The sequence below is a fragment of the Kribbella sp. NBC_01510 genome (assembly GCF_045040325.1).
In the GTDB taxonomy this organism is placed as follows: domain Bacteria; phylum Actinomycetota; class Actinomycetes; order Propionibacteriales; family Kribbellaceae; genus Kribbella.
Genome location: NZ_CP109418.1, coordinates 6864445 through 6921312, shown reverse-complemented (window position 1 = coordinate 6921312; position 56868 = coordinate 6864445). Strand labels below are relative to the sequence as shown.

54 protein-coding genes (2 of these 54 cut by a window edge) are annotated in these 56868 nt (G+C 69.4%); 23 read left to right on the top strand and 31 right to left on the bottom strand.

All coding sequences use genetic code 11. The annotated features are described in order from the left end of the window. Both OG558_RS34205 and OG558_RS34200 read left to right on the top strand, forming a co-directional pair. On the top strand, positions 1 to 545 hold the 3' portion of the coding sequence (locus OG558_RS34205; RefSeq protein ID WP_405066669.1) for a hypothetical protein. It extends 292 nt beyond the left edge of the window; 545 of the gene's 837 nt are visible here — the last part of the coding sequence; its start codon lies beyond the left edge, outside the window; the stop codon is at positions 543 to 545. Beyond that, the gene (locus OG558_RS34200; RefSeq protein ID WP_405066668.1) at positions 542 to 1357 is read left to right on the top strand and encodes a sugar nucleotide-binding protein; all 816 of its coding nucleotides are present in this window, start codon (positions 542 to 544) and stop codon (positions 1355 to 1357) included. The genes OG558_RS34205 and OG558_RS34200 overlap by 4 nt, the downstream gene beginning before the upstream one ends. Here OG558_RS34200 and OG558_RS34195 read toward each other — a convergent pair. The 3 genes from OG558_RS34195 to OG558_RS34185 are packed head-to-tail and all read right to left on the bottom strand — an operon-like array spanning position 1322 to position 2919. After that, entirely contained in the window at positions 1322 to 1768 is a 447-nt protein-coding gene (locus OG558_RS34195) for a MarR family winged helix-turn-helix transcriptional regulator (RefSeq protein WP_405066667.1), read from the bottom strand. The two genes, OG558_RS34200 and OG558_RS34195, sit on opposite strands and share 36 nt — an antisense overlap. A 29-nt stretch (positions 1769 to 1797) precedes the next feature. Next, positions 1798 to 2238: an OsmC family protein gene (locus OG558_RS34190; protein ID WP_329477209.1), complete on the bottom strand. Its 441-nt coding sequence runs from the start codon at positions 2236 to 2238 to the stop codon at positions 1798 to 1800. 30 nt (positions 2239 to 2268) lie between these two features. Further along, positions 2269 to 2919 (bottom strand): SDR family oxidoreductase, encoded by a 651-nt coding sequence (locus tag OG558_RS34185; protein WP_405066666.1) that lies wholly within the window; start codon positions 2917 to 2919, stop codon positions 2269 to 2271. Positions 2920 to 2961: 42 nt separating this feature from the next. On the opposite strand from OG558_RS34185, the gene OG558_RS34180 reads away from it, so the two are divergent. After that, positions 2962 to 3744, top strand: a complete 783-nt coding sequence (locus OG558_RS34180; RefSeq protein ID WP_405066665.1) for an alpha/beta fold hydrolase — start codon at positions 2962 to 2964, stop codon at positions 3742 to 3744. Here OG558_RS34180 and OG558_RS34175 read toward each other — a convergent pair. After that, entirely contained in the window at positions 3691 to 5595 is a 1905-nt protein-coding gene (locus OG558_RS34175) for a propionyl-CoA synthetase (RefSeq protein ID WP_405066664.1), read from the bottom strand. The two genes, OG558_RS34180 and OG558_RS34175, sit on opposite strands and share 54 nt — an antisense overlap. Positions 5596 to 5644: 49 nt before the next feature. On the opposite strand from OG558_RS34175, the gene OG558_RS34170 reads away from it, so the two are divergent. After that, positions 5645 to 6565: a threonine/serine dehydratase gene (locus tag OG558_RS34170; protein WP_405066663.1), complete on the top strand. Its 921-nt coding sequence runs from the start codon at positions 5645 to 5647 to the stop codon at positions 6563 to 6565. On the opposite strand, the gene OG558_RS34165 is transcribed toward OG558_RS34170, so the two are convergent. After that, the gene (locus tag OG558_RS34165; RefSeq protein WP_405066662.1) at positions 6558 to 7172 is read right to left on the bottom strand and encodes a rhomboid family intramembrane serine protease; all 615 of its coding nucleotides are present in this window, start codon (positions 7170 to 7172) and stop codon (positions 6558 to 6560) included. The two genes, OG558_RS34170 and OG558_RS34165, sit on opposite strands and share 8 nt — an antisense overlap. 188 nt (positions 7173 to 7360) lie before the next feature. Here OG558_RS34165 and OG558_RS34160 point away from each other — a divergent pair, with 188 nt between their 5' ends. Together OG558_RS34160 and OG558_RS34155 are read left to right on the top strand one after the other, a co-directional pair. Beyond that, positions 7361 to 8308, top strand: a complete 948-nt coding sequence (locus OG558_RS34160) for a DUF389 domain-containing protein (protein ID WP_405066661.1) — start codon at positions 7361 to 7363, stop codon at positions 8306 to 8308. A gap of 166 nt (positions 8309 to 8474) precedes the next feature. Beyond that, on the top strand, positions 8475 to 9422 hold the full coding sequence (locus tag OG558_RS34155; protein WP_329477224.1) for a helix-turn-helix transcriptional regulator: 948 nt from the start codon (positions 8475 to 8477) through the stop codon (positions 9420 to 9422). A gap of 15 nt (positions 9423 to 9437) precedes the next feature. On the opposite strand, the gene OG558_RS34150 is transcribed toward OG558_RS34155, so the two are convergent. The 3 genes from OG558_RS34150 to OG558_RS34140 all read right to left on the bottom strand — a co-directional run bounded on the left by OG558_RS34150 (position 9438) and on the right by OG558_RS34140 (position 11997). Next, on the bottom strand, positions 9438 to 10067 hold the full coding sequence (locus OG558_RS34150; RefSeq protein ID WP_405066660.1) for an HNH endonuclease family protein: 630 nt from the start codon (positions 10065 to 10067) through the stop codon (positions 9438 to 9440). A 108-nt stretch (positions 10068 to 10175) separates the two neighbouring features. Beyond that, positions 10176 to 10937 (bottom strand): YaaA family protein, encoded by a 762-nt coding sequence (locus tag OG558_RS34145; RefSeq protein WP_405066659.1) that lies wholly within the window; start codon positions 10935 to 10937, stop codon positions 10176 to 10178. A 115-nt stretch (positions 10938 to 11052) separates the two neighbouring features. Next, positions 11053 to 11997, bottom strand: coding sequence for an aldo/keto reductase (locus tag OG558_RS34140; protein ID WP_405066657.1), 945 nt, complete (start codon positions 11995 to 11997; stop codon positions 11053 to 11055). A 34-nt stretch (positions 11998 to 12031) separates the two neighbouring features. Between OG558_RS34140 and pepN the strand changes: the two genes are divergently transcribed. The 4 genes from pepN to OG558_RS34120 all read left to right on the top strand — a co-directional run bounded on the left by pepN (position 12032) and on the right by OG558_RS34120 (position 17017). Further along, complete coding sequence (gene pepN, locus OG558_RS34135) at positions 12032 to 14488, top strand: aminopeptidase N (protein ID WP_405066656.1); 2457 nt, start codon at positions 12032 to 12034, stop codon at positions 14486 to 14488. Between the two features lie 188 nt (positions 14489 to 14676). Beyond that, complete coding sequence (sepH, locus tag OG558_RS34130; protein ID WP_405066655.1) at positions 14677 to 16002, top strand: septation protein SepH; 1326 nt, start codon at positions 14677 to 14679, stop codon at positions 16000 to 16002. Between the two features lie 415 nt (positions 16003 to 16417). Beyond that, entirely contained in the window at positions 16418 to 16831 is a 414-nt protein-coding gene (locus OG558_RS34125; RefSeq protein WP_405066654.1) for a hypothetical protein, read from the top strand. Positions 16832 to 16864: 33 nt separating this feature from the next. Next, positions 16865 to 17017 (top strand): hypothetical protein, encoded by a 153-nt coding sequence (locus tag OG558_RS34120; protein WP_405066653.1) that lies wholly within the window; start codon positions 16865 to 16867, stop codon positions 17015 to 17017. A gap of 943 nt (positions 17018 to 17960) precedes the next feature. Here the strand turns inward: OG558_RS34120 and OG558_RS34115 are convergent. After that, positions 17961 to 18344, bottom strand: coding sequence for a helix-turn-helix domain-containing protein (locus OG558_RS34115; RefSeq protein WP_329477238.1), 384 nt, complete (start codon positions 18342 to 18344; stop codon positions 17961 to 17963). Between the two features lie 91 nt (positions 18345 to 18435). Between OG558_RS34115 and OG558_RS34110 the strand changes: the two genes are divergently transcribed. Then, positions 18436 to 19266 carry an NAD(P)H-binding protein gene (locus OG558_RS34110; RefSeq protein ID WP_405066652.1) on the top strand — a complete coding sequence of 277 codons (831 nt, stop codon included), beginning with the start codon at positions 18436 to 18438 and terminating at the stop codon, positions 19264 to 19266. Here OG558_RS34110 and OG558_RS34105 read toward each other — a convergent pair. Beyond that, a complete protein-coding gene (locus OG558_RS34105) occupies positions 19259 to 19777 on the bottom strand; it encodes a TetR/AcrR family transcriptional regulator (RefSeq protein ID WP_405066651.1) in 519 nt (172 codons plus the stop codon). The genes OG558_RS34110 and OG558_RS34105 overlap by 8 nt on opposite strands. Between OG558_RS34105 and OG558_RS34100 the strand changes: the two genes are divergently transcribed. The 3 genes from OG558_RS34100 (at position 19729) to OG558_RS34090 (ending at position 25202) form a co-directional block, all read left to right on the top strand. After that, complete coding sequence (locus tag OG558_RS34100; protein ID WP_405066650.1) at positions 19729 to 20205, top strand: MFS transporter; 477 nt, start codon at positions 19729 to 19731, stop codon at positions 20203 to 20205. The two genes, OG558_RS34105 and OG558_RS34100, sit on opposite strands and share 49 nt — an antisense overlap. A 79-nt stretch (positions 20206 to 20284) precedes the next feature. Next, entirely contained in the window at positions 20285 to 24103 is a 3819-nt protein-coding gene (locus tag OG558_RS34095; protein WP_405066648.1) for a discoidin domain-containing protein, read from the top strand. A gap of 7 nt (positions 24104 to 24110) precedes the next feature. After that, positions 24111 to 25202 (top strand): Gfo/Idh/MocA family oxidoreductase, encoded by a 1092-nt coding sequence (locus OG558_RS34090; protein ID WP_329477248.1) that lies wholly within the window; start codon positions 24111 to 24113, stop codon positions 25200 to 25202. 60 nt (positions 25203 to 25262) lie between these two features. On the opposite strand, the gene OG558_RS34085 is transcribed toward OG558_RS34090, so the two are convergent. The 8 genes from OG558_RS34085 to OG558_RS34050 form a co-directional block, all read right to left on the bottom strand. Next, the gene (locus tag OG558_RS34085) at positions 25263 to 25820 is read right to left on the bottom strand and encodes a GNAT family N-acetyltransferase (RefSeq protein WP_405066647.1); all 558 of its coding nucleotides are present in this window, start codon (positions 25818 to 25820) and stop codon (positions 25263 to 25265) included. Next, positions 25817 to 27079, bottom strand: a complete 1263-nt coding sequence (locus OG558_RS34080; protein ID WP_329477252.1) for an ROK family transcriptional regulator — start codon at positions 27077 to 27079, stop codon at positions 25817 to 25819. Before OG558_RS34080 ends, OG558_RS34085 begins: the two co-directional genes overlap by 4 nt. A gap of 55 nt (positions 27080 to 27134) precedes the next feature. Further along, entirely contained in the window at positions 27135 to 28388 is a 1254-nt protein-coding gene (locus tag OG558_RS34075; RefSeq protein WP_405066646.1) for an enolase C-terminal domain-like protein, read from the bottom strand. Beyond that, entirely contained in the window at positions 28389 to 29264 is an 876-nt protein-coding gene (locus OG558_RS34070; protein ID WP_405066645.1) for an NAD-dependent epimerase/dehydratase family protein, read from the bottom strand. Continuing rightward, positions 29261 to 30142 (bottom strand): carbohydrate ABC transporter permease, encoded by an 882-nt coding sequence (locus OG558_RS34065; protein ID WP_329477258.1) that lies wholly within the window; start codon positions 30140 to 30142, stop codon positions 29261 to 29263. Before OG558_RS34065 ends, OG558_RS34070 begins: the two co-directional genes overlap by 4 nt. Next, entirely contained in the window at positions 30139 to 31065 is a 927-nt protein-coding gene (locus tag OG558_RS34060) for a carbohydrate ABC transporter permease (RefSeq protein ID WP_405066644.1), read from the bottom strand. Before OG558_RS34060 ends, OG558_RS34065 begins: the two co-directional genes overlap by 4 nt. Positions 31066 to 31068: 3 nt before the next feature. After that, entirely contained in the window at positions 31069 to 32451 is a 1383-nt protein-coding gene (locus OG558_RS34055; RefSeq protein WP_329477262.1) for an extracellular solute-binding protein, read from the bottom strand. 131 nt (positions 32452 to 32582) lie between these two features. Continuing rightward, a complete protein-coding gene (locus tag OG558_RS34050; RefSeq protein WP_405066643.1) occupies positions 32583 to 32903 on the bottom strand; it encodes an alpha/beta fold hydrolase in 321 nt (106 codons plus the stop codon). Between the two features lie 15 nt (positions 32904 to 32918). Here OG558_RS34050 and OG558_RS34045 point away from each other — a divergent pair, with 15 nt between their 5' ends. Next, on the top strand, positions 32919 to 33290 hold the full coding sequence (locus tag OG558_RS34045; protein ID WP_405066642.1) for a VOC family protein: 372 nt from the start codon (positions 32919 to 32921) through the stop codon (positions 33288 to 33290). A 12-nt stretch (positions 33291 to 33302) separates the two neighbouring features. Here OG558_RS34045 and OG558_RS34040 read toward each other — a convergent pair whose 3' ends face one another. Beyond that, the gene (locus OG558_RS34040; protein ID WP_405066641.1) at positions 33303 to 34388 is read right to left on the bottom strand and encodes a DUF5937 family protein; all 1086 of its coding nucleotides are present in this window, start codon (positions 34386 to 34388) and stop codon (positions 33303 to 33305) included. A 99-nt stretch (positions 34389 to 34487) separates the two neighbouring features. On the opposite strand from OG558_RS34040, the gene OG558_RS34035 reads away from it, so the two are divergent. Further along, positions 34488 to 35720 carry an MFS transporter gene (locus OG558_RS34035; RefSeq protein WP_405066640.1) on the top strand — a complete coding sequence of 411 codons (1233 nt, stop codon included), beginning with the start codon at positions 34488 to 34490 and terminating at the stop codon, positions 35718 to 35720. Between the two features lie 15 nt (positions 35721 to 35735). Here the strand turns inward: OG558_RS34035 and OG558_RS34030 are convergent, their stop codons facing one another. Both OG558_RS34030 and OG558_RS34025 read right to left on the bottom strand, forming a co-directional pair. Then, on the bottom strand, positions 35736 to 36554 hold the full coding sequence (locus OG558_RS34030; protein WP_405066639.1) for a sulfurtransferase: 819 nt from the start codon (positions 36552 to 36554) through the stop codon (positions 35736 to 35738). Further along, complete coding sequence (locus tag OG558_RS34025; protein ID WP_328520871.1) at positions 36551 to 37204, bottom strand: thymidine kinase; 654 nt, start codon at positions 37202 to 37204, stop codon at positions 36551 to 36553. Before OG558_RS34025 ends, OG558_RS34030 begins: the two co-directional genes overlap by 4 nt. Positions 37205 to 37302: 98 nt before the next feature. On the opposite strand from OG558_RS34025, the gene OG558_RS34020 reads away from it, so the two are divergent. Further along, positions 37303 to 38946 (top strand): S8 family peptidase, encoded by a 1644-nt coding sequence (locus tag OG558_RS34020; protein ID WP_405066638.1) that lies wholly within the window; start codon positions 37303 to 37305, stop codon positions 38944 to 38946. A 13-nt stretch (positions 38947 to 38959) separates the two neighbouring features. On the opposite strand, the gene OG558_RS34015 is transcribed toward OG558_RS34020, so the two are convergent. The 5 genes from OG558_RS34015 to OG558_RS33995 all read right to left on the bottom strand — a co-directional run bounded on the left by OG558_RS34015 (position 38960) and on the right by OG558_RS33995 (position 44312). Beyond that, positions 38960 to 40084: an alkaline phosphatase family protein gene (locus tag OG558_RS34015; RefSeq protein WP_405066637.1), complete on the bottom strand. Its 1125-nt coding sequence runs from the start codon at positions 40082 to 40084 to the stop codon at positions 38960 to 38962. A 4-nt stretch (positions 40085 to 40088) separates the two neighbouring features. Continuing rightward, positions 40089 to 40700, bottom strand: coding sequence for a DUF5998 family protein (locus OG558_RS34010; RefSeq protein ID WP_328520874.1), 612 nt, complete (start codon positions 40698 to 40700; stop codon positions 40089 to 40091). Between the two features lie 70 nt (positions 40701 to 40770). Then, positions 40771 to 42417, bottom strand: coding sequence for an FtsX-like permease family protein (locus OG558_RS34005; protein ID WP_405066636.1), 1647 nt, complete (start codon positions 42415 to 42417; stop codon positions 40771 to 40773). After that, on the bottom strand, positions 42414 to 43148 hold the full coding sequence (locus OG558_RS34000; RefSeq protein WP_405066635.1) for an ABC transporter ATP-binding protein: 735 nt from the start codon (positions 43146 to 43148) through the stop codon (positions 42414 to 42416). The genes OG558_RS34005 and OG558_RS34000 overlap by 4 nt, the downstream gene beginning before the upstream one ends. Before the next feature lie 108 nt (positions 43149 to 43256). Further along, positions 43257 to 44312, bottom strand: coding sequence for a P1 family peptidase (locus OG558_RS33995; RefSeq protein WP_405066634.1), 1056 nt, complete (start codon positions 44310 to 44312; stop codon positions 43257 to 43259). 57 nt (positions 44313 to 44369) lie between these two features. On the opposite strand from OG558_RS33995, the gene OG558_RS33990 reads away from it, so the two are divergent. Then, positions 44370 to 44879, top strand: coding sequence for a DUF2087 domain-containing protein (locus OG558_RS33990; RefSeq protein WP_405066633.1), 510 nt, complete (start codon positions 44370 to 44372; stop codon positions 44877 to 44879). 15 nt (positions 44880 to 44894) lie between these two features. Here OG558_RS33990 and OG558_RS33985 read toward each other — a convergent pair whose 3' ends face one another. Continuing rightward, the gene (locus OG558_RS33985) at positions 44895 to 47618 is read right to left on the bottom strand and encodes a GNAT family N-acetyltransferase (protein WP_405066632.1); all 2724 of its coding nucleotides are present in this window, start codon (positions 47616 to 47618) and stop codon (positions 44895 to 44897) included. 43 nt (positions 47619 to 47661) lie between these two features. On the opposite strand from OG558_RS33985, the gene OG558_RS33980 reads away from it, so the two are divergent. From OG558_RS33980 to OG558_RS33970, 3 genes are read left to right on the top strand one after another with little or no spacing between them, the layout of a single operon-like run. Further along, complete coding sequence (locus OG558_RS33980; protein WP_405066631.1) at positions 47662 to 48708, top strand: SLC13 family permease; 1047 nt, start codon at positions 47662 to 47664, stop codon at positions 48706 to 48708. Positions 48709 to 48718: 10 nt separating this feature from the next. After that, entirely contained in the window at positions 48719 to 50428 is a 1710-nt protein-coding gene (locus OG558_RS33975; protein WP_405066630.1) for an AMP-binding protein, read from the top strand. A gap of 37 nt (positions 50429 to 50465) precedes the next feature. Next, on the top strand, positions 50466 to 50714 hold the full coding sequence (locus OG558_RS33970; RefSeq protein ID WP_405066629.1) for a DUF2630 family protein: 249 nt from the start codon (positions 50466 to 50468) through the stop codon (positions 50712 to 50714). A gap of 582 nt (positions 50715 to 51296) precedes the next feature. On the opposite strand, the gene OG558_RS33965 is transcribed toward OG558_RS33970, so the two are convergent. From OG558_RS33965 to OG558_RS33950, 4 genes are all read right to left on the bottom strand, one after another. Further along, on the bottom strand, positions 51297 to 51719 hold the full coding sequence (locus tag OG558_RS33965) for a TIGR03667 family PPOX class F420-dependent oxidoreductase (RefSeq protein ID WP_405066628.1): 423 nt from the start codon (positions 51717 to 51719) through the stop codon (positions 51297 to 51299). Between the two features lie 16 nt (positions 51720 to 51735). Then, positions 51736 to 52137 (bottom strand): CoA-binding protein, encoded by a 402-nt coding sequence (locus tag OG558_RS33960; protein ID WP_405066627.1) that lies wholly within the window; start codon positions 52135 to 52137, stop codon positions 51736 to 51738. 87 nt (positions 52138 to 52224) lie between these two features. Next, positions 52225 to 52878: a response regulator gene (locus tag OG558_RS33955; protein WP_405066626.1), complete on the bottom strand. Its 654-nt coding sequence runs from the start codon at positions 52876 to 52878 to the stop codon at positions 52225 to 52227. After that, entirely contained in the window at positions 52860 to 54149 is a 1290-nt protein-coding gene (locus tag OG558_RS33950; protein WP_405066625.1) for a sensor histidine kinase, read from the bottom strand. The genes OG558_RS33955 and OG558_RS33950 overlap by 19 nt, the downstream gene beginning before the upstream one ends. Before the next feature lie 108 nt (positions 54150 to 54257). Between OG558_RS33950 and OG558_RS33945 the strand changes: the two genes are divergently transcribed. Both OG558_RS33945 and OG558_RS33940 read left to right on the top strand, forming a co-directional pair. Next, positions 54258 to 55025 carry an ABC transporter ATP-binding protein gene (locus OG558_RS33945; protein WP_405066624.1) on the top strand — a complete coding sequence of 256 codons (768 nt, stop codon included), beginning with the start codon at positions 54258 to 54260 and terminating at the stop codon, positions 55023 to 55025. After that, positions 55025 to 56868, top strand: partial view of an FtsX-like permease family protein gene (locus OG558_RS33940; RefSeq protein WP_405066623.1) — the 5' portion only. Its footprint extends 94 nt past the window's final position; only the first 1844 of its 1938 coding nucleotides appear in the window; the start codon lies at positions 55025 to 55027; its stop codon lies off the right edge, out of view. Before OG558_RS33945 ends, OG558_RS33940 begins: the two co-directional genes overlap by 1 nt.

Genomic DNA, 56868 nt, shown 5'->3' with positions numbered 1-56868 from the left:
CCGTCCCGACTGTCCGCGGATGGTCGAGCGTCCTCGACGCTCGACAGCAAGCCGACGGGCATCGCTTCGTCTGGTGGACGTCGCTGCTGCCCGATGCCGATGTCGTGCTACCACCGATCGTGAGCCGGGACCTCGGACCGAGCCGGCACGCTGAGGTCCGCACCTGGCCGGCGGAGTTGCCACGGGCTCGTGAGCTGGCCGGCGCGTTCCCGGACGGCAGCGGACCCAACTGCTTCGGGACGGTGATGGCGGCCTGTGGGGTCGATGGTGCCGAGGAGGTGTGGATGCAGCGCGAGCCGTTCGAGCAGTGGCTGGCAGAGCACACGACGACAGGTGGGCGCGATGACGCACCGGGCACGGTCTTCGTGTGGCGGGACGCCGGCCAGGCGGTCCAGCATGCGGCGATCACGCTCGGGGACGGGTGGATGCTGCACAAGCCGTCGCAGTCGTGGATGAGCCCGCGGAAGGTGCGGACCGTCGGCGAGGTCAAGCGGAGCACACGGACTGCCGGATGGCGGCTGCAACGCCGTAGTGTGGTGCTGTGAGGCTGCTCGTCACTGGGGCCACTGGACTCCTGGGGCGCGAGCTGCTGCGGTTGGCCGAGCACGAAGTGATACCGGCCTACCACTCCCAGCCAATACCGGGTGGAGTTCGGCTCGACGTACGGCGGCAGGACGAGGTACTGGACGTTGTTCGCAGGGTCCGGCCGGACGGGATCATTCACACCGCGTTCGACCAGGCCGACTGGGTGACGACGGCCGATGGTGCGGCCAACATCGCGGTCGCCGCGGCCGATGCGCGGCTGGTGTTCGTCTCGACCGATGTGGTGTTCGCCGGCCGGGCTGCACCGTACGACGAGGACGAGCCACCTTGCCCGGTCACGCCGTACGGCGCGGCCAAGGCGGCTGCCGAGACAGCCATCCGGGCGATCGCGCCGTCGGCCGTCATCGCGCGTACGTCGATCATCGTCGGACACGACGGACGGTCGGCGACCGAGCGCCTGGTGCACGCGGTCGCCGCGGGTCAGCCCGGCGCCTTCTTCACCGGCAACATTCGCTGCCCGGTCCACGTAACCGACCTGGCGTCGGCGCTCCTCGAACTCCTCACGTCCGACGTCACCGGGGTCGCCCACGTGGCCGGACCCCAAGCACTCAACCGACTGGAGCTCGGCCGTCTCATTGCCATCCGGGACGGACTCGACCCGGACACGTTGCCGTTCACTCCCGGTCTGCCGTCAGACGTCCGCCTCGACAGCCGCCGTACCGGGAAACTGTTGAAGACCCGCCTCCGCTCACCCGCCGAGTTCCTCGCCGACCGAGGTCTACACCTTGCGGTCGGGCAGGAGGGCGCACGCTAGTTGTTCGAGGGCTCGAGTCAGCTCGGCCACTCGAGCCGGGTCGTCCGTGCCGAGAGCGGTGGCGAGTGCGTCTTCGATGCTAGACGCACGGACCTGGGCCAACCGGTCCGAGACACCAGGCGTCCGGCTGACCAACGCACGCCGCCGGTCCGCGGGATCCGGCACCGACTGCACTGTGCCGGATTCCTTCAGGCGGGCGATCGCCGTGGAGACCTGGCTCTGCGGGAGTCCGGTGCGGGTGGCGATCTCCCCCACCGCGCTGCCCGGGTGCTCGGCGATGTCGCTCGCCACGATCAGGACCATCCGAGCGCTCCCGGCGTACTTCCCCGCTCCGCCGGGCGGCCCGGGCAGCGCATCCTCGCCGATCTTCATCAACGCGCGCCCGAGCAGGAACAGGTCGACTCCGTTCACGCCGCCAATCTACATCAGGCTAGATACATCTAGCCGGATACATCGTCGTTGACCGTCGTGGTGACCGGGGTGCCGAGTTCCACCGTGCGGCTGACCGTGCAGAGCCGATCGTGGGACATCTTGACCGACCGCGGCAGCGCCTCGCGGGCCTTGTCGCCGTCCTCGCCCTCGGGGAAGCGGACGGTGAACTCGACCGCGAGGTTCTCCATCCGGTTGCCCTCCTCGGCGTCGCGGACCTTGTCGCCGCGGACCACCGCGCGGAACTCGGTCGGCTCGGCCCGGCGGCTGACCACGATGTCGACGTCGATCGCCGAGCAGGTGCCGATCGCGGCCAGCAGCAGCTCGACCGGTGTGAAGTCGGTGTCGGCGCCACCGGAGCCGACGGTGATGCTGCCGCCGCGCGCGTTCTCGACCCGGTAGCTGCTGTTCGCCAGGCGCTCGAAGTGCACCTGCCGCAGTGTGTCGCCCATAGCCGTCACAATCTGTTGCCAGCGGCAACGTCAGAGATTCGTCAGTGCCTCGGCCACCGGGGTGTCCCCGGCGATCAGCTCGAGGGTCCGGCCGATCGCGGCCGGGGTGTCGCAGAGGCCGGCCAGCACCAGCGCCACGTCGTCGCGGCTGATGCTGCCGTTGCCCGTCTTGTCCGCCAGCTTCACCTGACCGGTGCCGGCGTCGTTGGTCAGCCCGCCCGGCCGCAGGATCGTCCAGTCGAGGTCCCTGGACCGCAGGTCTTCCTCGGCGGCCCACTTCGCCTTCAGGTAGACGGTGAACACCTCGTCGTCGTGCAGCGAGTCCGCTCGGTCCGCGCCCATCGATCCGACCTGGAGGTGGCGTCGTACGCCGGCCTGCTCGGCCGCGTCGGCGAACAGCGCGGCGGCTCCCCGGTCGACCGTGTCCTTGCGGTCCTTCCCGCTGCCCGGTCCGGCGCCGGCCGCGAAGATCGCGACATCCGCACCGGCCAGTACGCCGGCCACCGCCGCGACGTCGGCCTGCTCCAGATCCAGTACGGCGGCCTGCCCGCCGGCCGCGGCCAGATCGGCCTCGTGATCGGGGTTGCGCACCAGCCCGACGACCTCGTGGCCGTCACCGGCCAGCAGCTTCGTCAGCCGCAGCGCGATCTGTCCGTGTCCACCCGCAATCACGACTCGCATACCCCGAGCCTAACCCTCGGGAGAATCAGGCAGACTGCACCCGTGCCGCACGCAACGACCGCCGACGGAACCCGGATCGCCTATCAGGTTCGCGGCGCGGGAAAGCCCCTCGTCCTCCTCGCCGGTCAGTCCAACAATCACCACTGGTGGGACCCTGTCCACGCCGACTTCGAGGCGACGTACCGGACGATCACGCTGGACTGGCGTGGGACCGGGGACAGCGACAAACCCGACGAGGTCTACAGCACGCCTGGGTTCGCCGACGATGTCGTGGCGGTGCTCGACGAACTGGGGCTGGCGAAGGCGCATGTCTACGGCACGTCGATGGGTGGCCGGGTCGCGCAGTGGATCGGGATCAACCATCCCGGCCGCGTGGACGCCCTCGTCCTCGGCTGCACGTCACCGGGCGCGGCACACGGGTACGAGCGCAGCCGAGAGATCCGCCGCGCTCTCGCCGACCCGGACCGAACCGACAGCGTGCTCCTCGACCTGATGTACACCCCGGCGTGGCTGGCCGCGAACCCCGGCCCGTATCCGGTCCTCGGTGACACGAGCATGCCGTCGTACGCGAAAAGCCGGCACCTGGTCGCGAGCAACCGGCACGACGCCTGGGACGGCCTGCCCCACATCACGGCGCCGACGCTCGTCGTGCACGGGACAGACGACGTCTTCAGCCCGGCCGCCAACGCGCAACTCCTCGCCGGCCGCATCCCTCGAGCGCGTGCCGAGTTCATCGACCGGGCCCGGCACGCCTACTTTCACGAGTTCCGGTCAGTCGCCGGGCCGCTGGTCCTCGACTTCCTGACGGCGCAGGATCGGTCGTAGCGCGTCCAGTACGGCGGGATCCTCGATCGTCGACGGGATCGCCTCGTCCCGGCCGTCGGCGATGCCGCGCATAGTCTTGCGCAGGATCTTCCCCGACCGAGTCTTCGGCAGGCCGTCCACGACGGATACGTCCCGGAACGACGCGACCGGCCCGATGTCCCGCCGTACCGCGGCCACGAGTTCTTCCCGCAGCACCTCTTCGGGGATGTCGACACCGGCCTTGAGTACGACGAGACCGCGCGGCAACTGGCCTTTCAGCGGGTCGTAGACGCCGATGACCGCGCACTCGGCCACCGCCGGGTGCGCCGCGAGTACGGCCTCCATGCTTCCGGTCGACAAGCGGTGGCCGGCCACGTTGATCACGTCGTCGGTGCGGCCCATCACGAACAGGTAGCCGTCCTCGTCCCGGTAACCACCGTCACCGGTCAGGTAGTAGCCGTCGTACCGGCTGAGGTAGTTGTCGATGTAGCGCTGGTCGTCACCCCACAGCGTCGGCAACGCACCCGGCGGGAGCGGGAGCTTGATCGCAATCGCGCCCTCCTCGTGCGCGCGGAGTTGCTTGCCCACGGGGTCGAGGATCTGCACGTCCCAGCCCGGCATCGGGACCGTTGCCGATCCGGGCTTGGTCGGCAACGGCTCGAGACCGCGGGGGTTGCCCGCGATCGGCCAACCGGTCTCGGTCTGCCACCAGTGGTCCACGACCGGTACGCCGAGATGCTCGTGCGCCCAGTGGTACGTCTCCGGATCGAGCCGCTCGCCCGCGAGGAACAGCGTGCGGAACGAATCGCGCTGGTACTTCGCCGCCTCGGCGGCCTCGGGGTCGATCTTCTTGATCGCCCGGATCGCGGTCGGTGCGGTGAACAGCGCCTTCGCGCCGTGCTCGGAGATGACTCGCCAGAAGGCGCCGGCGTCCGGAGTGCCAACCGGCTTGCCCTCGTACAGAACTGTCGTCGCGCCGACCAGGAGCGGCGCGTAGACGATGTAGGAGTGGCCGACGACCCAGCCGACGTCGGAGGCGGTCCACCACACGTCGCCCGGCCCGATGTCGTAGACGGCCCGCATCGACCAGGCCAGTGCGACCGCATGCCCGCCGTTGTCGCGGACCACGCCCTTCGGCTTCCCCGTCGTACCCGAGGTGTAGAGGATGTAGAGCGGATCGGTCGCCGCGACCTCGACCGGGTCGACGGGCTCCGCCGAGGCGGTCAGTGCGGCCCAGTCGAGATCGCGCTCACCGAGTTTGGCGAGGGTGCCCTCGCGCTGCAGGACGATCGTGTGGTCCGGCTGGTGCTGGGCCAGCTCGAGGGCGGCGTCGATGATCGGCTTGTACTCGACCACGCGGGCCGGCTCGATCCCGGCCGACGCGGCGACGATCACCTTCGGGGTCGCGTCGTCGATCCGCGCGGCGAGTTCCTTCGGCGCGAACCCGCCGAACACCACGGAGTGGATCGCGCCGAGCCGGGCACACGCGAGCATCGCGATGACAGCCTCGGGGACCATCGGCATGTAGACGATGACGCGATCGCCCTTGCCGACGCCGAGCGACGCGAGCGCGCCGGCGAACACCGCCACGTCGTCCCGGAGCTCCGAGTAGGTGTACTCGCGTCCTGTCCCGGTGACCGGTGAGTCGTAGATCAGCGCCGTCCGTTCGCCGTGGCCGGCCTCGATGTGCCGGTCGAGCGCGTTGTACGACGTGTTCAGAGCGGCGTCGGGGAACCAGCGGTACAGCGGGGCGTTCGCGGAGTCGAGCGCCCGCGTCGGTGGCCGGATCCAGGAGATCGCGGCCGCAGCCTCGAGCCAGAACCCGTCCGGATCCGCGAGACTCCGGCGGTAGCTCTCGTCGTACGCACCCATTTCTGGGCCTCCTTCGGTCGGCTCCGTTCCATCGTGGCAGGGTTGGGGCATGACAGTAAGTCTCGACGAGGTGCGGGCGGCGGCGGAGCGAATCGCCGGACGGGTACGGCGTACTCCGGTGATCGAGGTGGCGCCCGGGCTCACCTTCAAGCTGGAGCTGTTGCAGCACACCGGCTCCTTCAAGCCACGTGGCGCGTTCAACCGGCTGCTCACCGCGAAGGAGAGCGGTGAACTGAGCGGCCAGGGCATCGTCGCCGCGTCCGGTGGCAACGCGGGTCTCGCCGCGGCCTACGCGGCCCGGGAGCTCGGCGTACCGGCCCGGATCTTCGTCCCGGAAACGACGCCGATCGCGAAGCTCTCCAAACTCCGGACGCTCGAGGCGGACGTCGTCCAGGTCGGCAGCGAGTACGCCGAGGCGTACCAGGCGGCCGTCCAGGCGCGGGACGACTCGGGCGCGTTGCTGGTGCACGCCTATGACCAGCCGGAGGTCGTGGCCGGTCAGGGCACCGTCGGGCTGGAGCTCCTCGAGCAGGTGGATGGCTTCGACACGGTCCTGATCGCGGTTGGCGGCGGCGGGCTCATCGCGGGCATCGCGACGGCGATCGGCGACAACGCCCGCGTCATCGGCGTGGAGCCGGTACTGGCGCCGACGCTCCATCGGGCTCTGGAGGCCGGCCGGCCCGTCGATGGTTCGGTCGGCGGCGTGGCGGCGGATTCGCTCGGTGCCCGTCGGCTGGGAGAGCTTGCGTTCGCGGCGGTGCGGCAGCACGGCGTGCGCTCGCTGCTCGTCGACGACGAGCCGATCATTGCCGCCCGCAATGAGCTGTGGCACGACCACCACCTGGCCGTCGAGCACGGTGCGGCGGCCGCGTACGCCGCGCTGACGTCCGGCGCCTACCGACCGGCGGCCGGCGAGCGGGTGGTCGTCGTGATCTGCGGGGCCAACACCGATCCCGCCACGCTTAGCTGACCGGAGACCGCTTCGGCTTGTCGTCGGCCAGGACCCATGCGGCCAGGATGCCGGCGATACCGCCGAACAGGTGGCCCTGCCAAGAGATCCCGTCCTGCGGTAGCAGGCCGCCGAGCAGCGCGCTCCCCCAGACCACCACGACCACGATGCCGATCAGGACCTGGCCGAGTCGCCGGTTGAACAGACCTCGCGTGATCAGGTAGGCGGCGTACCCGAAGACGAGGCCGCTGGCGCCGATCGTGATCGTGTTCGGCGGGGAGATCAGCCAGGTCCCGAACCCGCCGATCACGACGACCATCGCGGTGACCGCGAACAGCCGGCGCGCGCCGCTGACGGCGATGATCAGGCCGAGGGTGACCAAGGGCAGCGTGTTCGAGATCAGGTGGCCGAAGCCGAGGTGCAGGAACGGCGCGGTGATGATGCCGACCAGGCCCTGCGGATCGCGGGCGATGATCCCGTACTGATCGAGTCGCCCGCGCAGCGCGGTGTCGACCACCTCGCTGAGCCACATCAGGCCGACCAGAGCGACGAGCAGCTTCACGCCACTCGCGATCCGGGCGGTCTCCACGGACCGCCCAGTCCGCCGCGCCGGAGTCTGGAAGCTCATCCACGTCCTCGCTTCGCTCCGGGCGCGGATGAGGCGCAGATCGCACAGTGCTTGATGATGAACTCGCTTCGCTCGTTCATAACCCAACGATGCCGCATCGCCCCAAGTCTCAGCCCAAGGTCGGGCGCGGCGACAGCACACAGTGACGTCTGGAGTACCAAGCGTGGCCTGGGAGGATGTGGGCCGTGATGCATCTTCGACTCATCGCTCCCTCGGATCGCAGCGAGCGCGTCCTGGACAAACTCGTCGCCGACCCCCGGGTGACCAGTGTCGTCCGCCTGCCAGGTGCCGCGCACCGGCCGGAAGGGGACATGATCGAGTGCGATGTCACGCGCGAGGCGACCTCGGACATCCTCACCTTCCTGAAGCACGAGGGCCTGTACGACGACGGCGCGGTCGCGGTGAGCGCGGTCGACGCAGCCCCGTCGCGGAACGCTCGCGCGACCGAGAAGGCCGCACTCGGCGCGCCCGACGACGCCGTGATCTGGGACGCGGTCGTCGACCAGGCCTACACCGAGGCCAGCGGTTCGTGGGTGTACTACGCCTTCCTCACGCTGGCGACGATGATCGCCGCCGTGGCCGTCGTCACCGACTCCTCGATCCTCGTCGTCGGCGCGATGGTGGTGGGTCCGGAGTTCGGCGTCGTCGCCGCCATCGCGGTCGGGCTGGCACTGCGCAACGCCGGGCTGACCTGGCGAGCGCTCCGGTTGCTGGTCTGGGGCTTCCTGCTCGCGATCGCCCTGACCACGATCGCGGCGCTGCTCGCACGGGCGGTGGGATGGATCGACGTCGGCGACGTCACCGCCGATCGTCCGCTGACCGGCTTCATCTGGCGGCCGGACAGGTGGTCGGTGGTGGTCGCCGTACTGGCCGGATGCGCCGGGGTGCTGTCACAGACCGCCGGGCGGGCCAACGCGTTGGTCGGCGTGTTCATCTCGGTGACCACGGTGCCGGCCGCCGGCGACCTCGCGTTGTGTCTCGCGCTCTGGGTACCTGCCCAGATCGGGGGCGCCGCCGCACAGCTCGGGATCAATCTCCTCGGGATGACCGTCGCCGGCGTGCTCACCCTGCTCGCACAGCGGATGATCTGGCGGGTGTATCCGAGGATCAGGGCGGGCGCGCGCGTTGAGGCTTGACCGGGCGTCCCCTGTCCGGTCCGCGCGCGCCCGGCAGAGACAGGATTACCCCAATCAGGGGCCAATCGCACCTGACGGAACCCTGACGTATCCCGGACATGGCGCGAAGTCGCCACCAACCGAAAAGGAGTCCACCTGGTTCCAGGAGACGAGATAACCTGATCGGATGCTGGAATCGGTGGGGGTGGAGCCACCCGACGAAGAGGCATACCGGGTGCTGTTGTCAGCGCCCGGCTGCACCATCGCTGAGCTCGCCAAACACCTCGACCGCGACGAGCGCGAAGTCGCCACGACCGTCGAGCGGCTCGAGCGGCTCGGCCTACTGACGACCACCGCGGACCACCCGGTGCGGCTGCTGCCGACCCGCCCGGATGTCGCGGTCGACGCGCTGGTCGCCGTACGGCGGGCCGAGCTCGACCGGGTACGCGCCGAGGCTCGCGTGCTGCTCTCCGAAGTCCGGGCGCAGGAGCAGCACCGCCCGGAGAATCTGGTCGAGGTGATCGTCGGGCAAGAGGCGATCGCGGCCCGCTTCGCCCAGTTGCTCAACGGCACACGTCACCAGTTGCTGGTGCTCGACCGGCCGCCGTACGCCTCCCGGCCCGGCGAGACCGACCCCCGGGTCCGCGGTCTGCTCAACGAGGGTGTGGTTGTCCAGGGCATCTACTCTCCCGATTCCCTCAACGTTCCGGGCGGGGTGGACGAGGCCTACAGCGCGGCCGACGCCGGCGAGACCTCGCGGGTCCATCCGCAGGTCCCGATGAAGTTGGCCGTGTTCGACCGGAAGATCGCACTCCTGCCGTTGTCGGTCGATCAGCTGGTCGACAGTGCCCTCGTCGTTCATCCCTGTGCGCTGCTGGACGCGCTGATCGAGATGTTCTCGCTGCTCTGGGACCAGGCCGTGCCCGTCGTACCGTCGCCGATGACGGACCCGACGGACGCGCGGCTGATGACGTTGCTCGCGGCCGGCTTCAAGGACGACGCGATCGCGCGGCAGCTCGGCCTGAGTAGTCGTACGGTCGGACGGCGGGTGGCCGAGTTGATGGAGGCGCTGGGTGCGCGGACCCGGTTCCAGGCCGGTATCCACGCCCAGCGCCGCCAACTTCTCGACGACTGAATCAGGCCGGCTGACTCAGCAGGTGCCGAGCATCTGCTGCAGAGCGGTCTTCTCCGCCGACTGCAGCGACAGACCGTACGTGTACTTCACCCAGATCCACTCGCGGGCGTAGATGCAGTGCACCGACGTGTTCGTCGGCTTCCAGGAGGCCGGGTCGGAGTCGCCCTTGGACCGGTTGCTCGACGCGGACACGGCGATCAGCTGCGCGATGCTCAGGTCGTTGGCGAACTGCTGGCGGCGAGCGGTAGTCCACGCGTTCGCACCGGACTTCCATGCTTCGGCGAGCGGCACGATGTGGTCGATGTCGATGGACGAGGAGGATGCCACCCAGGTGGCGTCGTACACGCTGTACCAGCTCCCTGCTGTCGGCTGGCAGCTGCTGTTGACGGTGACACCGGTGCCGTCGCGCTTCAGCACCACTTCGCGCGTGTCACAGGTGCCGGACTGGGTGATCCAATGCGGGAAGAGATCCCGGCTGTAGCCGCTCGTCGAGCCCTCCGTCTTCACGGTGAGGCTCGCCAGATCGGTGGCCGCTGTCGTGGCCGACGGCGGGGTCGGTGGGTAGGCCAGCGCCGGACCGGCGCTGAGGGTCCACGCCGCGGTCGCGGCGACTGTGGTGATGGCAGCAATGATCGAACGTCGCATCGGTCAGGCCTCCGAGGGTAGGGCGGATCCCCCCTGACGTGCTGCCCTCAAGCCTTCCCCGGTCACGCGCGGTGAGAAACCACCCACCGGTGAAAGCCATGTGAACGGTCAGTCGTGCTCGACCACGGTCAGCGTCCAGCCACCGGCGGCCCGATCGAGCTCGGCGTTCCACCGCTCGGCCACGAGCTTGTGCAGGGCTTTCGGCGTACCGGGATCCTTGCCGGACTCGAGCAGGTGCCGCGCGACCAGGCCGCGGGTGTGCTTCGCGTTGTGCGACACGACCGTGCGGACGCCGTCGCGCTCGCGCACCACATTCACCGAGACCCACTTGGCTGCCCGCTCGCCAGTGGGTCGCCAGGCAGCGACGTACGTCGACGACCGGCAGTCGACGATCACACCGTCGGCCTCGGCCAGGGCAGCGTTGAGCGGGTCGCGCCACACCGATGCGAGCGGCCCGAGACCAGGAAGGCTCGTACCCATGGACAGCCGGTACGGCGGGACGCGATCGGCCATCCGCAGCGCCCCCCACGCGGCGGACACCACGAGCAGACGGTTCCCTGCACGCCGCTTGCTTCCTGCTGACAAGGTCGCGTAGCCGAGCGCGTCGTACAGGACGCCGGAATACAGCTCCGCCACCGGTACGGCCGGCTCGGTGCGCCAGCGCGTGTTCCGGTCCACCTCGTGCTGCAGTGATGCGCCGACCCCGAGGACGTCGTACGCGTCGGAGGAAGCGGAGACCTTCGCCAGCGTCTCCAGGACCTGCTCACGGACGGGATTGAGATCGGGAAACGAGAGCGTCGACTGGTCGACGGCGCGCCCGCGGGATCGCCCAGTCTTACCCTCCGACGGCGGCAAGAGGACAAGCGTCATGGGGCCTCCCGGTCTGGACTGAGGAGCGGAGAGAGCGCAGCGACCGGAGCGACGAGGGAAGACCGGGAGTCAAAGCCCCATGACACCCGCGCCGGAGGCGCGGAATTCAACATAGTCACGTCAGGTCGTCCAGGGCGGCCAGGTCGGATGCCGTCGGGTCCCACAGGCCGGCTGCGACGTTCTGTGCGATCTGCTCGGGCGTGGTGGCGCCGGCGATCACCGAGGCGACCGCCGGCTGCGCGGCCAGGCCGCCGATCGCGACGTCGATCAGGCTCAGGTCCCGCTCGGCCGCGAACGTCTCGAGGGCCTCGATCTTGTCGAAGTCCGCGTTGGCCAGCCGGTCCGGCTGGGTCGCCAGGCGGGTGCCGTCCGGAGGCGTCTCGCCGCGCTTGTACTTGCCGGTGAGCAGGCCCGAGGACAGCGGGAAGAACGGCAGGATGCCGAGACCGAGGTGCTCGCAGGCGGGCGCCAACTCGTCCTCGACCTCGCGGTCGAGCAGGGAGTACCGGTTCTGTGCGCTGACGAAGTGCTCCAGCCCCGCGGTCCGCGCGGCCCAGTCCGCGTCCACCACCTGCCAGGCCGCGAACTGCGAGCTGCCGATGTACCGGACCTTGCCCTCGGCAACGAGCTCGGTCAGCGCGGCGAGGGTCTCCTCGATCGGCGTGACCGGATCCGGGACGTGCAGCTGGTAGAGGTCGATCCAGTCGGTGCCGAGCCGCTGCAGGCTCGACTCGACCGCCTTGCGGATGTACCGGCGGGAGCCGCGGACACCCCAGTCCGGCCCGTTCGCCCCGTGCATGTCGCCGCCGAACTTGGTCGCGATCACCACCTCGTCGCGGCGGTCGCCGAGCGCCTTGCCGAGCAGTTCCTCGCTGAACCCGTGCTCGCCGTGATAGACGTCCGCGGTGTCGAACAGCGTGATCCCCGCGTCGACCGCGGCGTTCACCACCGCGTCGGTCCGGGCCGCATCCAGCCGCCGCCCGAAGTTGTTGCACCCCAGCCCGACCGTACTCACGGTAAGGCCCGAGTCGCCCAGCTGCCGGTACTCCATCTCGCTCATGTGCTCACCCTAATCACCGCATAGAGTTGCCAGCATGCCGAGTCTCACCGTCGACGGCGCCCGCACTCGGGCCGCCGCGCTTTCCGTCCAGTCGTACGACGTCGACCTCGACCTCACCCAGGGCGAGCGAACGTTCGGATCCACCACCACGATCAGGTTCACGGCCTCGAGTCCGACAACCTGGCTGGACGTCAAACCGGACGAGCTGACCTCGGTCACGCTGAACGGCACGGCGGTCGACGTGGCCGGCCTGAACGACGGACGGCTCGAGCTGACCGACCTGCAGCCGGAGAACGAACTGGTCGTGGTCGCGTCGATGCTGTACTCCCACGACGGCGAGGGACTGCACCGCGCGGTCGACGCCGCCGACGGTCTCGTCTACACCTACGCGATGTCGTTCCTCGACGCCGCGCCGCGGATCTTCGCGTGCTTCGACCAGCCCGACCTCAAGGCGCCGTACCGGATGAAGGTCACCGCGCCGCCGGAGTGGCTGGTGCTCGGCAACGGCGCCGCCACCCAGGTCTCCCCCGGCCGCTGGGAGCTCGCCGAGACGCTGCCGCTGTCGACGTACTTCGTCACCGTGGTGGCCGGGCCGTACCACCAGATCACGGACTCCCACGACGGCATCCCGCTCAGCGTGGTGTCACGGCAGTCGCTGAAGGACGCGCTCGACCGTGAGGCCGAGGACATGTTCACGGTCACCAAGCAGTCCTTCGACGAGTACCACCGGATGTTCGGTTACCGATACCCGTTCGGTGAGTACCACCAGGCGTTCGTGCCGGAGTTCAACGCCGGCGCGATGGAGAACCCGGGCTGCGTGACCTTCCGCGACTCGATGGTGTTCCGGTCCGCGGCGACCGACGCCGAGCGCGGCAACCGGGCCCGCACGATCGTCCACGAGATGGCGCACCAATGGTTCGGCGACACCGTGACGATGAAGTGGTGGAACGACCTCTGGCTGAACGAGTCCTTCGCGGAGTACATGGCCCACCGGGTCTCGACCGCCGCCACGAACTACCAGGACAACTGGATCGACTTCGCCTTCATCCGCAAGTGGTGGGGCCTGCAGGCCGACCAGCGGTCCTCCACCCACCCGGTCGCCGCCGACGCGGTCAAGGACGCAGCATCCTCCCTCGACGACTTCGACGGCATCTCCTACGCCAAGGGCGCGGCGGTCCTCAAGCAGCTCGCCGCCTACCTCGGTGACGACGTCTTCCTGGCCGGCGTCAACGCCCACATCCGCGCCAACGAGTTCGGCAACGCGACCTTCGCCGACCTGGTCACCAAGTGGACCGAGGCCGGCGCCGTCGACCTCGAGACCTGGGCACAGAACTGGCTGCGCACTCCGGGCCTCGACACCATCAGCGCCTCCCGGACGGCGACCGGCATCAAGCTGCACCGCACGGTGCCCACGGCCTACCCGGCGTCCCGGCCGCACAAGCTGACCGTCGGCGGGTACGACGCGGACGGTCGCGGTACGACGGTCGACGTACTGCTGGACGCGGAAGAGGTGGAGGTCGCCCTCGATCCGTCGCTCGCGGTCGTGATCCCGGACGCCGGCGACGACACCTGGGCCAAGATCCGGCTCGACGCGGAGAGCCTGGCGAACCTGCCGTCGGTGCTGCCGAAGATCGAGGACGGCGTGACGCGGGCCGTCGTCCTGAACAGCCTGCGGGACTCGGTCGCCGACGCCGAGCTCGATCCGAAGCTCGGGTTCGAGGTCGTGCTCGGGTTGCTGCCGACCGAGACCAGCGACATCGCGGTCGGCACGATGCTCAACTGGGCCAACACCCACCTGCTCGGTGTCTACCTGCCGTACGAGCCGTATCGCGGCCGGCTGGCCGACGCCATCGCCGCCCGGCTCCAGACCGCGCCGGCCGGTTCGAGCCTGCAGCTCGCGGCTGCCCGTGGGGTGGCGCGCTTCAGCGACGACGTCGAGCTGCTCAAGGGTTGGCTCGCGGATGACGGCGTACCCGAAGGCCTCGCGATGGATGCGGACCTGCGCTGGCTGGTGACCGGGCGGCTCGCGCGGCTCGGTGCGATCGGGGACGCTGAGATCGATGCTGAGCTGGAGCGGGACACCTCGTCGGAGGGCGTCGTCCACGCGGTCCGCTGCCGGGCCTCGCTGCCGACGGTGCAGGCCAAGGAGCGGGCGTGGACGCAGATCATGACCGACGCCGACATCGCGAACTACGAGCTTTACGCCGCGTGTGAAGGGTTCTGGCATCCCACGCAGGTCGAGCTCACCGCGCCGTACGTCGACCGGTACTTCGCCGAGATCGCGGGCACCGAGAAGCTGCGGTCCGGCTGGGTGGTGGCGCAGAGCGCGAAGCTCGCGTTCCCCCGGTACGCCGTCGAGCAGCGGGTCGTCGACCGGGCCGCCGACCTGGTCGCGGACGAATCGGTCGCGGCCGGAATCCGGCGGTCGATCGGCGACAGTGTGGACGACCTGAAGCGTGCTCTTGCGGTGCGTTCGGCGTTCGGCAGCTGACACGTGAGTCGCGGTCACACCGTGTTGTGACTACTGTGGCTGGTGTGATCAGGAGAACCCTGATGACCAGGCAAGATGTGATTTCGTGACGTAACCTCCACAATGACCGGGCGGCACGGCGCGCCGGTCTTGGTCAGGCCGTACGTCCCGGGAGAGACTGTCAAGAACCGCACAGGAGAACAAAGGCAATGCGCGAGGCGAGGCTCGTCGGTCTGAGCCAGGATGGCAAGCAAGTCATCCTGGCGATGGCAGAGACGGGTGAGGAGTTCGCCATCCCGGTCGACGACCGGTTGCGTGCGGCCCTCCGCGGCGACCGTGCCCGACTCGGCCAGCTGGAGATTCAAATGGAGAGCGCGCTGCGCCCACGAGACATCCAGGCTCGTATCCGCGCCGGCGAAAGTCCCGAGGCGGTCGCAGCCGTCGCCCAGATGCCGATGGAACGCGTGATGGCGTTCGCCGGCCCGGTCCTGGCCGAGCGAGACCACATCGCCAGCCTGGCGCAGCGCGCGTCCGTCCGTCGCCGGGGTGGCGCCGACGCCCCGGCCCGCAACCTCGGCGCCTGGGTGACCGAGCGGTTGCGCACCCGCCAGGTCGACCCGGCGTCGGCCGAGTGGGACGCGTGGCGCCGCGAGGACGGCCGCTGGGCGGTCCGGGTCTCCTACTTCGTCGAGGCCGACGACGAGGCGGAGCAGAAGGACGAGAAGATCGCCATGTTCGCGTACGACGCTCCCGGTCGGTACGCGGTCCCCGACGACGACGAGGCCCGCTGGCTGGTCGGCGAGCAGGCCCAGGTGCAGGCGCCTCCGATCCAACCCACGCATCAGCCGGGCGAGCGCCGGCTGACCGCGGTCGCCGACATCGACCTGTCCGTTGCTCCCGATCACGGTGCCGACAGCTACGAGGCCGGCTTCGAGGACACCGTCAGCCTCCCCCGCCGGAACCACCCGGTTTCCCGCGAGCAGACGCGCGACCAGGAGCGTGGTCCGCGCCGGGTCCACTCGGTCCCGAACCCGGACGACGAGCCGACGCTGATCGACGTACCGATCGATCAGCCGCCGGCGCTGCGGCCGTCGGTGCGCGCCGTCGAGCGTTCGGCGCAACCCCCGGCAGAGACCGCGACGTTCGCACCCCCGGAGGAGCGCGCCGCCGCGCCCGAGAACCCCTTCACCGAACGCCGAGCCACCCCCGACCGCGGCCCGGCCCCGGTCCGCCAGGCCCCCGAGTCCCGCGGCCCCGCCGAGCGCCCTGCACCGGACTCCCGGACCGTCGAGCGCCCAGACGCTGCCCCGGCAGACCGCCGGTCGGCCGCTCCCACCGAGCCGGCGCAGCCGACCGTGGACCCAGCCGCTGAGCCGTCGGTTCCGCAGCCCGATACGGAGGCGCCGGCCGCATCGGCCGAGCCGACCGCCACGGAAGAAGCTGCCGAGCCCAAGAAGAAGCCGGCCCGCCGCGCCTCGAAGCGGGCCAGCGTCCCGAGCTGGGACGAGATCATGTTCGGCAAGAAAGCCGACTGATCCACCACTCCTTCGGCCTCCCGTCGACCTCGGCCACCCCGTCGCGGCGACCTCGCGTCTCGGCCATCCCGCCCGTGTCGACTGGCCGACGTTGCGGCTGAGTCAGCCCGTGCTGGCTAGATTGACTCAGGTGCTGCGCAAGCTCCTGATTCGGCGAGTCGTGGATTGCGGCTGTTCCCCCGGGGCGGTTCGGCGACCCCGATCCACGACTCGACGGCTGCTTGCTGACACATCACGGACAGTTGTCCCAGATGGCGGACGGTGTTTGGCACGCGTGGGGAGGTCTGTCATGATCTTCGGCATGCAGATCCTGCTGTGTTGTTGCTGTTGTCGCTGACGCGCGCCGTCTCCGGCGCACGAGGCCCTGCCCCTTTCCGTGGCCCGCCCGCCGACACAGCACTCACAGGAACTTCGCATGAATCTCCCGGCCTTCGCCGATCTGCTCGCGTCTCGTGGTCTCCGACTGCTCTCCGGCTCGCACGCCGTCCCGGTCGAGCTGCTCATTCAGTTGCCTGACGCAACAATCGTCCGGTTCACCGCCCGCGGCACCACGCTCCGCCTGCGCCGCTACTCCCCCGACGCGTTGACCGCCATCACCATCGCAGCCGAGTGCGGCTGCGGTGACCACCACCCCCAGACCGGGCCCACGCGCGTCGCCTTGATGCGGTACGCCGTACCCCTCGACGAACGCACCATCGACGGCGAGCTCCTCTTCGGCTGGCGGCACCACGAAGCCGGCCTCCTCCGCCTCCCCGACGCCGCCACCCACTTCTTCACCCTCCTCGACCAACTCCACTCCCCCGCTCGCCAACTAGTCGGCGTCGCCTGACCGGAAACGGAATCCGTAAACGGAGGTGTCCGGGTGGGTCGAGCCGAGTGCGGCGGCGGCGCCGTCTGGCGGCGCTCCCGGGACGAGCACCGGAGCAGCACCTTCGAGGAGGTGTGCCTGCTTGCGGACGCCGTGATGACACCGGCCACGGCCCGGAGGTCTGGACGCCTGATCGTGGGAGCCTGAGCTGCCCGATCCCCGGCAACCGAGAGCTCCACACACCCCGACCACCCCGCGCCACCCGACCCTGCGGGCATCCCAGGGGGTGGCCGCTGTCCTGTCGTCCGTGGGTGCCCCGGGGACGCCTACTCGGTGTATCCGCACCTTGACGATGGGGCGGGCGCGCATGACCGAGACCGCCCCGCGGCGGACGGTGCGCTGCGTGACCTCACCCGACGACCAACCCGATCCCGGCCGACACCCCGGCGCCAGCCCCGTCGCTGCTCGCCGCCACCCGGCGCCCGGCTGCCTGCTACCCCGCCCGGCTGGGCCTCGGTCGGTCACTTTGTGCACCAGATCCGTACGGCGCCGGACTCCGCGTACGGATCTGGTGCACAAAGTCGATCTCTGCCGTGGCCGAAGCCGGTTCGGCCAGGGTCCGGGCTCGATTCCGCGGTGCTGGCAGACTCAGCAAGCAGGCGCGGTCCTGGCCGGTCACGCTCCGATCCGGGCCGGCGGTGAGCTGACGATGGGGGTTGGTGAGTGTCTCAGGTCCGCACCCGCACCGACCCGCAATCGCGGCATCGACACCGCCAATCTCCGGCGCCGTTTCCGGCGGCATCGACGCTGCCAATCTCCGGCGCGGTTTCCGGTGGCGTGTGCGGCGCCGTCAGGAGGGCGGGGGTGCGGACACCATGCCGGGGCCTGGAACACCTCATGACCTATCGCAGGTTCCGACACCTTGTCCTAGGTCCCTGCTTCTGTCCGAAGTCCGGCCGCGGTGTACCTGGCGCGGGCCAGACGCTGCTCCGTACGGCGGCGGTCGGTGAGGGTGTCGTTTCGCCCGACTTTGTGCACCGGTCGAGCGCTGCAGCGGTGGGTCGGTGGTTGATCGGTGCACATGGTTGGGCGGAACCGGCGACCCACGGGATCCCCTCGACTGTTCGGGGCGGCCGGGACCGGGCGGGGTTCAGGGGCGGCGGTGGGCCGGTTCGTGGGTGTCGAAGTGGTTGCGGGCTTGCTCGACCTTGGTCAGGTTGGGGGACCAGTCGGCGAGTGAATGGAACAGCGGGGCCAGGCTGCGGCCGAGGTCGCTGAGTTCGTACTCGACGCGCGGCGGGACCTCCGCGTGGTACGTGCGGAGGATCAGTCCGTCTCGCTCGAGTTGCCGGAGCCGCTGCGTCAGGACCTTGGGCGTGATCACGCCGATCCGACGCTGAAGCTCCACGAACCGCTGCCGGCCGTACTCGTTCAGCGTCCACAGGATCGGCGTCGTCCACCGGCTGAACACCAGATCCACCACCGGCGCGATCGGACAGGCCTGCACCGGATCCACCGCTGTGCTCTCGCTCACAAACCCGCCTCCCAGCCAATACTTTCCTCTAGGTACCTACTATCCCACGGCAAGTAGCGTCCTCGTCAGATCAACCGAACGAGGAGAGAACATGATCGTGGTCACCGGAGCGACCGGAAACGTCGGCCGCCCGCTCATCCAGTCCCTGGCCGCCGCAGGCGAGCAGGTCACCGCAGTTTCCCGCCGGATCTCCGACGTACCGAACGGCGTACCGAACGGCGTACGGCGCCTGCAGGCCGACCTGTCTCAGCCGGAGACTCTCGAGCCGGCACTCGACGGAGCGGAGGCGGTCTTCCTGCTGACGGCCGCCGAGTTCCTGGCCAACGGCAACATGAAGGACGTCATGGAGGTCGTCGAAGCCGCAGGTGTCGAGCGCGTCGTCCTGCTGTCCTCGCAAGGCGTCGGCACCAAGCGGCACCCGTCGGACCTCGAGGACGCGGTCACGCAGTCCGGCCTCGGCTGGACGATGCTGCGCCCTGGCAACTTCGCCAGCAACGCGTTCCAGTGGGCCGAGTCGATCCGCACCCAGCGGCTGATGGCGGCCCCGTTCGCCGACGTCGCCCTGCCGGCCGTCGATCCTGACGACATCGCCGAGGTCGCCGCCGCTGCGCTCCGCGACCAGAGTCACGCCAGCAACGTCTACACGCTGACCGGACCGGTGGCGATCTCGCCGCGACAGCAGGCCGAAGCGATCGGACAGGTTGTCGGCGAGCCGGTGCAGTTCGTCGAGCTCAGCCGCGAGGAGGCCCGCAGCCGGATGCTGGCCTACATGCCCGAGCCGGTCGTCGAGGCCACCCTCGGCGCACTCGGTACGCCGACCGCGGCCGAGCAAGAAGTGAGCCCCGACGTGGAGAAGGTGCTCGGCCGCCCCGCGCGGACCTTCACGGACTGGGTCACCCGCAACCTCCCCGCCTTCAAGTAGTCCGGACCAACGGCAGGAACACGTCGTCGACGAGTGACGTGAGAGTCGAGGCGGCGACGGGCTCGCGGGCGAACACCATCTCGTGGCGCAGCAGGTTGGTGGGTGCGGTGAGGACCCGGGCGGGAACATCCCCGGTCGGGATCTCACCGCGGGCCGCCGCCCGCTGGACGATGGTCGCCATCACGCCCGACATCCGGCTGTAGACCTCCGGATCCAGATCCGGCGCCTCGGCCAGCAGACCGTGGACGATGTCGGGCCCGACCGACGCGAACCGGTCGGCCATCCGCTGCAGTACGGCGAGGACGTCATCACGCAGGCTCCCCGTGTCGGGGATGTCCTCGACGATCGAGCCGGTGCGATGCCGCATCGCCGCGACCACCAGCTCCGCCCGGTTTCTCCACCGCCGATACAGCACCTGCTTGCCGGTGTGGGCCCGCGCGGCGACCGCCTCCATCGTCAGCCGTGCGTACCGGGACTCCATCAGCTCGTCCCAGGCGGCGTCGAGCAGCACGGCCTCCAGTTCGGCACCCCGCCGGCGGCATCACCGATCGGCTCGGCGCGCGCCCAGTGGTCCTCGTAGGCATCGCGCTGACCACGATCGGCACCATCCCGTTCGCCTTCGCGGGTACGACGTACGTCCTGCTGGCGATCGCTCTCGTCGTGCGTGGCGCGGGGCTCAGTGCGGTCAACCTGGCCGTGATGGTCGGCGCCTTTCGGGAGCTGGAGCCGCGGCAGATCCCGGACGCCAGCAGCACGACCCGGATCATGCAGCAGCTCGGCGGTGCGTTCGGCGCAGCCACCCTGGCCGTGGTCCTGCAGGACCAGCTGACCGGCCACACCGCGCGGATCGCCTACGCGCACAGCTTCGCCTGGGCGATCGCGTTCACAGTGATCGCGGCCGTTCCGGCCGTTCTGCTGCGCCGGAGGCCGGGGTCTTGAATAAGTAACACGCTTGGTTTAACTTATCCGCGCACCTGCTGTCGCATGTACTCCGGCCCGCCACCTGGAGGTTTTCAGCATGTCCAGACGCCTGCTCGCGCGGGTCCTCCCCGCTCTCCTTCTTTCGAGCGTGATCGCCGTACCAACGGCCCACGCCGCCACGATGTACCCGAGCGGGGTCGGCACCGATCTCGGACCGACGCCGACCACGCTCGGGGTGAAGCCCGCGGCCGGCGACGATCCCACTGGGCTCCGAACCGGCACCGAACAGGGCCGGACCTACTGGCAGACCAACCAGGCCGCGAACACCGGCTACCTCGAGTTCGACGTCGACCGTGACTACGTCGACGAGATCGGCACCGACGACGTCCTGGTGACGGTGACCTATCTCGACGCCGGTACCGGCACGCTCGAGCTGCAGTACGACGCCAAGACGAATCCGCAGGCGGACACGACGGACGTCCAGCTGACCAACACCGGCCAGTGGAAGACCGGCGTCTTCGAGCTCACCGACATCGGGTTCACCAACCGGTTGGGCGACGCCGACCTGAGGCTCTTCGGGAGCGCTGACATCACCATCGCCGGTCTCCGGATCAGCACGGCGGGCGCCTCGGTGCAGCTGGGTGCGTCGCCGATCCAGAGCGGTATCAGTCCGCGCGCCGGGGACGACGCGGCGCATCTCGTCACCGGAGTGCAGGACGGCCGGCCGTACTGGCAGACCGATCACACCGCTCCGGCACCAGGCACGAACTTCTTCTACATGAACGTTGCCGACACCTACCTCTACGACAACCACAGCCTGGTGCTGATCAGCATCGACTACTTCGACGAGGGCAACGGTCAGTTCGGCCTGCACTACGACTCCCCGGGCGAGACGATCCCGGAGAAGTTCAAGAACTCCGAAGTCGTTCGCTACGGCGACACCAAGACGTGGAAGACATACACCTTCGCGTTGCCCGACGCGGTGATGACGAACCGCTCCAACGGCGGCGACTTCCGCATCCACAACGGCGACGGCTCGGTCGACCTCAAGGTCGCCGCCGTCCGCGTCGCCAAGGTCGCGACCACGCTCAACGTCACCGAGGGCCTCCTCGACCTGATCGACCAGGCCGCGCGCACTGAGACGGCCGCCCGCGAAGGCACCCGCGACGGCCAGTACCCGGTCGGCTCTCGCGCCACCTTCCGCGCCGCGATCGACGACGCCCGCGCTGTCGCGGCCACGCCAGGCGTGACCGACGTACAGGTCAAGGCGGCACTGCAGAACCTGCAAGCCAAGCTGGACGCGTTCACCGCGTCGGCGGTGAACACCAACTTCGCCGGATCCGGTACGGCGACCGCCAGCAGCGGCACAGGGGTCACCAACGTCAACGACGGCAACCACAACACCGCCTGGACCAGCGGCCCGGGCGACTCCTGGCTGCAGCTCGACCTCGGCAAGCCGCGACCGGTCAACGACGTCCGCGTCGAATGGGCCGAGGCCTACTCCCCCGACTACACCGTCCAGGTCTCGAACGACGGCACCAAGTTCACCAGCGTCGGCCGGATCGGTTCACCAGGCGGCAACCAGGTCAGCAAGACGCGATTCGCGTCCACCTCCGCACGGTACGTCCGGGTCGCGATGACCGGCGCCGACTCCTTCATCGTCAAAGAACTCGAGCTCCGGCAGTCCCCGGTCGTGACACCGAACCCGCGCCTGGTCGACACGATCAACCCGACCGAGGACGGTGTCGTCGCCGACTTCGACGCCACCCAGTACGGCGCCGACCGCACCGGCCGGCGTGATTCCACCCAGGCGATCCAGCAGGCGATCTACGCCTGCCAGGACGCGGGCGGCGGCACGATCTGGCTGCCGGCCGGCAAGTACAAGGTGACCGACACGATCGAGGTGCACGCGTTCTGCACGCTCCGCGGTGATCACGGCCAGGCGCCCGGCTACGGCACCGTGGTCATCGCCGACCTGCCGTCAGGGGACGACGGACCGAGCCTCTTCCGGATCGGTGGCAGCGCCGGCGTCCTCGGCGTCACGACGTACTACCCGAACCAGAACGCGACCGACCCGGTGCCGTACAACTACACGTTCGAGATCCCCGGCGGCGCCTGGATCGGCAACGAGAACTACATGATGGCGACCGTCTCCGACGTCACCATGCTCAACTCGTACCGCGGCATCGGCGTCAGCACGATGCCGAACGACCAAGGCAACGCCCCCAGCTCCGGCCAGGTGCACGAGTCGACCACCATCCGCAACATCAGCGGTACGGCGCTGTTCGAGGGTGCCCGTGCTTACAACGGCGCCGACGTCGGCACCTGGGAGAACGTTGCCTTCAGCAACTCCTATTGGGCGTCCGCTCCGGCCGCCTACCACCCACCGGCCCGTACGGCGCTGGACGCGTGGACCCGCGCGCACGGCACCGGCCTGGTCCTCGGCGACCTCGAGTGGGATCAGTTCCACCGCATCTCACTGGCCGACTACGCGGTCGGCATCCATGTGGTCGCCGGCCAGCGGGCCCAGTTCACCGGCAGCTTCCTGGAACCCGACATCCGCCGGACCGGGACCGGCCTGCTCGTCGACGTGATGGACGACCGGTGGGGTATGACGCTCGCGGCCGGCCGGATCGAGGGCAGTGACCACGCGATCCAGGACAACTCGCGTGGCTACGTCAAGGTCACCGGCACCTCGCTGACCGGCGCCGTCGACGGGATCGTGCACCGGATGTCCGGCACGGCACCGACGTACCAGACCAAGCCGCTGCCCAAGCCGAAGCAGTCGCTGTACGTCGTCGACGCGGCGCACGGAGTCGGATATCTCCCGGCCGCCGACGCGACCAGCGCCGTACAGAAGGTGCTGGACAAGGCGGGGCGCGACGGCGGCGGCATCGTCTATCTGCCCGCCGGGTGGTACCGGATCGGCACGCATCTCACCGTCCCCGCGAAGGTCGAGTTGCGCGGCGCGTCCGCGGTGCCGAACCGGGACCAGGGCGGCGCAAGTGGTGGGACCGTTCTGCAGGCTTTCGAGAAGAACACCGAGACAGCGCTGCTCACCCTGCAGAACCGTGCGGGCGTCCGTGGGCTGCGGGTGTTCTACCCCGAGAACAACCCCGGCTCGGCGGAGGGCGTCGTACCGTACCCGTACGCCGTCCGCGGGCACGCCGGCGGGAACTACGTCATCAACGCCGGCTTCCCGAACGCGTGGAACGGGATCGACCTCAGCGGTGACGACGTCGTGGTCCGCAAGGTCGCCGGCGCCTTCTTCGACCACGCGATCGCGATCGGCCCTGGCCGCGACGGCCGGATCGAGGGCGTGCTGTCGAACGGCAACGCGGTCACCCGGGTCGGCTACCAGCAGCCGTACTGGATGAACGAGGGCAGCATCTTCGAGCTCGTCATCGACAAGTACATGCGCAAGACCGCCAAGATCGTCACCGTCGACGGCGCCCGCGGACTCACCTTGCTCACTGTCTTCGCGTACGGCTTCCACGACGGGCTCGTGGTGAACTCCGGTCAGGTGGACGCGTTCAACCTGGGCACGGACAACCTCGGCACCGACGGTCATACCGTGAAGGTGGTCAACGGCGACGTCGAGGCGACCAACCTCGCCCGGTACAACGGCGCCACCCTCAGCGGCCCCGCCACGCTACGCAACGTGATGGTGATCAACGTCGTCCAGCGCAGCGTCTCAGTGAAGGTCAGTGGTGATGGCACCGCGAAGATCAGCGGCAACGAATCCGAACCCGGCACCTACGAAGTCGGCGCGCAGGTCACCGTGACGGCGACGCCAACATCGGATAGCGTTTTCCAGAACTGGACCGTCAACGGGACGGTGGTCTCGACCGAGCCGTCGTACACCTTTACCGTCAGCACGGACCAGGTTCTGACCGCGAACTTCCAGGCGAAGTAGGAGCGAGATGGCTGACACACACCAGCAGCAGGTCGCGATCGTGGGCTGCGGCATCATCGGCCGCACCCACGCGGACACGATCGCGGCACGGCCGGATGCGACCGTGACCGCCCTCGTCGACATCGACGCCGGCGCGCGTGAGGCGCTGGCGGCGCGGCTGACGGAGGCGGGCCGGCCCGAACCGAAGCTGTACGACGATCTGGCCGGTGCGCTGAGTGGATCGGACATCACGCTGGTCGCGATCTGCACCCCGAGCGGGACGCACGCCGAGTTGGCCGAGCAGGCGCTGAACGAGAAGAAGCACGTGGTCATCGAGAAGCCGATCGACGTCGATCTGACCCGGGCCCGTCGCCTCGGTGCGGCGGCCACGCGGGCGGGGAACCAGGGTGTCCTCTCCTCCGTGATCAGCCAGCACCGGTTCGACGCGGGCAGCGCGGCGATCAAGCAGGCGATCGACGCCGGCCGGTTCGGCGAGCTCACGTCCTCGGTCGCGACGGTTGCCTGGTGGCGCAGCGACGAGTACTACGCCTCCGCCGGCTGGCGCGGTACCTGGGAACTGGACGGCGGCGGCGCGCTGATGAACCAGGGTGTGCACACCGTCGACCTGATGCTGTGGTTCATGGGCCGACCGGTGAACATCCAGGCCCAGGCACTGCGGGCGGCGCATCACGCGATCGAGGTCGAGGACACCGTGGTCGCGACGATCACCTTCGAGTCCGGTGCCGTCGGCACCCTGCACGCGACGACTGCGGCCTTCCCGGGTGGCCGGACGCGGCTGTCGGTGCACGGCACCGCGGGTGGCGCCGAGGTGGAGGACGATCTGCTCAGCCGCCTGAACGTCGACGGTGCGAAGGACGACGCCCCGATCGACGTCGGTCCGCCCGGCGGCCACAAGGCGCAGTACGACGACATCCTGTCAGCGATCGCCGACGGTCAGCAGCCGGCGATCACCGTCCACGACGCGATCGACGCCCTGGCCACGGTCCGAGCGGTCTACATCGCGTCGACCCTGCAGCGTCCGGTCAAGTTCATCGACGTACTGGAAGGCCGCTACGACGACGTGGACGTCTCCCGCGGCATCCGCCTCCCACCGAACTAGGCCGTTGCGTCCGAAGAAGTGAGGGCTATGACCCACACTTCTTCGGACGCAACACGGTCGTCAGGCGCCGGGCGCGCGGTCGTTGAGGATGCGCTGGTAGAGGTTGCAGTCCTGCCAGTACCCGTCGATGTGCAGGTACGTCGGCGCCGTGCCGATCTGCCGGAAACCCGTGCGCTCGAGGACGCGCTGCGACGCGGTGTTGCCGGTCAGCGTGCTCGCCTCGATGCGGTGCAGTTTGAGCTCGGAGTCGGCGATCTCCGCGACGGCGTCGACCGCGCGGGTCGCCAGCCCCCGGCCGAGCACCTCGACGGCGAGCCAATAGCCGAGGCTCGCGCTGCGGAACGGTCCGGGCACGAGGTCGCTCAGGGTGATCTGGCCGACGAGCCGGTCGCCGGCGTCGAGCACCCACGGCACGACCTGCCCGTTCTTGTATCGCTCGAGCTGGTAGGTCAACCGCTCCGCCTGTCCGGCCGGAGTGAACCACTTCTCCACCCGTTCGGGCTCCCAGGGCCGGAGGTGTTGTCTGCTGCGGATCTGTTCGTCGGCCAGCGCGGCGGCGTCGTCGAGGGTGGCGATGCGGAGCTGAACGTCGGTCGTCAGCGGGCGGGATTCGATCACTTGGGCAGCCTACGTGCTTGGGAGGATCCGCTGACCCGGGGCGTGAAGGCGTCGTGGAAGATCGTCGACGCGGCGCCGACCGCGGCTGCGTCGGTCTGCAGCATCGACTCCTCGACCACGACCGGCCGGGTCTCGCGGGCGACCGGATGCGCGTTCACCGCGCGGCCGATCTCGGTCAGGAAGATCTCCGAGATCTCCTTCCCGAACGCGGGTCCGCCCAGTACGACGAGGTCGATGTCCAGCAGGTCGACCAGGCCGACCGCCCCTTGCCCGATCACCCGCGCGACCTGGGTGACCGCCTTGACGGCTGCCGCGTCCCCGTCCGAGGCCGCCTTGCAGACGGCCTTGTACCGCTTCGCCTCGTCGGTCGCGCTCGGGTCGGTCTCGACGTACCCGAAGTCGGCGGCGATCACGGGCAGCGAGGCGGTCGGGTTGCACTCGGGCACCATCCGCGGACCGTCCTCGGGAGTCCACTCCCCCATCCGCAGTGCTGCGATCTGGCCGAACTCGCCGGCGTTCGCCGTACCGCCGCGGTAGACGGAGCCGTTCAGGATCAGGCCGCTGCCGACGCCCGTGCCGAGGTAGAGGTAGGCGAAGTCGCGGGAGCGGGCCGAGCGGCCGATCCAGCGCTCGCCGATCGCGGCCGCCGTACCGTCCTTCTCGACCAGGACCGGATGGTTGAGCTTCTCCTGCAGCAACTGGCGGATCTTCAGACCACGCCAGGCCGGCTGCAGCGGGAGCGCGAGCAGCGAGCCGTCCGCGTCGATCGGCCCCGGTACGGCGACGCCGACGCCGAGCATCGAGGCGAGGTCGATCTGGCTGATGCTGAGCGCCGCGGTCACGGTCGCGGCGGCCAGGTCGACCAGTTTGGTCGCCTCCAGATCGTCGGCCAGGTCCACGGTCTCCCGGCGCACGATCGTGCCGTCGAGGTCGACCACCGCGACGGTCAGCAGTTCGGGGTCGATGTGGATGCCGACCGCGTGGGCCGCGTTCGAGCGCAGCCGCACCGGGGTGCGTGGCTTGCCGAGGCGTTCGGCGCGCTCCTGCGCTTCCTCGACGAGCAGCCCCTGCTGCAGGAGGATCCGCAGGATCCGCGACACCGACTGCTGGGTGAGACCGGTCCGGCGGGAGATCTCGGTCCGGCTGATGATCCCGGCCAGCCGGATCGTCTCGATGATCACCGCCTCGTTGAACGACCCCAGGTCGTACTGGTTCGCGCCCGCGCGCCGCAGCTCCGATTCCTCACCCGAGTCGTCCATCGCCACCTCCCCGCTCTTCCCGATTAGCCGCGATCGTACTGCCGAAGGTGCTTGATCACGGTGCTTCTAGCGCTCCGTCGATGCGTCGTACGCCGGCCGCCCACTCGTCGTGTCCGGACAGTTGCGCGGGATAACGGGCCGCCGCCTCCAGGTCGAGGTCGATCCCCCAGCCGGGAGCCTCGTTCGGACGCAGCCAGCCGTCCTCGATCCGCAGCGTCCCGGGGAACACCTCGTACGTCGCCTCGTTGTAGAGATGACCCTCTTGGATGCCGAAGGCAACGGAACTGACGTCGAGGGCGACGTTCGCGGCCGCGCCGATCGGCGAGGTGTCACCGGGCCCGTGCCACGCGGTCCGGACGCCGGAGATCTCGGCGAGATCGGCCAGCTTCCGGGCCGGCGTGAGACCGCCGATGTCGGACACGTGCGACCGGATGAAGTCGACGCCGCCGTCACGGATCAGGCGGACCGCGTCACCGAAGGACGTCGTCAGCTCACCGACGGCCAGCGGCACCGGCGACGCCGCCCGCACCTCGGGCAGCCGGTCCCAGAGCTCGGGCGCCAGCACATCTTCCAGGAAGAACAGCCGGTGCGGCTCGAGCGACCGGGCCAGCAGCACGGCCTCCTTCGGCGTGAGCCGGGAGTGCACGTCGTGCAGCAGCTCGATGTTGTCCGGCAGCACGTGCCGCGCCTCCGCGAACAGCTCCGGCGTCGTCCGCAGGTAGTCCCGCGCGGACCAGCCGTTGTGGTACGGCGCGTCCGGATAGAGGGTCGGCACCCGCGGAGCGCCGTACCCGCCGCCGCCAGGCGTCGAGACCTGCAGACGGATGTGCCGCCAGCCCTGTGCGATCAGCTTCTGCGCGTGGTCGAGGGTCTCCTCGATCGTCTTGCCGCTGGCGTGGATGTAGGTGTCGGCCGCCGCGCGGACCTTGCCGCCGAGCAGCTCGTAGACCGGCATGCCGGCCCGCTTGCCGGCGATGTCCCACAGGGCCTGGTCGATGCCGGAGATCGCGTTGTTCGTCACCGGTCCGCCACGCCAGTAGCCGGAGTACCCGGCGAGGCGGGTCAGGTCGCCGATGTCACCCGGGTAGCGGCCGACCAGCAGCCGGGCCAGATGCTCGTCGACGAACGTCTGGACAGCCTTCCACCGCTGGGTGAACGTCGCGCACCCGAGCCCGTACAGGCCGGGCTCGGTGGTGTCGATCTTCACCACCACCAGCGGGATGCCTTGCGGCGCGGTCACGATCGCCTTGACCTCGCGGATCCGGACGTCGTCCCGGACGGGCCACGGCTGGTCGAAGTTCGAGGGCATTCAGAGCTCCAGGGGAAGGGTCGGTAGGTCGAGTTCGTGCCGGGCCTGGAAGCCGAGCACGGTCCGGACGGCCGTCAGGTCGATCGGCACCTCGCGGCCGATGAACCGGCGCGACCGCCGCACGTCCGGCGCGAACGCGCCGAGGAGGTCCTCGGTCGCGTACGGCGCGAGAGTAGTGCCCGCGGCGACGAAGAACGTATGCGCCCCGGACGCCGGCGCGGTCAGCCCGAGCTCGATCGAGTACGCCGCATCCCGCGTGTCCAGGTAGCTCCAGGCCTCCCGCAGTCCGGCGGCCGGCGTCTCCCGGGCGTTGCCGGCCAGACGCTGCAGCACCTCGGCCGAGTTCACGTGCGGGAAGCGGAACGCGACCACATCGATCCCCCAGCGCCGCCAAGCCATTCTGGCGGTGTTCTCGTCGTTCTGCTTGGACAGCGAGTACGGGTCGCCGACGTCGGCCGGCGCCTTCTCGTCCCAGGGGAAGTACGCCGGCTTGATCTCGTGCGGGTTGAACGGGATCCCGGTCGCGTTGATGCTGCTCGCGATCACGGCCCGTTCGATCCCGAGCGCTCCGGCCTGGGCGAGCACGTTGAACGTCGACACCACGTTGATCGCGTAGACGTCGTACGGCGTACCGGCCGACGGGTGAGCGAGTGCCGCCAGGTGAACGACGTACTCGGCGCCCTCGAGCGCCCGGGCGACGTCCGGCTCGGACCGGGTGTCCCCGATCAGCACGCGGTCGGCCTTGAGGTCCGGGTGCTCGACGTTGGTCAACGCCGTCACCCGGGCCCCGAGCTCGTTCAGGTGTTCAACCGTCGCCAGGCCGATCCGCCCGGCCGCCCCCGTCACCAGCACCCGCCGGCCGTTGAGTGGACTCACTCTTTGATACCCCCTGCCATCCCCACGCCTCGCAGGAACTGCTTCTGGAACAACAAGAACAACACGACAGGTATCAGAACCGCGAGGAACAGGGCACTCATCTGCAGGGAGATCTCCGTGGTCTTCTGCACCCGTGGCAGGGCAACCGAGATCGGTTGCAGCCGCGGGTCGGGCAGGACGAGCAGCGGCCAGAGGTAGTCCTTCCAGGACCCGATCACCGTGAGTAGTGCGACGACGCCGACGATCGGCTTGGACAGCGGCAGGATCAGCGCCGTGAACAACCGCAGGTTGCTCGCCCCATCTATCCGGGCGGCCTCGATCAGCTCGCGCGGGATCGAGTCGAAGTACCGCTTCATCACCAGGACGTTGAACGCGCTGGCCGCCGACGGCAGCCAGACCGCCCAGAACGTGTTCTGCAGGCTGATCCCGAGCAGCGGCATCTTCAGCACGGTCATGTACAGCGGGACCAGTGAGATGACACCAGGCAGGAACAGCGTCGCCAGGACGGCTCCGGTGACGATCGGTCCCCATTTCGGCCGCAGGATGCTCAGTACGAAGGCTCCCGTCGTACACACGAACAGCGTCGAGATCATCGAGCCGATCGCGATGAACGCGGTGTTGCCCAGGTAGGCGCCGATCTGGACCCGGTTCCAGGCGTCGGGGATGTTCTTCAGCTGGATCCCCGACGGCCACAGCTGCATCGGGCCGCTCAGGATGTCCTGGCTGGTGGAGACGCCGGACTTGAGCAGCCAGAGCAGCGGGCCGACGCCGGCGATCAGGACACCGATGAAGATCAGCACCTGGATCGCCGGCAGGCCGACGCGGACCACGCTGCGCTGCCGGTCCTTGGTCGAGATGATTCCGCGCTCGTAGCTCATGAAGTACTCCAGCGGCGAGTGACGAAGTGGTAGACGACCGACAGCACGCACAGCACCCCGGCGAGCAGCACGCTGAGCGCGGTCGCGGCGCCGAAGTCTCCGTTGACGAACGCGTACCGGTAGATCAGCAGCAGGACCGTCATGGTGGCGTTGTTCGGGCCGCCGCCGGTGAACAGGAACGGCTCGGTGAACACCTGGAACGTCCCGATCAGCTGCAGCAGCATCATGATCAGGATGATTCCGCGGATCTGCGGCAGGGTGACGTGCCAGACCCGGCTCCAGATCCCCGAGCCGTCCAGTTCGGCCGCCTCGTACAACTCCGTGCGTACGCCGGTCAGCGCCGCCAGGTAGATGATCGACGTGGCGCCCGCGCCGGCCCAGGTCGCCTCCAGCACGATGGCCGGCATCGCCAGGGTCTGCGAGTTCAGCCAGGCGAACGGCCCGATCCCGAACCAGCCGAGGATCGAGTTGAAGACGCCCGCACCACTCGGGTCGTAGAAGAACGTCCACAACAGGATCGCGGCCACCGGCGGGACCACGGCCGGCAAGTAGGAGAACACGTTGTAGAGCCATCCGGTCTTGCGCAGCTCACTGATGAACACGGCCAGGAACAGCGGCACCGGGAAGCCGAAGAGGAGTGCCAGGAAGGCGAAGTACAGCGTGTTGAGCGCCGCCTGCGGGAGCTGCGGATCGGTCAGCACGTAACTGAAGTTCGACATCCCGACCCACTCGGCGGGCAGGACCAGGTTGTTCTTCTGGAAGCTGAGCACCAGGCCGCGGACGATCGGTCCCCAGGAGAAGTACAGGAAGATCAGCACCAGGGGCAGGGCGAAGAAGATGCTGCTGAGCCCGCCGGAGCGGTACCAGGTCGCGACGGACCTGGCACTGCTCCGGCTCCGCTTCGGCGTACGTAGCTGGAACATCGGCTACCGGGCCAGGCGTGCGTCGATCTTCGAAGCGGTGTCACTCAAGAGTTTGTCGATGTCGGCATCCTTCTTCGTGAGCACCTGCTGGACCACCGGGTCGAGCAGCGAGTAGACCTCCTGGCCCTTGTTCGACGGCTCGGGCAGCAGCTTCAGCGACGTGGTCGAGTCGATGTAGCCCTGGAACTGCTTGACCGGGACGTTCACGTACGGCTCACGCCACTTGTTGAACTGGTCGTACGTCTCCTGGCTCAGCGGGCTGATGCCGGGACGGCCGACGAAACCCTTGTCGGCGATCGTGTTCTTGGCGTCCTGGACCGCGACCGACTCGGTCGTGTACTTGTCGAACTGGTCGAACTTGATCCACTTCAGCGCGGCGACGATCTCGTTCTTGGTCGCCTTCGGGCTGATCATCTTCAGCGAGCCGCCGGTCAGCGTGCCGTACGGGCCACCGTCCTGCGGCAGCGCGCCCTCACCGAAGTCGGCGGGCTTCATGCCGAACTGCTTCACGCTCATGTCGTAGGCGTCCGGCGCCTGCAGGACCATGCCGATCTTGCCGGCCGCGAAGTCCTGGCGGACCTCCTCCTGGGTGTACAGGAACCTGCTGCCCATCGAGTTGTCGGTCCAGCGCATGTCCTTGAGCAGCTGCAGCGCCTTCTTGGTCGGCGCGTCGTTGAACGTGCTCTTCTTGCCGTCCGCGCTCTCGACCGTGCCGCCCATGCTGTAGGTCATCGTGGTCAGCATCCAGCCACCGGTGTTGTTCGTGGTCAGCTGCGCGTACCCCGCCTTGCCGGTCTTCTCGGAGATCTGCTTGGCGTACTGGCGGACCTCGTCCCAGGTCGTCGGCGGCTTGTCCGGGTCCAGGCCGGCCTTCGTGAACAGCGCGCGGTTGTAGGCGATGCCGACCGAGAAGACGTCGATCGGTACGCCGTAGATCCGGCCGTTCGCGTCCTGCACGATCTTCAGGACGTTCGGGTTCAGGTCCTTGGTCAGGTCGACCAGCTTCAGCTCGTCGGTGATGTCCGGCAGCTGCTTGTTCGGGATCATGTTGGCCGGTTCGGTGAAGCTGATGTTCATCACCGTCGGCAGCGTCCCGCCGGCCACCTGGGCCTGGAAGGTCTGGGCCTGCCAGCTGGTCTCGGTCGACTTCACGGTGATGTTCGGGTTCTTGGCGGTGAAGTCGGCGATCTTCTGGTTGAACGCCTTCAGGTCGTTCGGCTTGTCGGGGGTCGGGCGGTCCCCGATCGTGATGGTGACCGGGGCGTTCTGGTCGATCTCGCCACCGGCGCCGGACGCCGACGGCGTCGTGCCCTTCGCACAGCCCGCGGCCGCGAGCACCAGCCCGGCAACCCCCAGGGCGGCGCCCCACCTGCTCACTCTCGTCATCGGAACTCCTCAGGTTTCCGGATGCCGCCGATGTGCTCTGAGCTACACACCGGCCAGGTCCCGAGTAAGTTAAACCAAGCGTGTTACTAATTCAATGCCTAGAAGAGGGTCAATTGCTGCAGCGCTTTCGCTCAGGGGTTGAGGTCGCCCAGCGGCATGAACTTGGGCGGCTGCGGATCGGCCAGGAAGTCGAGCAGCAGACTGTTGACCAGCCCGGGCTTCTCCAGCGGCAGTCCGTGCGAGGTCCCCGGTACGACGGCCACCTGGGCGTCCGGGATCGCCCGGGCGACCTCGGCGGTGTGCTCGATCCGGACGCAGTCGTCGTCACCCTGCATCAGCAGGACCGGCTCACCCGCGCCGAGCTCCTCGTAATACGTTCGGACTCCCCGCGCATCGACGTACATGATTGTCGAACGCCCGGAGCAGGCTCCGACGTTCCCGATGACAGCCACTCGAGAAGGGGCATCATGCCGAATCATGTCGTGCACTTCGAGATCACGGGGACCGATCCCGCCCGCCTGCACGCCTACTACCGAGAGCCCTTCGGCTGGACCTACGAGCTCGGGGACACCGTCTCCGGACAGGTCTCCGAAGCAGGCTCGTACGGCTTCGTGGACGCGAGCATCGCCGGCCTGAACGGCGGCGTCGGTGGTGGCGCGACAGTTCGGCCCAAGGCGCTGTTCTATGTCGGTGTGGATGATGTCGGAGCCGCGCTGGACCAGGCCGAGGCACTCGGCGGACAGCGGGTCTTCGGGCCGGACGGCGTACCGGGGAAGCTGGTCGTCGGTCAGTTCACCGATCCGGAAGGCAACCTGATCGGTGTCGCCGGCCCGCACTAGCCGCGCTGCTACTCAGCGCAGTACTGCCGCCAGCAGGTCGGCCCCCAGTGCCGTCAGATCGGGCAGGTTGAGGGTGTAGTGGACGTAGCGCCCGTGCCGCCGGGTTGAGAGCAGGCCCGCGCGGCGCAGGACGGCGAGGTGGCGGGAGACCTCCGGGGGTGAAAGCTCCCAGGCGTCGGCCAGCTCGCCGGTGGTGTGCGGGCCCCGGGCCAGCGTGCGCAGTAGCCGCAGGCGGATCGGATTGGCGAGTGCCTCCAGCCGGAGGGTGACTGTTTCCAGCGACACCGGCTCCGATGGACTCTGCTCGGCGACGGGGTACTGCACCACCGGATGCCACCCGGGGGCGTGGACCGCTACCAGGTGCGGGCGGCCGAAGACGCTGGGGACGAAGGTGACCCCGGTGCCGTGGGCGGAGGTCGCCTTGTCCTGCAGCTTGTCCACGATGATGCAGTCGCCGTCCGGTGCCAGGGTGACGGCGCTGGAGACCGAGGCGAGTGCCGCCCCGATGCCCTGGCGCTTCAGCAGGTCGTTCTTCAGCCGCAGGTCGGTGGCAAGCTGCACGGCGACGCCTGTCCAGGCGGCGTCGAAGAAGGCCTCTGCGCACTGTTCGAGGGTGTGGCGCACCCGCGCCCGCACTGCGGCCGGGTCCGCGAGCAGCCGTTCCGCGAAGGCCTCTTGGACCGCGCCGCGGGCCTGGGCCAGGTCCAAGGCACGCTCGCGTGCCGTCGCGTCGGCGAGCGGCGACGGCCCGGCGAAGTGGACCCGGTTGCTGCCGCATGTGGTGACGAGCGCGGCGGTCACATAGGTTTCATCGTCGATCCGGTCCACGTCGTCCAACTCGTCGGCGAGGGTGGGCCGGGGACGCGCGGGGACCAGGAAGTCGGCTCGTGAGGAACGCCAGAGGAACTCCGCTTCCCTGAGCCGCTCGGCCAGCTCCGGCCGCAGCCCGGCCCAGACGTCCCCGGCCCAGCCGGCGAGCTGCGGGTGATGCCCGGGTTCGGCCAGCACGTGCAGCATCGCGGTCAGCTCGGCCAGCGGGGAGGCAGCGAACCGTACTCGCCCGGACGGCAGGCCGCCGATGTCGATCCTCAACGTCATCTCCTCATCATCGCTGGTCGGACGGCCGGCGAACGCGTCGATTGACGGTGTCCGTCAACCGACATGGCCGGCCCGGCGGCCTCACGCACCGTTGACGCCATGGGAACCAGCACCAAGATCCAGCCGCGCGCCCTCGTCCGGGCCTCCGGAGGCCCCCGCTATGCCGTGGCCGTGGCCGTGGACTCGCTCGGCACCGGCCTGCTGCGGCCCTTTCTGCTGCTCTACGGGGTGACGGTGCTGAGGCTGTCCGCTCCGACCACCGGCATCGCCATGACCGTCGGCGTCGTCGTGGCGCTGGTATGCACGCCCGCGGTCGGCCGATGGCTGGACCGGGGCGCACGCAGCACGGTCGTGGCGGCGTCGATGCTGGTGCGTGTGGTGGGCGTGGCGCTGCTGCTGGCCGCCCCGGCAGGGCACGTCTGGCTGTTCGCGACGGCGGCACTCTTCCTCGGCATCGGCAACCAGTCATGGCCGGCCGCCCATGCAGCCCTCGTGGCCACGGTCGCCCACGGCCGCGAACGCGACGCCGCTCTCGCGGCCGGCCGCGCCGTGCGCAACGCCGGCCTGGGCGCGGGTGCGCTCCTCGCCACCGCATGTCTGGCGGGAGGCACCACCGCGTTCCAGGCGATGGCGGCCGTCAGCGGGCTCGCCTATCTCGCGGCGGCAGCCTTGGCATGGTCGGTCCACCTCCACACGCATCCGGCCGCTACTTCGGCCAAGGACAGGGCGGACCGGCCCGCACCTCGGATGCGCGCGCTGCTGGCAGCGAACGTGGTCTACGTCTTCTGCCTCAACGTCTTCGAAATCCCGGTCCCTCTGGTCCTGGTGACCCAGTTGCACGCATCCCCGGTGTGGCCGGCAGCCATCTTGGTGGGCAACACGGTGCTGGTGGTCACCCTGCAGGTTCCGGTCACCGTCCTGATGTCCAGGTTCTCCCGGCGAACCGTGCTGGCTCTCGCCGGCGTGATACTCGCCGCGTCCTACCTCGGCTTCCTCGTAGCCACCTCACTGGGACACGGCTGGGGTGCCCCGGCCGTCGCGACGGTATCCGTGGTCTGCACGATCGGCGAGATCATCTATGCCGGCAGCGCTACCGCGCTCGTCACCGCCCTCACCCCGGCGCATGTCCTGGGACGCACCCTCGCCCGCTTCCAGCTCTCCACAGGCTTCGGCCTCGCCATCTCCCCGGCGGTCATCACCGCACTCGCCTCCCACGGCGCGGCTGCGCTCTGGGGCAGCCTCGCCGGTGCGACGCTCCTCTCCGCCACCGCCGTTGCCACCGAGAAGGATCAGGGTGCTCGTGGAGCAGGGCGCGCGCCTGCCCGTACGTAGCCGCCGTACAACGGCTTAGTGCTTGCCGGTGGCGATCGGGCGGGAGGGGTCGGTGATCCATTCGGACCAGGAGCCGATGTAGACGGTGGCGGGGAGGCCGGCCAGGTCGAGGGCCAGGGCCTCGTGGGCGGCGGTGACGCCGGAACCGCAGTAGACGCCGACTTCGGTAGTCGCGGTGGCTCCGAGCTTTTCGAAGCGTTCACGGAGTTCGGCGGCGGGGAGGAAGTGACCGGTCTCGTCGACGTTCTGGGTGGTGGGGGCGTTGGTGGCGCCGGGGATGTGGCCGGCGACCGGGTCCATGGGTTCGACCTCGCCGGCGAAGCGCTCGGGGGCTCGGGCGTCCAGGAGTACGCCGGACGCCGCAACGGCAGCCGCGCCATCGGCGTCGAGCAGCGGGAGGTGGCCGCCGGTGGCGGTGTAGGTGCCGGCGCCGTCGGCAGGGACGTCGGTGGTGACCTCTCCCCCGGCGGCTTGCCACGCGGCGAGGCCGCCGTCCAGGACGCGTACGTCGGACAGCCCGAAGTACCGGAAGATCCACCAGGCCCGGGCGGCCGCCATCGAGTTGGCGGCGTCGTAGACCACCACAGCGCTGTCCGCGGACACCCCGGCCCGGCGCAACGTGGCCGTCACGGTGGTTGCTTCGGGCAACGGGTGGCGACCGGGTCCGGGCGGACCGGCCAGCTCGGTGTCCAGGTCGACGAAGTGTGCTCCCGGCAGGTGGCCCGCGTCGTACGCCTCCTTGCCTGGAGGACCGGCCAGGTTCCAGGTGACGTCGATGAGAACCGGCTTCGGGTCCGCCGCACGCAGTTCGTCGATGGTGATCAAGGGACTCATGACGCGGCTCCTCCGAAGGGCAGTACCTCGGGTGACAGGGTGGCGCGGGCGCGGGCCTGGGTGAGGCGGCGGCGGTGGTGCCGGCGGCAGAGCACTTCATAGGAGACCTCGTGGTCCAGCGTCACCATGTCACCCACCACCAGCTGCTCGCCCTCGGTCACCATCTCCCCACCGATCGTACGGGCGTTGTGCGTGGCTCGTTCACCGCACCAGCACAGTGCCTCGACCTGCAGCAGCTCCATCCGGTCCGCGAGCTCCACCAACCGGGCCGATCCCGGGAACAGCGTCGCCCGGAAGTCGGTCAGGATGCCGAAGCAGAACACGTCGATCTGCAGCTCGTCGGCCAGCCGGGCCAGCTGCTCGATCTGCAGCGGGCTGTAGAACTGCGCCTCGTCGCACACCACGTAGTCGATCCGGCCGCCCTGGGTCAGCTCGTTCACGACGTAATCCCAGAAGTCGAACTCGGGCCGCACCTCGACCGCCTCGGCGGCGAGTCCGAGCCGGGACGAGAGCACCGACTCACCGGCGCGGTCGTGGCTGGTGAAGATCCGCCCGAGCCGGCCCCGGGCCTTGTGGTTGTGGTCCATCTGCAGCGCCAGCGTGGACTTGCCGCAGTCCATGGTCCCGGTGAAATAGAGCAGCTCAGCCACGGGCGCACATCCTGCCAAGTCAGCGGATCACCTCGCACGCCGGGGTGTGCCGGAGGGTCCGGCTTGGGTTCTGGGCCTCCGGGCGGTTTGAATGGAACGTGCGCAAAGCTCTGGTCCTCTTCCTCGCGGCCTGTCTCATCGCCGCCACCGCCACCCTGCCGGCCGCGGCGACGCCGGTCCGGGCGCAGGCCGGACTCCGCGCGTACTTCGTCATCACCGAGCCGGGCCAGACCGGAAAGGTCACCGGCGCGGTCGGCTCGAACGGCGGCACCGTCTACGCGACGTACGACGCGATCGGGGTGATCGTGGCGCACTCGACGGCCACCGACTTCGCCGCCAAGATGCGTGGCGTCGACGGCGTCCAGAAGGCCGGCGCCACCCGCACCTCGGACCTGCCCGCCGAGGTCGGCAACCCGGCGATCCCGCCCGTGGTGCCCGAGGCGGCCACCACCTCGCCCGAGATCGATCGCGGCGACATGACCCAGATCGGCGCGGACCGGGCCTGGCAGAAGAACCCTGGCTCCAAGAGCATCACGGTCGGCGTGCTCGACACCGGCGTGGACGACCAGCACCCCGACCTGAAGGCGAACTTCGACACGAGCAAGTCGGCGTCCTGTGCCTACGGCAAGGCCGACACCCGGCCCGGCGCCTGGCGGCCGGTCGGCGAGCACGGTACGCACGTCGCCGGCACCATCGCCGCGGCCCGGAACGGGATCGGCATGATCGGCGTCGCCCCTGGCGTGAAGATCTCGTCGATCCGGATCGCCGAGCCAGACAGTCAGCTGTTCTTCCCGGAGAACACGGTCTGCGCGTTCATGTTCGCCGCCGACAAGGGTGTCTCGGTCACCAACAACAGCTACTACGTCGACCCGTGGCTGTTCCTGTGCCCGACGGACCAGGACCAGGACGCGATCGCCGAGGCGGTCCGCCGGGCGGTCGCGTACTCGGACGCGAAAGGCGTGGTGAACGTCGCCGCGGCCGGCAACGAGGACTACGACCTGGCGGAGAAGAGCACCGACGAGTCCAGCCCGAACGACTCGACCCCGGCCCCGCGCACGGTCGCCGACGACTGCATCAGCCTGCCGACCGAACTGCCGAACGTGGTCGTGGTGGCCTCCGTCGACTCGACCAGCACCAAGTCGCAGTTCTCCAACTTCGGTGAGAACAAGATCAACCTGGCCGCCCCCGGTCAGGGCGTCTACTCGACCGTTCCGGGCGGCGCCTACAAGGTGCTCGAGGGTACGTCGATGGCGTCGCCGCACGTCGCCGGCGTCGCGGCCCTGCTGCGGAGCGTGGATCCTCGACTGACCCCCGCGCAGGTGCGTGCCCGGCTCGCGCAGCAGGCGAACGACCTGGCCTGCCCGGCCGGCTCGTCCGGTCAGTGCGTCGGCTCGGCGGCGAACAACTCCTTCTACGGCGAGGGCATGGTCGACGCGGCGGAGGCGGTCGGTGCCGCGGCCGCGCAGCCGCAGGGTGCGGTGGCGATCACCGAGCCGTCCGAGCAGCTCGGATTCGGCGGAGCGCCGGCGATTCCGCTGCTGATGAAGGGGACCGGTGGCACCGGCGACATCAGCTACTCGGCGGCGGGCTTGCCGCCGGGGCTCAGCATCGACCCCGAGCGCGGCTGGATCACCGGAGTCCTCACCCCCGGCTCCGGACGCTACAAGGTGACCGTCGTCGCCCGGGACGGCGAGGCCAAGACGGCGCAGACCAGCTTCTTCTGGGACGTCTGGAGCTTCTAGCCGCGGACCAGAGCTAGCGGCCGGCGTCGACGAGCAGTGGGATCAACATCTCGTCGACGGTGAGCGAGCCGTGCAGCCCGATCAGTCCGGCCTCGGGCGGGTACCGGCGGCTCGCGACCAGCGCAACCGGTCCGAGTGCGGCGACCACGACGTCGCCCAAGCGCGGCGCAACCCGGTCCTCGACGGCACCGAACCATCCACGTGCGACCGCATCCTCCCGGCTCAGCACGAGCGCCTTGTCCCCCAGCCGCTCGCGGTACGTCGCGATGACGTCGGCCTCTGCCCCGGCGAGGCAGTACAGATGCCGGAAGCGTGACTCGCCCCCGATGAGTCGCAGGCCGTCGGTCAAAGCAGGCTCGGCGTCGAGGTCGAGGCGGTGCTCCGGCGCCACGTCCACCATCCCGTGGTCGGCGACGACGAGCAGTACAGCGTCGCGCGGCAACGCGGACCGGACTTGCTGCGCGAACATGTCCGCTGCGGCCAGCTCTTTCTGCCACTGCCACGACTCGCTGCCCTGCTGATGACCGGTGTAGTCCAACTGGGAGTCGTACACGTACACCAACGACGAGCTACCTTCACGGCTCGCGAACCGAGTCGCGTCCAGCCGGTCCTCGATGGTGTCAGCGCCCCGGTGGGCACTCCCCCGAAACGCCGCGGCCGTCAGACCCGACGAGTCGAAGCGTGCCTTGCTCACGTTGCGCGTGGCAACGCCGGCAGCGGCGACGCGATCGAAGACCGTGCCATGCGGTTGCCAGCGGCGCGGGTCGACCGGTGCGTCCCAGGACAGGGCGTTCAGCAAGGCACCGGTCTCCGGCACGATCGAGGTGTAGCCGACGATGCCGTGGGCGCCAGGCGGCAACCCGGTCCCAAGGCTGGTGAGGCTCACCGCGGTGGTCGAGGGCACTCCAGCCGTCAGGCTGCGACCGGTCGGCAGCAACGACGCCAGGTACGGCGCGGCATCCGCGTGCCGTTGCAGCAGGTTCCACCCCAGTCCGTCGAGCAGCAGGACGGCGTACCGCGGTGACGGCGGTAGGCCGAGGGCGTTCTGCTCGCCGGGGACCGACAGCGCACCGGCGACCGATGGGAGCACGTCGGCGAGCGAGCCACCGCCGTACTGCGGCTCCACCGGCACGATCACCGCACTACCTGCTGGTCGCGAACGAGAGGGCCTGCGCGAACTCGAGCACCTGCTGGATCCCGGCCGGGCCGTCCGCGGCGGCGCTGATCCGCAGCGAGATGTCGTCGGCCGCGACGGATCCGGTGTAGCCGTGGTCGGCCTCGCAGTTCGGGTCGGCGCAGACGGCCGGCTCCAGGTCGATCCGATTCACCATCCCCCAGCCGATCGTGAGCACGACCTCACCGCCGCCCGCCACCGCCGGGTCGGACTTGCCGGACGCGTAGCCGGCCGGGTTGGGAACCACCCGGTTCACGACCACCGCGTTCACCCGTTGCAGCGGGATCGCCTCGGTCGAGGTCGACGCGTACGGCGCGCGGATCAGCTCGTCGGCCGCGTGCTCGTCGGTGTGCCCGACGATCAGCCGGGTCGGGGTGAGCGCCAGGATCGTGATGTGCCGCCGGACTTCGTCCCGGTCGAACGTCGGCTCGTGCTGCAGCATGAACGCGCGGATCGGCTCGCCGGCGATCGCCACCGCGAGCGAATCCGTCACGACGTCTGGGTAGTAGCCGCACCGGTCGATCGCCTCGCGCAGGGCTGCGGACGCGTCCGCGAGTTCCGGGGCATTCAGGTCACGCATGCCCTCATCCTGCCACGGACGCGGCCCGCGCCGTTTTCCCCTTGTGGACGAGCACAGTGGACGACGGTGATCAGTTCGCGCTCGCCTTCCGCAGCACCGGTGCACCCGCGGCGCCCGCCACCGCGACCAGCACGAGTCCGGCGACGACCTGACCGATCAGCAGCAGTACGCCGGAACTCCCCTGTGTGATCACCTTTCCACCACTGAGCGCGAGCCCGCACAGCGCACCGAACCCGACGACCGGCAATCCGACCCCGATGACAGGTACGACGGCGGCGAGTCGCGCCGACCGCTCGATCACCCGCAACGGCACACCAGAGCGCCGCAACGCACGGGCAGGCGCGGCCTGGTCAAGCGCCGTACCCACCGCTCCTGCTGCTGTCGACGCAGCCACGGTCATGAACACAAGGGCCAGCAGCAGCGCGACTCCGATGCACAGATCGTGGAACGTCGGGTCGTCCTTCCCCGGCGGCATGAATACCGAGATGAAGCCGGTGACAAACCCACTCAGCACCAGCGCCGCCACCGGACGGAACGCGGCCTTCGGGTCGTCGGCCAGTCGCCGTCCCGCGAGCAGCGCCACCGGACCGTTGGCCAGGCTCGCCAGCATCTTGCCGATCACCTGCACCGCCCATGGCCCGATCACCCGTACGGCGAGCGCAGCGAAGCCCACACCGATCAGCAGCGGGATCAGAGCCGCCTGCATCCCGTAGTACGCGAGAACGATCGGACCGATCAGCAACAGGCCGAGCCGCAGCACCCTGATCCCCTTGCGAGTCTGACCGCGTACGACGCCGAGTGGGGTGATGCTGACCCGGCCGAGCCCGATCAGCGCGCTGATCACCGACAGGACGGGTACCGCGGCCAGTACGACGAGCACGTTCCACCAGCTCACCGTGATGTCGTCCACGTACCAGCGTCCGCCGCCCAGCGGGATGCGGGCGATGAGTGGACTCAGCAATGTGTAGCCGACCAGGCCGATGACTGCACCGGCCAGACCGAGTACCGCCTGCTCCACCGCGCTCAGCCAGAGCACCTGTGTCCTGGTCGCTCCGGCGAGGCGGAGTGCAGCCAGGCGATGCTCACGGCGCTTCGCCGCGACGCCGGCGGCCTGACCGACCAGGCTCAGGATTGGGAACAGCACCAGGATGATGCCGAAGGCCACCGCGAACAGCAGACCGACCATGCGGCTGTCCCAGACGTCGTCGTTCCAGCTGCTGACGTACTGCGGATGGTCGTCGGGCCGGAGTGAGTCGACGCCATGGATGACGACGAACTCCTCCGGCGAGGACAGCCCCTTGTCGCTGATCACGCCGGCCGGGTTCTCCACGCCGTACTGCTTGCTCAGCGTGGACCAGTGCTTGGCGACCTCGGGCGAGACGAAGACCTCGCCCGGCTTCGGGGTGTGGCCGAGGCCGGGTGGTGGCGGGAGTTCGTTGGGGCGGAGCGTCGCCAGGTCGAGGCGGATCATCGGGTGACCGTCGACCGTCTCGTCGGTCTGGTCGATGGTTCCGATCGCCGTCGCCGGGTCGGCTTTGTCGGAGCTGCGCCAGCCGATCCGGTCGGAGCGATGGGCCAGGCCCAGCGAACCGGCGATCAGGAAGGTGACGAGGAGCGCAACAACCGCGGTCGCGCCCAGGGCGGCGAGGTTGGCCGCCCGGCCACCAGGCCCCGGACGGCGGACGAACCGCAGCCCGAGGTCCGTCATCGGGCTCATCGCCCAGTCCCCCAGCCGAGGTCGCTCATCGGCGACCCAGCACCCGGCGAGTCACTGACCCGGCCGTCGACGATGCGCAGGACTCGGTGGCAGCGGGCGGCGACCGCGTTGTCGTGAGTGACGACGACTGCCGCCGCGCCGCGATGCGTGGCCGCGCCGACGAGCAGGTCGATCACCTGCGAGCCGGTGGTCGCGTCCAGGGCACCGGTCGGTTCGTCGGCGAACACCACCTGCGGCTCGCCGACCAGTGCGCGGGCGATCGCGACGCGCTGTGCCTGACCGCCGGACAGTTCGCCCGGGCGCCGCCCGGCTTCCGCTGCCAACCCGACCTGGGCGAGCATCCTCCGGGCCCGGCCGATCGCGTCTCGCCGGCTCAGTCCGTCCACCATCAACGGCAGGGCGACGTTCTCGTCGGCGGGCAGCTCGGCGAGCAACTGGTTGTCCTGGAAGACGAAGCGCAGCCGGCGACGTCGAAGCACTGTGCGGGCCGCGTCGGTCAGCTGGTCGACGCGTTCGCCGCCCAGCCAGACCTCGCCCTGGTCCGGCGTGAGGATGCCGGCAAGGACGTGCAGCAAGGTGGTCTTGCCGTTACCGCTCGGGCCCATGACCGCGAGCGCCTCACCGGACCGGACCGCGACATCCACGCCGGCCAGGCCGACGACGTCGCCGTAGTACTTGACCAGGGCGTGACCGCTCAGGACGACCTGTGGTTGGGGACTCTGGAAGCTCATACCGCAGAGCCTGTCGCGGGCGGCGCCTCGGATCATCGGCCCGCGGACCGGTCTTACCGTCGTCTTCCGGCGCCTTTCGCCATCCGCGCGTACGACCGGGGTCGTACGTCAGTCGGTCCGGAAGGCAGAGGGATAGGCGTCGCGATAGCTGGGGATCGTGCCGGCCGAGGTCTCCACCGACTCGGCGTTGAGCATCGCGTGCACGATCGCGCGGGACAGCGTCCGGGCACCGGCCGCGTAGACCATCTCCAGTTGCCCGATCGCCGTCGGATCCGTGACACTCAGCCGCGGCCCGTCGTCGGTACGGGTCGACAAGGCGAAGATGCTGTCGCCGTCGACCAGCGCGTGGATCGGGTCGATCGCCCGGGCCAGCCCGTCGTGCGCGACCATCGCCATCCGCCGTGTCGCCGCCTTGTCCATTGGTACGTCGGTCGCCAGCACCGCGATCACGGTGTTCATCGGCGGCCCGGGGATCAGGTTGCGTCCGGGTGCGGCCGGCGGAGGCGGTTCGGTGGGAGTCCGCAAGTGGGCGAACTCGTCGGCGAGGCCGTAGCGGGCGCCGTACAGGTTGCCGTCGGCATCGACCGTCGATCCGGCCGCGTTCACGATCACCAGCGCGCCGACCGTCGTACCGTCATCCAGCCGGACACTGGCCGAGCCGACGCCGCCTTTGAGCGACCGGGCGCGGGCCCCGGCGCCGGCGCCATGGTTGCCTAGGGCAACCGGACCGTCGGTGGCGACCGCGATCGCCTGGGCGCCCCAGTCCGGCTCGGGCCGGGCCTGGAAGTCACCGCCGCGGCCGAGGTCGAAGATCACCGCGGTCGGCACGATCGGGACCACGTCCTTGTCGCCCTGCCCGACCCGGACGCCCTCACCGCGCTCCTCGAGCCAGCGCATCACGCTGCCGGCCGTGTCCAGCCCGTACGCGCTGCCGCCGGTCAGCACGATCGCGTTCACCCCCGCGTTGGAGTTCACCGGCTCGAGCAGATCCGTCTCCCGCGTCCCCGGCGCGCCACCGCGGACGTCGACACCGGCGACCGCTGTGGCCGGCAGATGGACGACCGTCGTACCGGTCAGGTACGGCGCATCGACGCGCTCGACCTGACCGACCAGGACTCCAGGGACATCGGTGATCGCGTTCTGCGGACCCGGCTGCATCGTCATGGTGAATGTCTAACACCCGGGCGAAATCCGGTTGCGGGCGACATTAGCGTGGATGCCATGAACGCCGATCAGCTCTGTGGTCTGCTCGCGGAACCGTCGAGGCTGCGGACGTACTCCGCCGTCGTCCTCGGCGCGACGACTCCGGATCAGGTTGCCGGCAGCACCGGACTCCCCGCGCCGGTCGTCGTCAAGGCGCTCCAGCGGCTGACCAAGGGTGGGCTGATCACGGCTGCCGGCGACGGTCTGCAGGCCGACGAGGCGGCGTTCAAGGACGCGGTCCGGGAGAGTCGCCCGGAGCGGGTGCCGCTCGACCCCGATCCGGACCGCGACGGCGTCCTCAGGTCGTTCATCCGGGACGGCCGGCTGACGCACTTCCCGACCTATCCGGAGAAGCTCCGGATCGTCCTGGAGTACCTGGTCACCAGCTTCGAGCCCGGGCGCAGTTACCCGGAGCCGGAGGTGAACGAGATCCTCAACCGGTGGCACCCGGACCACGCCGCCCTCAGGCGCGAGCTCGTCGAGGCGCGCCTGCTCGATCGCGCCAGCAGCATCTACACGCGCCGGTAGTGTCGCGCGCTGCCGTCAGGTGAGTCGGCGGGCGGACGTGTCCTGGCGGGGCTTCTCGTTGGGAGCGATCCGGATGCTCGTGTCGAGCACTGTCGCGCCCTGCGCGGCGGCCAGCACCGAACGAAGGTCCAGCCGGACGACTTCCTCGAGGTCGAGGGTCAGCCGGGAGACGCGGTGCAGCAGGGCCTCGATCGCGGGGATGTCCACCGGGTCGGAGCCCCGGTAGCCGTAGAGCAGCGGAGCCGCGCGCACCTCGCGGACCATCTCCGCGGCATCGCGGGTCGTGAGTGGCGGCATCCGGTACGAGCGGTCGCCCAGCAAGTCGGTCGCGACACCGGTCAGGCCGAAGGTGACGACCGGACCGAAGGACACGTCCTCCAACGCCGAGATGACCACCGGCACGCCGGGTGGCGCCATCTTCTGGACGACGAACTGCGCCCGGGCGGGATCCGACGCGACACCGAACATCTGCGTCATCTCCGCCCAGGCCGCGCGCATATCGTCCTCGTCGTGGATGTGCCGCCAGATGTCGGCCAGGTCCGGCCGCATCCGCCACTGCTCGGCGGTCGCCTTCAGGATCACCTCGTAGCCGAGGTCCGCGGCCCGTGCGACCGCCTCGTCCGCACTCAGCACCGGGAACGCCGGCAGCACCGGGATCCCGTAGAAGCTGAGCAGCCGATGCCGGTCGGCGTCCTCCAGGTCGGCGCCACTCGGGTGCCGTTGCAGGTACTCCGCGACGAAGTCCTCGGCGCCCGCGGTGTCGATCTCCGGCAGGTCGGGGATCCGGCTGACCGACCGCCGCCGCCACTCGGCGTACTGTGTCGCCTTCGCCAGTGCGCCGACGGCGTACTGCGGATTCAGGAAAGACGGGATCGATCCACGCGCCGCGCCACCGTCCGCGTCCGGCACTCGCAGCTCCGCGGGCACGCTGCGGGACGCGAGGAACGTGGACACGACCGGCTTCTTCGAGCCGGCGGCCGCCGCGGCCAGGACCTGTGCGACCTCCGCGCCGTTCGACTGCACCGGTGGCGTGTAGATCACCACGATCGAGTGCACCCGATCGTCGCCGAACACCTCGGACAGCGCCGCGCCGAAGTCCGCCGCGGTCGCGTCCGCGCTGAGGTTCCGCGGCTCGCCGGCGACCTCCAGGCCGCAACTGGCCATCGTGTCCAGGGCGAGCAGGGTCAAGGCGTCGGAGTTGCTGACGATCGCGACCCGGCGTCCCTTCGGCAGCGGCTGGTGCGCGAGCAACTGGGCGACGTCGAACAGTTCGCCGGTGGTGTCCACCCTGATCAGCCCGCTCTGCCGGAACATCGACTCGATCGATGCCGGAGGCAGCTGACTGCGCCGGACCATCTGCCCGACCGGCACGCCCTGCGTGGCCCGGCCCGACTTCAGCGCGACCACCGGCTTCCGCCCGGCCAGCCGCCGCGACACCCGGCTGAACTTGCGCGGATTGCCCAGCGACTCCAGGTACAGCAGCACGACCTCGGTCGCCTCGTCGGAGTACCAGTACTGCATCAGGTCGTTGCCCGAGACATCGGCCCGGTTCCCGGCCGACACGAAACTCGACAACCCCAGGCCACGCCCGGCCATGTCGGCCAGGATCGGCACGCCGAGCGCACCGGACTGGCAGAAGAACGCGACCCGGCCGCGGCTGGGCATCACCGGCGAGAGCGTCGCGTTCAGCTCGACTCCCGGCGCAGTGTTGATCACCCCGAGCGCGTTCGGCCCGATCACCCGCATCCCGTAGGACCGGGCCAGGCCAACCAGGTACCGCTGCCGCTTCCGCCCTTCGTCCCCGATCTCGGCGAACCCGCTCGATATCACGACCAGCCCGCGCACGCCCTTGGCCGCGCAGTCCAGGATGACGTCGGCCACCATCTCCGCCCGGACGGCGACCACGGCCAGATCGACCGTGTCCTCGACCTCGCGGATCGTCGGGTACGCCGGTACGCCCTCGATCTCGTCCGCCTTCGTATCGGTGTTGACGGCGTACAACCGGCCCGGGAAGCCACCGTCGCGCAGGTTGCGCAGCAGCGCGTTCCCGATCGTGCCCTCACGCCGGCTGGCACCGATCAGCGCGACGCTCGACGGCGTCAGCAACCGCGCGATCGAGAGCGCCTCGGACCGCTGCTCCCGGGCCTGCATCACCCCGAACGACGTGTCGGTCGGCGCGATGTCGAACTCGACCACGATCACGCCGTCCTCGAACTCGCGGGCGACCTTGTAGCCGGCCTCGGTGAAGACCGTGATCATCTTCCGGTTGTCCGGCAGTACCTCGGCGACGAACCGGGCGATGCCGTTCTCCCGGGCCGCCTGCGCCAGGTGCTCGAGCAGGAGTTGCCCCAGCCCGCGGCCCTGGTGCGCGTCCTCGATCAGGAACGCGACCTCCGCCGTACGCCGTCCGGTCCGCTCGTACCGCCCGACGCCGATCATCTCGTCACCGACGGTCACAATCAGCGCCAGCCGATCGTGGTAATCGACCTGTGTGAACCTCGCCACGTCCCGATCGGACAATTGTGGGTACGGGGCGAAGAAGCGGTAGTACTTGGACTGCTCGGACACCCGGGCGTAGAAGGCCACCATCAGGTCCGCGTCGGCGGGCGCGATCGGCCGGAGATGCGCGGTAGCACCGTCCCGCAGTACGACGTCCGCCTCGAGGTCGCCCGGATAGCCGGACGGGTGGTGCGGGTCATACTGGGCCGGTTGCTGCGGGTCCTCGTCCGGCGGGGTCACCTGGTCAGCCTACTCAAAACAGTCTGGTAGAAGGTGGTGAATTTTGGTCGCGCGGATCGCGCCCGTACTGGTCTTCCTGATCGCCGTGACCGTCATCGCCGAACTGGCCGACAAGGCCAAGCTGTTCGAGGTCGCCGCCCGGGAAGCCGCTCACCTCGCGCGCGGCCGGGTCTGGCGGTTGTGGCTCCTCGTAGTCGCGCTGGCGACAGGGCTCACCATCGTGCTGTCTCTGGACACCTGCGCGGTCCTGCTGACCCCCGTTGTGCTCGCGATGGCCCGGCAGCTCGACATCCCGCCGAAGCTGTTCGCGTTCACCACCGTCTGGCTGGCCGCCACCGCATCGCTGCTACTCCCGGTGTCCAACCTCACGAACCTGCTCGCCCTGCACCAGTTCCACCGGTTGGACGTCTCGTACCTCGCGGTGAGCTGGCGACCCGCGATCGCCGCGATCCTGATCACGGTCGCCGTGCTGGCCGTCCTGTTCCACCGCGATCTGCGCCGGACGTACGTCGTACCGCCGACGCCGGAGGTGGACGACAAGGTGCTGTTCTGGGGCTCGGCAGGTGTCTGCGTGCTGCTCGGTCCGGCGTTCGTGTCCGGGATCGAGGTCGCCTGGCCGGCCAGTGTGGGCGCGATCATCCTGGTCGTGCTGTTCGCGGTCCGGCGGCGGAGCGCGCTGCGGTGGTCGCTGATCCCGGCCAGGCTGGTGATCGGAGTGGTCGTGCTGTTCGCCTTCGTCGCGTTCCTCACCGATCACGGCCTGGAGGATCTGCTCCGCCGAGTCGCCGGGACCACCTCGGACCTGCGGCTCAGTGCAACCGGGGCGGTCGGTAGCAACCTGTTCAACAACCTCCCGGCGTACCTGGCGATGGAGCCGGTCGCCTCCAGCGACCCGCACCGGATGATGGCTCTGCTGATCGGCGTGAACTGCGGCTGCCTTCTGACCCTGTGGGGGTCGCTCGCGACGCTGCTCTGGCGGTCCCGCTGCGACGCCGCCCGCGTCGACATTTCGTGGTGGTCGTTCCTGTGGCGCGGCATGATCCTGACGCCGCTCGTCGTTGCGGGATCCGTTCTCGTACTGAATGGGTAATGTGCGGGACATGGCTACGGAGCAGAGCACTTCGGACGTCACGCGGGAGTTCCGGGAGGCGCGGGATTTCCTGGTCGCGCATCGGGAGGACTACGAGACGGCGTACCGGGACTTCAACTGGCCGTCGTTCGACCGGTTCAACTGGGCCCGCGACTGGTTCGACGCGCTCGCGGTCGAGCAGCCCGAGGTCGCCGCGCTGACGATCGTCGAGGAGGACGGCGAGGTCAACTCGCGCACGTACGCCGAGATGGCCGAGCGATCCCGCAAGGTCGCCGGCTGGCTCACCGCGGCCGGGCTGAAGCCGGGCGACCGGGTGCTGATCGTCCTCGGCAACACCGTCCCGCTCTGGGAGGTCCTGCTCGGCTGCATCCGCGCCGGCGCCGTGATGATCCCCGCGACCACGCTGCTCACCGATGCCGACCTGGCGGACCGGATCACCCGCGGCGGCGTCCGGGCCGTGGTCACGAGTAGCTCCGAGGCCGGCCGGTACGCCGGGATCGCGGACCACTGCATCCGCGTCGCCATCGGCACGCCGGTCGAGGGTTGGCTGCACTACGACGACTTTGCTTCGTACGACGGACCCGTGCCGGAAGTGGATACCGCCGCTGACGACTCGCTGCTGCTGTACTTCACCTCGGGGACGACGAGCCAGCCCAAGCTGGTCGAACACACCCAGGTCAGCTACCCCGTCGGCCACCTGTCAACGATGTACTGGATCGGACTCCAGCCCGGCGACGTCCATCTGAACGTCTCCTCCCCCGGCTGGGCGAAGCACTCCTGGAGCAACGTCTTCGCGCCGTGGAACGCCGGAGCGACCGTCTTCCTGTACAACTACACGCGCTTCGACGCCGAGAAGATGCTGCAGGTCCTGCAGACGTACGGCGTGACGACCTTCTGCGCACCACCGACGGTCTGGCGGATGCTCATCCAGGCCGATCTGTCCGCGGTGAAGGTCCAGATCCGGGAGTGCATCTCGGCCGGTGAGCCGCTCAACCCCGAGGTGATCGAGCAGGTCCGGAACGCGTGGGACATCACCATCCGGGACGGGTACGGCCAGACCGAGACGACCGCCCAGATCGGCAACCCGCCGGGTCAGCCGGTCAAGCTCGGGTCCATGGGCCGACCGCTGCCCGGATACTCGATCGCGCTGCTCGACCCGGCCACCGACGAGATCGGCGACGACGGTGAGATCTGTATCGAGCTCGCGCCCGCGCCGGTCCCGCTGATGCGCGGCTACCGCGACGCCCGCGAGCTGACCCAGGAGGTCATGCGTGGCGGTTTCTACCACACCGGCGACGTCGCGAGCCGGGACGAGGACGGCTACATCACCTATGTCGGACGCTCGGACGACGTGTTCAAGGCCAGCGACTACCGGATCTCGCCGTTCGAGCTGGAGTCGGTGCTGATCGAGCATCCGGCGGTCGCCGAGGCAGCCGTCGTACCGTCGCCGGATCCGGTCCGGCTCGCCGTCCCCAAGGCGTACGTCGTCCTCGCGGCCGGCCACGAACCGTCGCGCGAGCTGGCCGGCGAGATCCTGCGGTTCTGCCGGGAGCACCTGGCGTCGTACAAGCGGATCCGGCGGATCGAGTTCGCCGAGCTGCCGAAGACGATCTCCGGCAAGATCCGGCGGGTCGAGTTGCGCGCGGACGAGGCCGCGAAGGTGGCGAGTGGCTCCGAAACCCAGTACGCGTACGACGAGGCCGACTTCAAGGAAGCCTGACCCCGGGCGGACTGGAGCACGGGCGTACCGTTTCCTCATGACCGATGACAAGAGCCTCCTCAGCCGGATCGACGAGCTGGTCGCCGAGGAGAAGGAGCTGCGCACCAGGCATGCCGCCGGCCAGATCACCGACACCGACGAGCACGCGCGCCTGCAGGCCCTCGAGGTCGAGCTCGACCAGTGCTGGGACCTGCTCCGCCAGCGCCGCGCCAAGCGCGAGTACGGCGAGAACCCTGACACCGCCCAGCCCCGCTCCGCCGACACCGTCGAGGGCTACCTCAACTGACCCACAAGACCATTCCGGGATTCCGTTAAATCGTCCCTCTCCCCTCGTGATTCAGGGAGAGAAGGGCTCTCTCGCTCGATGTGCGGGTGATTGTCGGCAGGGTGTGCTGGTCGGGATAGGGGCGATGTCCGGGGTGGGCAGGGCGGAGGCTGTGCCGGGCGAGAGGTGTGCCGAGGCTGGACCGGGCGGTACCGGCGCGCTTGTTCTGCGCGGATCGGTCAACGTCTGGTGACCTGGGACAGGTCGTGGTGGGCCAAGACAGGCAATACCTTGTGCCCACCCACCACGAACCGTCCCAACCCACCGCTTCCGGCCCCAGCCCACCTGTGCCCACCCACCACGACCTGTCCCCGCCCACCACAACGTGTCCCAACCCACCAATGACCTGTCCCACCCACCACGACCTATCCCCACCCACCGGTTCCGATCCCTGGCCGGCGCTGTGTGGCGGCCAGGGCAGGTCCCGAGGGCCCGCCAGTCGCGCGCATATCCCCTCGAGTTGTGGGTTCTCTGCTGGTACACCAAGGGAGAACCCGCCAGTCGCACGGATATGCCCTCGAATGCACCTGGGCCAGCGGGTGGTCAGAAGCCGCGGAGGTTGTCCGGGGTGATCCGGACCAGGACCGAGTAGCTCGCGTGGAACTGGTCCGGGGTCATCCCGAGCCGGCTGATGTCGTCGGCGTACTTCGCGTTGTAGGCCGCGAGCTCCTCGGGAGTCAGACCGTTGTCGTCGATCGCGGCGTCGCCGGTGAGTACGCCGACCTCACCGCCGGTGTGGGTCGCGTTGAAGTTCAGCGAGACTCGCGGGCGCGAGACGACGTGCTGCACCTTCGCGGTGCCAGGCTGGCTGCTGACCAGGATCTGGCCGTCGCGCCAGAGGTACCAGACCGGTTTGGGGGCCGGCGTACCGGACTTGGCGACCGTGGTCAGCCAGAGCACCTTCTCGTCGTCCAGCTGCCGGGCGATCCGCTTGCCGAAGTCGCTTGACGTGTCGATCGTGAACATCAGGCCCCTTAAGGTCTCAGGAAGGCCCCAGCCGCCCCCACTCGATCGCCGGGCAGTGGTTCATCACCATGGCCAGGCCTGCCGCGGTCGTGCGTGTGTAGGCGTCCGGATCCACTACACCGAGCTGGAACCACACTGCCTTCGCGTTGATTCCCACCGCCTGGTCCGCGATGTCACCGGCCAGGTCTGACCGGACGAACACGTCCACGCAATCGACCGGGAACGGGATGTCCGCGAGCGTCGCGTACCCCTGCTCGCCGTGCACGGACTCCGCCGACGGATGCACGGGCACGATCCGCTTCCCGTGCCCCTGCAGGAACCGCGCCACGCCGTACGCCGCCCGGCTGGTGTTGTTCGACAGCCCGACGACAGCCCACGTCTGGCAGTCCGCCAGAATCTTCCGGATATCACTGTCCATGCCTCTACCCTCCCCCACCACCCAAGCAGTTACGTCCGAAGATCCGAGCGCTATAGGCCACAGTTCTTCGGACGCAAGCGACAGGTGTCAGCTGCGCAGGTAGGTCAGGACGGCCGAGACCCTGCGATCCAGCCCGTCGTCCAGCTGTAGCTTCGCGAAGATGTTCCCCACGTGCTTGCGTACGGCGGCCTCACTCACGACCAACTGCGCTGCGATCGACGCGTTCACCCGACCCTCGGCCATCAGCGCGAGCACCTCCAGCTCACGCGGGGTGAGTGCGGCGAGCGGGCCGTCGTTCCGCCGCCGGGCGAGCAGTTGCCGGACCACCTCGGGGTCGACCACCGTCCCGCCGTCCGCGACCCGGTCCAGCGACTCGAGGAACTCGGTGACGTGACCGACCCGGTCCTTCAGCAGGTACCCGATCCCACCGGTCGTTGTCTCGAGCAACGACGAGAGGTACGCGTCGGCGACGTACTGCGACAGCACCAGGATCCCGATCGACGGCAGCTCGGCCCGGATCGCCGCGGCCGCCCGCAGGCCCTCGTCACTGTGCCCCGGCGGCATCCGCACGTCGGTGATCACGACGTCCGGCGGCTCCTTGCGTACGACGGCCAGCAGCGTGTCCGCATCCCCAACGGTGTCGCGTACTTCGTGCCCGGCGCGGTCCAGGATGCTGGCCAGTCCCTCCCGCAGCAGCAGTGAGTCTTCGGCCAGCACGATGCTCAGTCGCCGAGTCGGCACGGGCACTCCATCCGCAGTCGGGTCGGCCCACCGGGCGGGCTGTCGACGACGAGTGTGCCTCCCAAGGCGTCCAACCGCGTGACCAGTCCGGTGAGTCCCGTCCCCGCACCGACCTTCGCGCCCCCGATCCCGTCGTCCGTCACGGTCACGATCAGCTGATCCCGCTCGACCCGGCCGGTCACCCCGCAGCTCGAAGCCTTGGCGTGCTTCGCCACGTTGGCCAGTGACTCGCTGACGACGAAGTACGCCGCCGCCTCGATCGGCGGCGGCAACCGTGACGGCAAGGCCAGCTGCACCGTCACCGGCAACGGACTCCGATCCGCTACCTCGCGTACGGCGGCCTCCAGCCCGTGGTCGACGAGCACGCGTGGATGGATCCCCCGGACCGCCTCGCGCAGATCTGCCAGCGCCGCCTCGGCCTCTGAGTGGGCCTTCACCACCAACCGCCGGCCCTCCCCCTCGGGCAAGTCGAGCTCGGCCAGCCCGAGCGTCATCGTGAGTCCAACCAGGCGCTGCTGGACGCCGTCGTGCAGATGCCGCTCGATCCGCACCCGCTCGGTCTCGAACGCGTCGACCAGATCGAGCCGGGACCTGCGCAGCTCGGCGACGTTGCGCTGCAGTTCTTCCTGCCGGGGACCGAGCATCGCCTTCGCCAGTGACGCCTCGGCACCGGCCACGACGCCGACCAGGTAGGAGCTGACCACGAAGAACGGCGGACCGAAGGCGACCAGGAAGATGAGACCCTCCCCTGCGGTATCCAGGGTCCACGGACCCATGCCCATCTGCTCGCTGTTGGCGATGACCGGCGCGGCCAAGGTGATCGCGAGGGTCGTCGCGCAGATCCCGGCGATCAACGCGCTGAGCGGCCAGATGAAGACGCCCAGCACGAAGCCGTACCCGAGGGCGCGCAGGGACGCCTGCTCACGGCGCCGGAACTTCAGCTTCTCCCGCCTTCTGAGCGCGGACGGCATGGTCGCGTGCGGACTGCTGATGCCGTCGATCAGCACCAGGCGGGCGCGCCACCGCTCGACCCGGCCGATCAGGACGCCGAGGAGCGGGAAGGCGGTGAGCAGCAGGACGCCGATCAGGATCGGGCTCAGTACGGCGCCGGCCGCCGCGGCACCGATCAGAACGCCGATCGTCAGCACACCCACCGGCACCGACGTGAACAGGTAGGCGTAGCTCCGCCACGGCCACGACGACACCAGGAACCGCGGCGACGCCAACGCGGCCCACGACGTCACTGGCCGCGTCGTTGGGGAGCTGTTCACGTGCCAACCCTAGGTGGCGGACGGCGCGCGGGACGGTAGCGTGCGCGCTACTCCGGGTGTCCTCCGTAGGCCAGGGTGCGGAGCGGCGTACGGCGGTTGGCTGGGACCATGACCGCTACCGCGCCGACGTACCCGAGCGTCGTACCCACCGAGCCGCCGGCTCTGCTGCTGGACGGCATCACCAAGACCTACCGCTCCAAGGCCGGAGCGGTCGACGCGCTGCGAGGCGTGACCTACCACTTCGCCAGGGGCTCGTTCACGGCCGTGATGGGAGCGTCCGGCTCCGGTAAGTCCACTCTGCTGCAGTGCGCCGCCGGACTCGACCAACCGACCAACGGCACCGTCGTACTCGGCGGTGTGACCCTGAGCGGACTCAACGAGGTCGCACTCACCAAACTGCGCCGGGCTGAGATGGGCTTCGTGTTCCAGGCCTACAACCTGCTGCCCTCGCTCACCGTGTACGACAACGTGGCGCTACCGCTGCGGCTGACCGGTCGCCGGCCGAGCAGCGGCGAGGTGAACCGCGTGCTGGACCAGGTCGGGCTGCAGGGCAAGGCCAAGCGGCGGCCCGCCGAGTTGTCCGGCGGTCAGCAGCAGCGGGTCGCGATCGCGCGGGCTTTGATCACCCGGCCGTCGGTCTTCTTCGCCGACGAGCCGACCGGAGCCCTGGACAGCGGGACCAGCCGGCAGATCCTCACGTTGTTGCGTGAGGCAACCGACCGCGCCGGGCAGACCGTGGTGATGGTCACCCACGACCCGGTCGCGGCCGCGTACGCCGAGCGTGTGCTGTTCCTGTCCGACGGCCTGCTCGCGGGCCACCTCGACCGCGGTACGCCGGCCCAGATCGCCGCCGCCATGAGTGACCTGGAGCGGTGATGTTCTATCTCAGCCGGCAGACCGTCAGCCGCCATCGGTCCTTGTACGCGGGCTCGTTCGTGGCATTGGCCGTCGGCGTGTTCCTGCTCGGTCTGGCGGCGACAGCCACGGCCGCCACGATCGCCTACCACGGGCCGGCCGCGGCGAAGATCGTCGTGACCACACTCGGCGGTGACGACGCTGCGCCCCGGCAGGTCAGCGTGCCGATGTCCGACGCCGACGTGTCCGGGCTGCAGACGGTACTCAGTCTGGTCGGTGTGATCTGCGGGTTCATCACGATCTTCGTCATCGCGAGTACGTTTGCCTTCGCGGTTGCGTCCCGGCGACGCGAGCTCGGGCTACTGCGGCTGATCGGCGCGACACCGGGACAGATCCGGCGGATGGTTCTCGGCGAGGCGCTGGTCGTCGCGCTGGCGGCGTCGCTCACGGGCGCGGTCATGGCCCAACTGGCGACACCGTTGCTCTTGCGGAAGGCGTCGTACACGGAGCTGGCACCGGTGAGGCTCGAGCCGGCGTCACCGTGGGTGCCGTTGTCGATCGCGGTGGGGGCTGGGCTTCTGGTCGCGATGCTCGGCGCCCGGTCCGCAGCTCGGCGGGCCGGCCGGGTCGGTCCGATCGACGCGCTGCGGGAGGCGGCGTTGGAGCCGCCGCGGATCGGGCCGGTGCGGGTCGTCTTCGGGCTGCTGTTCATGGGCGGGGCGATCGTGATGCTGACGCTCATCCGGCCGTCGACGGGTGAGGGCGTCGTACCGCTGGCGATGTTCACGCCGATGGTGATGGTGATCGCGCTGACGTTGCTCGCGCCACTCGTGGTCCCATGGATCAGCCGGCTGTGGGCGCTGCCACTGGTCGCCTGGACGCGCGTGTCCGGGCGGCTCGCCCGGAGCAACGTGGTCGCCGCGCCCAGGCGCAGCGCATCGCTCGCGGCACCGATTCTGTCCATCTCCGCGATCGCCGGTTCGATGGTCCTCAGCCTCAGCTTCGCCGCCGACAGCGCCGCCGCCACCATCCGCGACACCCTCCGCGCCCCCGTCGTCGTGACTGAGGCGGCAGATCTCTCCAGAGTCCCTGGTGTGGGTACGGTCGACGCCGGGCTGCCGCTGCAGTTGGTCCGGATCAGCCGGGACGACGCCCAACTCGAGGACGCCGAGGGTATCGATCCGGCGATCGCCACCAGGACCCGCGACCTGACGCCGCTGTCCGGCGACCTCGACCACCTGACCGGCAATACCGTTGCCATCAGCAAGGAAATGTCCAGCCTCGAGCACTACCGGGTCGGCGGCGAGATGTCGGTGACGTTCCTGGACAAGACCGCCGCCAAGCTGAAGATCGTCGCGATCGTCCCGGACGCCATGGGAGTGAACCCGTCGCTGCTGATCCCGCTGGACGTCGCCCGCAAGCACGCACCGACCGCCAAGCCCGACCATCTGTTCGTGCTACCGGCCGATGGCGTGGACCCAGCGTCGCTGGTCAGCACGATCGATCACGCCGTACCAGCCGCGGACTGGGAAGCGGAGCAGGCTGACGGTGTCCGCAAGGGGAACCAGTTCGGCCTCATCCTGCTGCTCGGTCCAGCCGCTCTCTACAGCGCGATCGCGATCGCCAACACGCTGCTGATGGGGAGTCTGCAGCGGCGGCACGAGTTCGTCACGTCGCGGCTGCTCGGGGCGACGCCGGCGCAGATTCGCCGGATGGTGCTGTGGGAGTCGTCGCTGGTCGGTGCGGTGGCGCTCACGCTCGGTACGGCGATCACCGTGACGGTCGGGATCCTGATCCGGCACGCGATGACGTCGGGGGTGGCCGACGTACCCGTCACCGTGCCGTGGGCGGTTCTGCTGGGGAT

Bases quoted from the DNA above. Each gene is read 5' to 3' on its own strand.
- OG558_RS34190 (WP_329477209.1), bottom strand. From the start codon at position 2,238: ATGGGCGACACACTGCGGCAGGTGCACTTCGAGCGCCTGGCGAACAGC.
- OG558_RS34185 (WP_405066666.1), bottom strand. From the start codon at position 2,919: ATGCGAGTCGTGATTGCGGGTGGACACGGACAGATCGCGCTGCGGCTG.
- OG558_RS34175 (WP_405066664.1), bottom strand. From the start codon at position 5,595: ATGGGTGCGTACGACGAGAGCTACCGCCGGAGTCTCGCGGATCCGGAC.
- OG558_RS34170 (WP_405066663.1), top strand. From the start codon at position 5,645: ATGACAGTAAGTCTCGACGAGGTGCGGGCGGCGGCGGAGCGAATCGCC.
- OG558_RS34165 (WP_405066662.1), bottom strand. From the start codon at position 7,172: ATGAGCTTCCAGACTCCGGCGCGGCGGACTGGGCGGTCCGTGGAGACC.
- OG558_RS34160 (WP_405066661.1), top strand. From the start codon at position 7,361: ATGCATCTTCGACTCATCGCTCCCTCGGATCGCAGCGAGCGCGTCCTG.
- OG558_RS34155 (WP_329477224.1), top strand. From the start codon at position 8,475: ATGCTGGAATCGGTGGGGGTGGAGCCACCCGACGAAGAGGCATACCGG.
- OG558_RS34150 (WP_405066660.1), bottom strand. From the start codon at position 10,067: ATGCGACGTTCGATCATTGCTGCCATCACCACAGTCGCCGCGACCGCG.
- OG558_RS34145 (WP_405066659.1), bottom strand. From the start codon at position 10,937: ATGACGCTTGTCCTCTTGCCGCCGTCGGAGGGTAAGACTGGGCGATCC.
- OG558_RS34140 (WP_405066657.1), bottom strand. From the start codon at position 11,997: ATGAGCGAGATGGAGTACCGGCAGCTGGGCGACTCGGGCCTTACCGTG.
- pepN (WP_405066656.1), top strand. From the start codon at position 12,032: ATGCCGAGTCTCACCGTCGACGGCGCCCGCACTCGGGCCGCCGCGCTT.
- sepH (WP_405066655.1), top strand. From the start codon at position 14,677: ATGCGCGAGGCGAGGCTCGTCGGTCTGAGCCAGGATGGCAAGCAAGTC.
- OG558_RS34125 (WP_405066654.1), top strand. From the start codon at position 16,418: ATGAATCTCCCGGCCTTCGCCGATCTGCTCGCGTCTCGTGGTCTCCGA.
- OG558_RS34110 (WP_405066652.1), top strand. From the start codon at position 18,436: ATGATCGTGGTCACCGGAGCGACCGGAAACGTCGGCCGCCCGCTCATC.
- OG558_RS34095 (WP_405066648.1), top strand. From the start codon at position 20,285: ATGTCCAGACGCCTGCTCGCGCGGGTCCTCCCCGCTCTCCTTCTTTCG.
- OG558_RS34090 (WP_329477248.1), top strand. From the start codon at position 24,111: ATGGCTGACACACACCAGCAGCAGGTCGCGATCGTGGGCTGCGGCATC.
- OG558_RS34080 (WP_329477252.1), bottom strand. From the start codon at position 27,079: ATGGACGACTCGGGTGAGGAATCGGAGCTGCGGCGCGCGGGCGCGAAC.
- OG558_RS34075 (WP_405066646.1), bottom strand. From the start codon at position 28,388: ATGCCCTCGAACTTCGACCAGCCGTGGCCCGTCCGGGACGACGTCCGG.
- OG558_RS34065 (WP_329477258.1), bottom strand. From the start codon at position 30,142: ATGAGCTACGAGCGCGGAATCATCTCGACCAAGGACCGGCAGCGCAGC.
- OG558_RS34060 (WP_405066644.1), bottom strand. From the start codon at position 31,065: ATGTTCCAGCTACGTACGCCGAAGCGGAGCCGGAGCAGTGCCAGGTCC.
- OG558_RS34055 (WP_329477262.1), bottom strand. From the start codon at position 32,451: ATGACGAGAGTGAGCAGGTGGGGCGCCGCCCTGGGGGTTGCCGGGCTG.
- OG558_RS34045 (WP_405066642.1), top strand. From the start codon at position 32,919: ATGCCGAATCATGTCGTGCACTTCGAGATCACGGGGACCGATCCCGCC.
- OG558_RS34040 (WP_405066641.1), bottom strand. From the start codon at position 34,388: ATGACGTTGAGGATCGACATCGGCGGCCTGCCGTCCGGGCGAGTACGG.
- OG558_RS34035 (WP_405066640.1), top strand. From the start codon at position 34,488: ATGGGAACCAGCACCAAGATCCAGCCGCGCGCCCTCGTCCGGGCCTCC.
- OG558_RS34030 (WP_405066639.1), bottom strand. From the start codon at position 36,554: ATGAGTCCCTTGATCACCATCGACGAACTGCGTGCGGCGGACCCGAAG.
- OG558_RS34010 (WP_328520874.1), bottom strand. From the start codon at position 40,700: ATGCGTGACCTGAATGCCCCGGAACTCGCGGACGCGTCCGCAGCCCTG.
- OG558_RS34005 (WP_405066636.1), bottom strand. From the start codon at position 42,417: ATGAGCCCGATGACGGACCTCGGGCTGCGGTTCGTCCGCCGTCCGGGG.
- OG558_RS34000 (WP_405066635.1), bottom strand. From the start codon at position 43,148: ATGAGCTTCCAGAGTCCCCAACCACAGGTCGTCCTGAGCGGTCACGCC.
- OG558_RS33995 (WP_405066634.1), bottom strand. From the start codon at position 44,312: ATGACGATGCAGCCGGGTCCGCAGAACGCGATCACCGATGTCCCTGGA.
- OG558_RS33990 (WP_405066633.1), top strand. From the start codon at position 44,370: ATGAACGCCGATCAGCTCTGTGGTCTGCTCGCGGAACCGTCGAGGCTG.
- OG558_RS33975 (WP_405066630.1), top strand. From the start codon at position 48,719: ATGGCTACGGAGCAGAGCACTTCGGACGTCACGCGGGAGTTCCGGGAG.
- OG558_RS33970 (WP_405066629.1), top strand. From the start codon at position 50,466: ATGACCGATGACAAGAGCCTCCTCAGCCGGATCGACGAGCTGGTCGCC.
- OG558_RS33965 (WP_405066628.1), bottom strand. From the start codon at position 51,719: ATGTTCACGATCGACACGTCAAGCGACTTCGGCAAGCGGATCGCCCGG.
- OG558_RS33960 (WP_405066627.1), bottom strand. From the start codon at position 52,137: ATGGACAGTGATATCCGGAAGATTCTGGCGGACTGCCAGACGTGGGCT.
- OG558_RS33945 (WP_405066624.1), top strand. From the start codon at position 54,258: ATGACCGCTACCGCGCCGACGTACCCGAGCGTCGTACCCACCGAGCCG.